Source organism: Cupriavidus sp. BIC8F (genome assembly GCF_032465815.1).
In the GTDB taxonomy this organism is placed as follows: Bacteria; Pseudomonadota; Gammaproteobacteria; order Burkholderiales; family Burkholderiaceae; genus Cupriavidus; species Cupriavidus necator.
The window spans coordinates 171353-227211 of record NZ_CP136095.1; the positions used below are offsets into that span (position 1 = coordinate 171353).

General features: G+C 67.9%; 52 protein-coding genes. 25 read left to right on the top strand and 27 right to left on the bottom strand.

Annotated elements, in window-relative coordinates:
* The first annotated feature begins 84 nt into the window (after positions 1 to 84).
* Positions 85 to 1491 carry a class II fumarate hydratase gene (gene fumC, locus RS901_RS20985; RefSeq protein ID WP_316155406.1) on the top strand — a complete coding sequence of 469 codons (1407 nt, stop codon included), beginning with the start codon at positions 85 to 87 and terminating at the stop codon, positions 1489 to 1491.
* Positions 1492 to 1552: 61 nt separating this feature from the next.
* On the opposite strand, the gene RS901_RS20990 is transcribed toward fumC, so the two are convergent.
* A complete protein-coding gene (locus RS901_RS20990) occupies positions 1553 to 2323 on the bottom strand; it encodes a ferredoxin--NADP reductase (protein ID WP_018313758.1) in 771 nt (256 codons plus the stop codon).
* A 262-nt stretch (positions 2324 to 2585) separates the two neighbouring features.
* Here RS901_RS20990 and RS901_RS20995 point away from each other — a divergent pair, with 262 nt between their 5' ends.
* On the top strand, positions 2586 to 3335 hold the full coding sequence (locus RS901_RS20995) for an SDR family oxidoreductase (protein WP_316155409.1): 750 nt from the start codon (positions 2586 to 2588) through the stop codon (positions 3333 to 3335).
* Between the two features lie 23 nt (positions 3336 to 3358).
* Here the strand turns inward: RS901_RS20995 and RS901_RS21000 are convergent, their stop codons facing one another.
* On the bottom strand, positions 3359 to 3697 hold the full coding sequence (locus RS901_RS21000; protein ID WP_316155411.1) for a hypothetical protein: 339 nt from the start codon (positions 3695 to 3697) through the stop codon (positions 3359 to 3361).
* A gap of 447 nt (positions 3698 to 4144) precedes the next feature.
* On the opposite strand from RS901_RS21000, the gene RS901_RS21005 reads away from it, so the two are divergent.
* The 3 genes from RS901_RS21005 (at position 4145) to RS901_RS21015 (ending at position 7023) form a co-directional block, all read left to right on the top strand.
* On the top strand, positions 4145 to 5458 hold the full coding sequence (locus RS901_RS21005) for an MFS family transporter (RefSeq protein ID WP_316155414.1): 1314 nt from the start codon (positions 4145 to 4147) through the stop codon (positions 5456 to 5458).
* 92 nt (positions 5459 to 5550) lie between these two features.
* Positions 5551 to 6501, top strand: coding sequence for a LysR family transcriptional regulator (locus RS901_RS21010; RefSeq protein WP_316155416.1), 951 nt, complete (start codon positions 5551 to 5553; stop codon positions 6499 to 6501).
* A gap of 48 nt (positions 6502 to 6549) precedes the next feature.
* Positions 6550 to 7023, top strand: a complete 474-nt coding sequence (locus tag RS901_RS21015) for an aminoacyl-tRNA deacylase (RefSeq protein WP_018313763.1) — start codon at positions 6550 to 6552, stop codon at positions 7021 to 7023.
* 96 nt (positions 7024 to 7119) lie between these two features.
* Here RS901_RS21015 and eutC read toward each other — a convergent pair whose 3' ends face one another.
* Both eutC and RS901_RS21025 read right to left on the bottom strand, forming a co-directional pair.
* The gene (eutC, locus tag RS901_RS21020; protein WP_316155418.1) at positions 7120 to 7917 is read right to left on the bottom strand and encodes an ethanolamine ammonia-lyase subunit EutC; all 798 of its coding nucleotides are present in this window, start codon (positions 7915 to 7917) and stop codon (positions 7120 to 7122) included.
* Positions 7918 to 7927: 10 nt separating this feature from the next.
* Entirely contained in the window at positions 7928 to 9310 is a 1383-nt protein-coding gene (locus tag RS901_RS21025) for an ethanolamine ammonia-lyase subunit EutB (protein WP_316155420.1), read from the bottom strand.
* A 203-nt stretch (positions 9311 to 9513) separates the two neighbouring features.
* Between RS901_RS21025 and RS901_RS21030 the strand changes: the two genes are divergently transcribed.
* Positions 9514 to 10551: a hypothetical protein gene (locus RS901_RS21030; RefSeq protein WP_316155423.1), complete on the top strand. Its 1038-nt coding sequence runs from the start codon at positions 9514 to 9516 to the stop codon at positions 10549 to 10551.
* Between the two features lie 45 nt (positions 10552 to 10596).
* On the opposite strand, the gene RS901_RS21035 is transcribed toward RS901_RS21030, so the two are convergent.
* Positions 10597 to 11268, bottom strand: coding sequence for a FadR/GntR family transcriptional regulator (locus RS901_RS21035; RefSeq protein WP_010814059.1), 672 nt, complete (start codon positions 11266 to 11268; stop codon positions 10597 to 10599).
* 178 nt (positions 11269 to 11446) lie between these two features.
* On the opposite strand from RS901_RS21035, the gene RS901_RS21040 reads away from it, so the two are divergent.
* The 4 genes from RS901_RS21040 to RS901_RS21055 all read left to right on the top strand — a co-directional run bounded on the left by RS901_RS21040 (position 11447) and on the right by RS901_RS21055 (position 16138).
* Positions 11447 to 12229 carry a (Fe-S)-binding protein gene (locus tag RS901_RS21040; protein WP_316155426.1) on the top strand — a complete coding sequence of 261 codons (783 nt, stop codon included), beginning with the start codon at positions 11447 to 11449 and terminating at the stop codon, positions 12227 to 12229.
* Positions 12226 to 12927, top strand: coding sequence for a LutC/YkgG family protein (locus RS901_RS21045; RefSeq protein WP_316155428.1), 702 nt, complete (start codon positions 12226 to 12228; stop codon positions 12925 to 12927). The genes RS901_RS21040 and RS901_RS21045 overlap by 4 nt, the downstream gene beginning before the upstream one ends.
* On the top strand, positions 12924 to 14369 hold the full coding sequence (locus tag RS901_RS21050; protein ID WP_316155430.1) for a LutB/LldF family L-lactate oxidation iron-sulfur protein: 1446 nt from the start codon (positions 12924 to 12926) through the stop codon (positions 14367 to 14369). The genes RS901_RS21045 and RS901_RS21050 overlap by 4 nt, the downstream gene beginning before the upstream one ends.
* A gap of 68 nt (positions 14370 to 14437) precedes the next feature.
* Entirely contained in the window at positions 14438 to 16138 is a 1701-nt protein-coding gene (locus tag RS901_RS21055) for a lactate permease LctP family transporter (protein ID WP_316155433.1), read from the top strand.
* Between the two features lie 74 nt (positions 16139 to 16212).
* Here RS901_RS21055 and RS901_RS21060 read toward each other — a convergent pair whose 3' ends face one another.
* The 3 genes from RS901_RS21060 to RS901_RS21070 form a co-directional block, all read right to left on the bottom strand.
* Positions 16213 to 17334: a CoA transferase gene (locus RS901_RS21060; RefSeq protein ID WP_316155435.1), complete on the bottom strand. Its 1122-nt coding sequence runs from the start codon at positions 17332 to 17334 to the stop codon at positions 16213 to 16215.
* Between the two features lie 20 nt (positions 17335 to 17354).
* Positions 17355 to 18329 carry a tripartite tricarboxylate transporter substrate binding protein gene (locus RS901_RS21065; protein ID WP_316155437.1) on the bottom strand — a complete coding sequence of 325 codons (975 nt, stop codon included), beginning with the start codon at positions 18327 to 18329 and terminating at the stop codon, positions 17355 to 17357.
* Between the two features lie 81 nt (positions 18330 to 18410).
* Positions 18411 to 20207, bottom strand: coding sequence for an acyl-CoA dehydrogenase family protein (locus tag RS901_RS21070; protein WP_316155440.1), 1797 nt, complete (start codon positions 20205 to 20207; stop codon positions 18411 to 18413).
* 120 nt (positions 20208 to 20327) lie between these two features.
* Here RS901_RS21070 and RS901_RS21075 point away from each other — a divergent pair, with 120 nt between their 5' ends.
* Entirely contained in the window at positions 20328 to 21248 is a 921-nt protein-coding gene (locus tag RS901_RS21075; RefSeq protein ID WP_316155443.1) for a LysR substrate-binding domain-containing protein, read from the top strand.
* 404 nt (positions 21249 to 21652) lie between these two features.
* Here the strand turns inward: RS901_RS21075 and RS901_RS21080 are convergent, their stop codons facing one another.
* Positions 21653 to 21970 carry a hypothetical protein gene (locus RS901_RS21080; protein ID WP_316155445.1) on the bottom strand — a complete coding sequence of 106 codons (318 nt, stop codon included), beginning with the start codon at positions 21968 to 21970 and terminating at the stop codon, positions 21653 to 21655.
* 116 nt (positions 21971 to 22086) lie between these two features.
* Here RS901_RS21080 and RS901_RS21085 point away from each other — a divergent pair, with 116 nt between their 5' ends.
* From RS901_RS21085 to RS901_RS21105, 5 genes are all read left to right on the top strand, one after another.
* A complete protein-coding gene (locus RS901_RS21085; RefSeq protein WP_316155447.1) occupies positions 22087 to 22620 on the top strand; it encodes a hypothetical protein in 534 nt (177 codons plus the stop codon).
* Between the two features lie 42 nt (positions 22621 to 22662).
* The gene (locus tag RS901_RS21090) at positions 22663 to 23115 is read left to right on the top strand and encodes an autotransporter outer membrane beta-barrel domain-containing protein (RefSeq protein ID WP_316155449.1); all 453 of its coding nucleotides are present in this window, start codon (positions 22663 to 22665) and stop codon (positions 23113 to 23115) included.
* 334 nt (positions 23116 to 23449) lie between these two features.
* Complete coding sequence (locus tag RS901_RS21095; RefSeq protein WP_035820831.1) at positions 23450 to 23764, top strand: FeoA family protein; 315 nt, start codon at positions 23450 to 23452, stop codon at positions 23762 to 23764.
* Between the two features lie 15 nt (positions 23765 to 23779).
* Positions 23780 to 25636, top strand: a complete 1857-nt coding sequence (gene feoB / locus RS901_RS21100) for a ferrous iron transport protein B (protein ID WP_114135949.1) — start codon at positions 23780 to 23782, stop codon at positions 25634 to 25636.
* Between the two features lie 14 nt (positions 25637 to 25650).
* A complete protein-coding gene (locus RS901_RS21105; protein WP_316155450.1) occupies positions 25651 to 25968 on the top strand; it encodes a DUF6587 family protein in 318 nt (105 codons plus the stop codon).
* A 388-nt stretch (positions 25969 to 26356) separates the two neighbouring features.
* Here the strand turns inward: RS901_RS21105 and RS901_RS21110 are convergent, their stop codons facing one another.
* Positions 26357 to 27673 (bottom strand): hypothetical protein, encoded by a 1317-nt coding sequence (locus RS901_RS21110; RefSeq protein ID WP_316155451.1) that lies wholly within the window; start codon positions 27671 to 27673, stop codon positions 26357 to 26359.
* A gap of 635 nt (positions 27674 to 28308) precedes the next feature.
* Here RS901_RS21110 and leuA point away from each other — a divergent pair.
* Both leuA and RS901_RS21120 read left to right on the top strand, forming a co-directional pair.
* Positions 28309 to 30006 (top strand): 2-isopropylmalate synthase, encoded by a 1698-nt coding sequence (gene leuA / locus RS901_RS21115; protein WP_316155452.1) that lies wholly within the window; start codon positions 28309 to 28311, stop codon positions 30004 to 30006.
* 342 nt (positions 30007 to 30348) lie between these two features.
* Positions 30349 to 30993 carry an OmpW/AlkL family protein gene (locus tag RS901_RS21120; protein WP_153954331.1) on the top strand — a complete coding sequence of 215 codons (645 nt, stop codon included), beginning with the start codon at positions 30349 to 30351 and terminating at the stop codon, positions 30991 to 30993.
* Positions 30994 to 31070: 77 nt separating this feature from the next.
* Here the strand turns inward: RS901_RS21120 and RS901_RS21125 are convergent, their stop codons facing one another.
* Entirely contained in the window at positions 31071 to 32558 is a 1488-nt protein-coding gene (locus tag RS901_RS21125; RefSeq protein ID WP_011616336.1) for an AMP nucleosidase, read from the bottom strand.
* Between the two features lie 186 nt (positions 32559 to 32744).
* Between RS901_RS21125 and RS901_RS21130 the strand changes: the two genes are divergently transcribed.
* Positions 32745 to 33134, top strand: a complete 390-nt coding sequence (locus tag RS901_RS21130) for a GNAT family N-acetyltransferase (protein WP_010814084.1) — start codon at positions 32745 to 32747, stop codon at positions 33132 to 33134.
* Positions 33135 to 33158: 24 nt separating this feature from the next.
* Here RS901_RS21130 and RS901_RS21135 read toward each other — a convergent pair whose 3' ends face one another.
* From RS901_RS21135 to RS901_RS21155, 5 genes are all read right to left on the bottom strand, one after another.
* A complete protein-coding gene (locus RS901_RS21135) occupies positions 33159 to 33776 on the bottom strand; it encodes an NADPH-dependent F420 reductase (protein ID WP_316157264.1) in 618 nt (205 codons plus the stop codon).
* Between the two features lie 244 nt (positions 33777 to 34020).
* Positions 34021 to 35067, bottom strand: coding sequence for an MBL fold metallo-hydrolase (locus RS901_RS21140; protein ID WP_316155456.1), 1047 nt, complete (start codon positions 35065 to 35067; stop codon positions 34021 to 34023).
* A gap of 185 nt (positions 35068 to 35252) precedes the next feature.
* Positions 35253 to 36218: a Bug family tripartite tricarboxylate transporter substrate binding protein gene (locus tag RS901_RS21145; RefSeq protein WP_114135956.1), complete on the bottom strand. Its 966-nt coding sequence runs from the start codon at positions 36216 to 36218 to the stop codon at positions 35253 to 35255.
* 42 nt (positions 36219 to 36260) lie between these two features.
* Positions 36261 to 36614 carry an AtuA-related protein gene (locus tag RS901_RS21150; protein ID WP_316155460.1) on the bottom strand — a complete coding sequence of 118 codons (354 nt, stop codon included), beginning with the start codon at positions 36612 to 36614 and terminating at the stop codon, positions 36261 to 36263.
* Positions 36615 to 36626: 12 nt separating this feature from the next.
* Positions 36627 to 37988 carry an acyclic terpene utilization AtuA family protein gene (locus RS901_RS21155; protein WP_316155462.1) on the bottom strand — a complete coding sequence of 454 codons (1362 nt, stop codon included), beginning with the start codon at positions 37986 to 37988 and terminating at the stop codon, positions 36627 to 36629.
* 114 nt (positions 37989 to 38102) lie between these two features.
* On the opposite strand from RS901_RS21155, the gene RS901_RS21160 reads away from it, so the two are divergent.
* Positions 38103 to 39008 carry a LysR family transcriptional regulator gene (locus tag RS901_RS21160; RefSeq protein ID WP_114135959.1) on the top strand — a complete coding sequence of 302 codons (906 nt, stop codon included), beginning with the start codon at positions 38103 to 38105 and terminating at the stop codon, positions 39006 to 39008.
* Positions 39009 to 39062: 54 nt separating this feature from the next.
* On the opposite strand, the gene RS901_RS21165 is transcribed toward RS901_RS21160, so the two are convergent.
* The 8 genes from RS901_RS21165 to RS901_RS21200 all read right to left on the bottom strand — a co-directional run bounded on the left by RS901_RS21165 (position 39063) and on the right by RS901_RS21200 (position 47158).
* The gene (locus RS901_RS21165; RefSeq protein ID WP_316155465.1) at positions 39063 to 39854 is read right to left on the bottom strand and encodes an SDR family oxidoreductase; all 792 of its coding nucleotides are present in this window, start codon (positions 39852 to 39854) and stop codon (positions 39063 to 39065) included.
* A gap of 37 nt (positions 39855 to 39891) precedes the next feature.
* Positions 39892 to 41028 (bottom strand): ABC transporter substrate-binding protein, encoded by a 1137-nt coding sequence (locus tag RS901_RS21170; RefSeq protein ID WP_316155468.1) that lies wholly within the window; start codon positions 41026 to 41028, stop codon positions 39892 to 39894.
* A gap of 273 nt (positions 41029 to 41301) precedes the next feature.
* On the bottom strand, positions 41302 to 41814 hold the full coding sequence (locus tag RS901_RS21175; protein ID WP_316155470.1) for a DUF1269 domain-containing protein: 513 nt from the start codon (positions 41812 to 41814) through the stop codon (positions 41302 to 41304).
* A 229-nt stretch (positions 41815 to 42043) separates the two neighbouring features.
* Complete coding sequence (locus RS901_RS21180) at positions 42044 to 43483, bottom strand: acetate kinase (protein ID WP_316155472.1); 1440 nt, start codon at positions 43481 to 43483, stop codon at positions 42044 to 42046.
* A gap of 85 nt (positions 43484 to 43568) precedes the next feature.
* The gene (locus RS901_RS21185; RefSeq protein WP_316155474.1) at positions 43569 to 44432 is read right to left on the bottom strand and encodes a flagellin; all 864 of its coding nucleotides are present in this window, start codon (positions 44430 to 44432) and stop codon (positions 43569 to 43571) included.
* Between the two features lie 10 nt (positions 44433 to 44442).
* Positions 44443 to 45141 carry a C39 family peptidase gene (locus RS901_RS21190; protein WP_316155476.1) on the bottom strand — a complete coding sequence of 233 codons (699 nt, stop codon included), beginning with the start codon at positions 45139 to 45141 and terminating at the stop codon, positions 44443 to 44445.
* Entirely contained in the window at positions 45141 to 45536 is a 396-nt protein-coding gene (locus RS901_RS21195) for a hypothetical protein (RefSeq protein ID WP_114135964.1), read from the bottom strand. Before RS901_RS21195 ends, RS901_RS21190 begins: the two co-directional genes overlap by 1 nt.
* A gap of 200 nt (positions 45537 to 45736) precedes the next feature.
* Positions 45737 to 47158 (bottom strand): hypothetical protein, encoded by a 1422-nt coding sequence (locus RS901_RS21200; RefSeq protein WP_316155478.1) that lies wholly within the window; start codon positions 47156 to 47158, stop codon positions 45737 to 45739.
* A 127-nt stretch (positions 47159 to 47285) separates the two neighbouring features.
* Between RS901_RS21200 and RS901_RS21205 the strand changes: the two genes are divergently transcribed.
* Entirely contained in the window at positions 47286 to 48515 is a 1230-nt protein-coding gene (locus tag RS901_RS21205) for an ISAzo13 family transposase (protein WP_316149395.1), read from the top strand.
* Between the two features lie 336 nt (positions 48516 to 48851).
* Here RS901_RS21205 and RS901_RS21210 read toward each other — a convergent pair whose 3' ends face one another.
* A complete protein-coding gene (locus RS901_RS21210; RefSeq protein WP_316149312.1) occupies positions 48852 to 50468 on the bottom strand; it encodes an IS66 family transposase in 1617 nt (538 codons plus the stop codon).
* 13 nt (positions 50469 to 50481) lie between these two features.
* Entirely contained in the window at positions 50482 to 50661 is a 180-nt protein-coding gene (locus RS901_RS21215; protein ID WP_316149314.1) for a hypothetical protein, read from the bottom strand.
* A 553-nt stretch (positions 50662 to 51214) separates the two neighbouring features.
* Between RS901_RS21215 and RS901_RS21220 the strand changes: the two genes are divergently transcribed.
* From RS901_RS21220 to RS901_RS21235, 4 genes are all read left to right on the top strand, one after another.
* The gene (locus tag RS901_RS21220; protein ID WP_035819248.1) at positions 51215 to 52000 is read left to right on the top strand and encodes a GntR family transcriptional regulator; all 786 of its coding nucleotides are present in this window, start codon (positions 51215 to 51217) and stop codon (positions 51998 to 52000) included.
* Positions 52001 to 52110: 110 nt separating this feature from the next.
* Positions 52111 to 53151, top strand: a complete 1041-nt coding sequence (locus tag RS901_RS21225) for a tripartite tricarboxylate transporter substrate binding protein (protein WP_316155482.1) — start codon at positions 52111 to 52113, stop codon at positions 53149 to 53151.
* Positions 53148 to 54434: a 3-isopropylmalate dehydratase large subunit gene (locus RS901_RS21230; protein ID WP_316155484.1), complete on the top strand. Its 1287-nt coding sequence runs from the start codon at positions 53148 to 53150 to the stop codon at positions 54432 to 54434. The genes RS901_RS21225 and RS901_RS21230 overlap by 4 nt, the downstream gene beginning before the upstream one ends.
* 47 nt (positions 54435 to 54481) lie before the next feature.
* The gene (locus tag RS901_RS21235; RefSeq protein WP_316155486.1) at positions 54482 to 54994 is read left to right on the top strand and encodes a 3-isopropylmalate dehydratase; all 513 of its coding nucleotides are present in this window, start codon (positions 54482 to 54484) and stop codon (positions 54992 to 54994) included.
* 7 nt (positions 54995 to 55001) lie between these two features.
* On the opposite strand, the gene RS901_RS21240 is transcribed toward RS901_RS21235, so the two are convergent.
* Positions 55002 to 55697 carry a phosphoribosyltransferase gene (locus tag RS901_RS21240; protein ID WP_114135969.1) on the bottom strand — a complete coding sequence of 232 codons (696 nt, stop codon included), beginning with the start codon at positions 55695 to 55697 and terminating at the stop codon, positions 55002 to 55004.
* Positions 55698 to 55859: the final 162 nt, after the last annotated feature.

A 55859-nucleotide genomic window follows, 5' to 3' on the forward strand; every position in this document is an offset into this window, starting at 1 on the left:
GCCGGCCGCGGTGAGGCGGTATTCTAATGGACTGCACCAAGCCACCCGGTCCAACCGTCCGCTGCCTTGCATAGGAGTCTGCCCATGTCTGCCCCGTCCACCTCCGCCACCCGCATCGAGAAAGACAGCCTGGGCGACGTGCCCGTGCCCGCCGATCACCTGTGGGGGGCGCAGACCGAGCGCTCGCGCCAGAACTTCCGCATCGGCAACGAGAAGATGCCGCCGGCGCTGATCGAGGCCTTCGCCATCCTGAAGTTGTGCGCGGCGCGCGCCAATGGCGAGCTTGGCGTGCTCAGGCCCGAACTGGCGCACGCGATCGAACAGGCCGCGACCGAAGTCATCGAAGGCCGCCGGCCCGATGAGTTCCCGCTATCGGTCTGGCAGACCGGGTCCGGCACGCAGACCAACATGAACCTGAACGAGGTCATCGCGAACCGCGCCATTCAGTTGCTGGGCGGCAAGGTCGGCAGCAAGACGCCGGTGCACCCCAACGACCACGTCAACGCCAGCCAGTCCTCCAACGACAGCTTCCCCACCGCGATGCATATCGCCGCCACGCGCGCGATCCAGCAGGAACTGCTGCCGGCGCTGGAGCAACTGCAGCAGACCTTTGCGCGCAAGGTGGAAGCCTTTGCCGATATCGTCAAGGTCGGCCGCACCCATTTGCAGGATGCCGTGCCGCTGACGCTGGGGCAGGAGTTCTCGGGCTACATGACGCAAGTGGCCGACGCGCAGTCGCGCCTGCAGCAGGCCATGCTGCGCGCGATGCCGGTGGCGCAGGGCGGCACCGCGGTAGGCACCGGCCTGAACGCCCCGCACGGCTTCGCCGCGGCCTTCGCGCGGGCGCTGGCCGACTACACCGGCCTGCCGTTCGAGCCCGCGCCCAACCGCTATGCGCTGCAGGCCTCGCACGACGCGCTGGCCGACCTGTCTGGCGCGCTTAGCACCACGGCCTCGTCGTTCCTGAAGATCGCGCGCGACTTCATGCTGCTGGGCTCAGGGCCACGCGCCGGCTTTGCCGAGCTGGTGCTGCCGGCCAACGAGCCGGGCTCATCGATCATGCCGGGCAAGGTCAACCCGACCCAGGCCGAGGCGCTGGCGATGGTGTGCTGCCGCGTGATCGGCAACCACACCACGGTGACGCTGGCCAACGGGCTGGGCACGCTTGAGCTGAACGCCTACAAGCCGGTGATCATCTACAGCCTGCTGCAGTCGGTGAGCCTGCTGGCGGGCGCCGCGTCGAGCTTTGCCGAGCATATGGTCGAAGGCGTCGAGGCCGACCGCGAACGCATCGCCGAACTGCTGGAGCGGTCGCTGATGCCGGTGACCGCGCTCAACCCGCATATCGGCTACGACAAGGCCGCGGAGATCGCCAAGCTGGCGGTCAAGCGCAACCTGTCGCTGCGCGAGGCGGCGATTGCGTCGGGGCATGTCACCGAGGCTCAGTTCGCCGAGTGGATCGACCTGAAGGGGATGACGCGGGAGGTGTAGCGGGGGATGTAGCAGAGATGCGCCCCGGCACGGAACCGATCCGCGCCGGGGCAGGCCGGCCTCAGCCGACGAAGGCCTTTTCCAGCACGAAATGGCCGGGATGGCTCATATTGCCTTCGGCGAATCCGCGCTCTTCCAGGATGCCGCGGACGTCCTTGAGCATGTCCGGGCTGCCGCACAGCATGATGCGGTCGTTCTCCAGCGAGAACGGCTCCACGCCCAGGCGCTCGAACAGTTCGCCCGAGGCGATCAGGTCGGTGATGCGGCCGCGGTTGTCGAACTCTTCGCGCGTCACGGTCGGGAAGTACACCAGCTTTTCGCGCACCAGATCGCCCAGGTGCTCGTGCTGCGGCAGGTGTTCCTGGATCAGCTCGCGGTAGGCCAGCTCTTCCACGAAGCGGCAGGTGTGCGTCAGCACGACCTTGTCATAGCGCTCGTAGACCTCCGGATCGCGGATGATCGACAGGAACGGGGCCAGGCCGGTGCCGGTGGCCAGCAGCCACAGCGTCTTGCCGGGCAGCAGGTTGTCCACCAACAGCGTGCCGGTCGGCTTCTTGCCGACGAAGATCTGGTCGCCTTCGCGCAGGTGCTGCAGGCGCGAGGTCAGCGGGCCATCAGGCACCTTGATGCTGAAGAATTCCAGCGTTTCCTCATAGTTGGCGCTGGCGATGCTGTAGGCGCGCAGCAGCGGGCGGCCGTTCACTTCCAGCCCGACCATGGCGAACTGGCCATTTTCAAAGCGAAAACCAGGGTCGCGCGTGCAGGTAAAGCTGAAAAGGGTGTCGGTCCAGTGGTGGACGGAGAGGATGGATTGCTGGTTCAGGTTGCTCATGGCGAAACGCGGGATACAGCGGCAGGATGCAGCGCCAAAGACGGCTGGAAAGGAAGAATTTTAACGCATGCTTGGGGGCGGCGCAGGCGGAGCCTGCGACGCCAGCGCGGGATTTCCGGGATGTGCAATCCGGTGCGGCGCATGCGGCACGCCCGATATTGTTGAGAAATTCTGGCTAATCAAATTGATTTTTGCGCATTTATCCAAAGGCAGCCAACATCCATCATGAGGTCATCTTCCCTTTGCTCCCAAGGAAACTGCCATGACCTCCACCCCAGCAATCTCCCGCCGCGCCGCGCTCGTTACCGGCGCCTCCCGCGGCATCGGCCGCGCCATCGCGTTGCGGCTGGCCGCCGACGGCTTCGACGTGGCCATTGGCTACGCCGGCAACGCCGCCCGGGCCGAAGCGACGGTGGCGGCGGCGCGCGAAACCGGCGTCAATGCCATCGCCATCCAGGGCGATGTGGCGCAGGCGCCAGACGTGGCACGGCTGTTCGATGCCGCACAGCAGGCGTTCGGCCGGCTCGACGTGGTCGTCAACAGCGCCGGCATCATGCAGATGGCGCCGGTTGCGCCGGCCAGCCTGGACGCCTTCGACCAGACCATCACCACCAACCTGCGCGGCGCTTTCCTGCTGCTGGGCGAGGCCGCCGCGCGCCTGGGCGACGGCGGGCGCATCATTGCGCTGTCGACCAGCGTGATCGCGCGCTCCTTCCCCGGATACGGTCCGTATATCGCCGCCAAGGCAGGCGTGGAAGGGCTGGTGCGGGTCCTGGCCAACGAACTGCGCGGGCGCGGCATCACCGTCAATGCGGTAGCGCCGGGGCCGGTCGCGACCGAACTGTTCCTCGATGGCAAATCGGAAGCGCAAGTGGCGCAGCTGTCCAAAGTGGCGCCGCTGGAGCGGCTGGGCACGCCCGAGGACATTGCCGCGGCGGTGTCGTTCCTGGCCGGGCCGGATGGGGCGTGGACCAATGCGCAGGTGGTGCGCGTGAACGGGGGCTTTGCCTGAGCCGTTGCCTGCCGGGCCAGAAGTCAGCCCCCGGGCGTCGGCAAGGACAGATCGCAGCGCAGGCGCGCCAGCGCGTCGCGCGAGTAGCCGTGGCGCACGCGCAGCTGGTGCTCCACGGCGTCGGCCTGGTCCAGGCAGGCGAACACCAGGTCGTCTTTTACGCGCTGCGAAACGCCCTTCAGGCGCGGCGCTTCATACGCGGCCTGGCGCGCGCGGCAGCGCAGGAACAGCAGCGTTTCCTGCGAGGCTGTGATCAGTTGCTCGTGCTCGATCCGCTTGCATTCGACCAGGTCCTGGGCAGGGGCGCTGGCGGCGGCAAAGAGCAAAGGCAGGCACAGCCATCGACGCAACGAGCGGTGCATGGCAAACGGGGGGCGCAGTAGGCCAGTTGAGGGTCCGGCTCGCATCATTGCCCAGACCCGCGCACAGTGCAAGCCACAGCGCACGCAACACCCTGTTGTGGCCGGGCGCCAGACGGGCCGCAGCCGGATTCAGTGTCCAGCCACATGGACAATCGCCCGCAAACCCTGATGGCTGCGTCGACCGGCAGGTCTATGCTGCACCGCAGCACACCCAAGGGGTGGGCAGGTCCGGCGGATCAGGCTACGCTTCGATGGCAAATGCGCCGCAGTGCGCGCCAGTTCACGCCCCAGACCGACGGGCTCCCGCCCGGCCTTCCCCGTGTTCCCCCTTGCCGCCCACCGTTCCGGTGGCCTGCGGCCGCCATGTTTGCGGCATCTGCCGCCAGCACTGCGCAGCGCGACCTGACCCGCGGCTGCCCTGCGCCGCCCTGACTGCAAGACAACAACATGACCGATCTCACCGCTACCCCAGCCCAGACGGCCGCCCCGAGCCGCGAAGAGGTGCGCAAGCGCATCTACGCCATCGTCGCCGCCTCGTCGGGCAACCTGGTCGAATGGTTCGACTTCTACGTCTACGCCTTCTGCGCGATCTACTTCGCGCCGTCGTTCTTCCCCAAGTCCGATCCCACCGCGCAACTGCTGAACACCGCCGGCGTGTTTGCCGCCGGCTTCCTGATGCGGCCCATCGGCGGCTGGCTGTTTGGCACCATCGCCGACCGCCACGGCCGCAAGAACTCGATGCTGATCTCGGTGATCATGATGTGCGCGGGCTCGCTGCTGATCGCCTGCCTGCCCACCTATGACAGCATCGGCAACTGGGCGCCGGCGCTGCTGCTGCTCGCGCGCCTGATCCAGGGCCTGTCGGTCGGCGGCGAATACGGCACCACCGCCACCTATATGAGCGAGGTGGCGCTGCGCGGCCGGCGCGGCTTCTTCTCGTCGTTCCAGTATGTGACGCTAATCGGCGGCCAGTTGCTGGCGGTGCTGGTGGTGGTGATCCTGCAGCAATTGCTGGACGAGGCCGAACTGAAGGCCTGGGGCTGGCGCATCCCGTTCGTGGTCGGCGCGGTCACCGCGGTGGTGGCGCTGTTCCTGCGCCGCACGCTGCACGAGACCTCGTCGGCGGCCACCCGCGGCAGCAAGGAAGCCGGCAGCGTGGCCGCGCTGTTCCGCAACCACAAGGCCGCCTTCTTCACGGTGCTGGGCTATACCGCGGGCGGCTCGCTGATCTTCTACACCTTCACCACGTATATGCAGAAGTACCTGGTCAACACCGCCGGCATGTCAATCAAGACCGCCAGCTATGTGATGACGGGATGCCTGTTCCTGTACATGTGCATGCAGCCGGTGTTCGGCGCGCTGTCCGACCGCATCGGCCGGCGCACCAACATGCTGCTGTTCGGCGCGCTCGGTGCGCTCTGCACGGTGCCGGTCCTGACGGCGCTGGGCACGGTCAGCAGCCCTGAACTCGCCTTCGTGCTGATTGCCGTGGCGCTGGCCATCGTCAGCTTCTACACCTCGATCAGCGGCATCGTGAAGGCCGAGATGTTCCCGCCCGAGGTGCGCGCGCTCGGCGTGGGCCTGGCCTATGCCATCGCCAACGCGATCTTCGGCGGCTCGGCCGAATACGTGGCGCTGGGCATGAAGACGCTCGGTCACGAGACCGCGTTCTACTGGTACGTGACGGCGATGATGGTGATTGCCTTCTTCGTCAGCCTGCGCCTGCCGCGCCAGGCCAAGTACCTGCATCACGAGCATTGATGCGCACCCCGCGGTGCAATGCTGCGGGACGCCGCCACGAGCATGGCAATATACGGGGGCGGCAATCGCCCCCGTCTTTCATTGATCACCCCATGGACCTGAACGCCCTGCGCCTGTTCGTCGACATCGTCGATGCGGGCAACCTGAGCGCGGCCGCGCGCAAGCTCAAGATGACGCGCGCCAATGTGAGCTACCGGCTCAAGGCGCTCGAAGAAGAGCTGGGCGTGCAGCTGCTGCGCCGGACCACGCGCCATGTCGAGCCGACCCCGGTCGGCGCCGGCCTGTACGAGCACGGCCGCAACATCCTGGGCGAAGTGGCGGCCGCCAATGCGCTGATCAGCAATATGGGCAAGAGCTTGCAGGGCCATGTGCGGCTCTCGGTGCCCACAGGGCTGGGGCATACGCTGCTGTCGCCGCTGCTGGTGCTGTTCAAGCAGCGCTATCCCGACATCACGCTTGACGTCATGTTCGACAACCGCGTGCATAACCTGGTGTCCGAGGACGTGGACGTGGCGCTGCGCATTATCTCCACCCCGCCCGATTCGGTGGTCGCCACGGAGATCGGCGAAGTCGACTGGATCGTGTGCGCGTCGCCGGGGTATCTCGCCGCGCATCCCGCGCCGAAGGCACTCACCGGGCTGCAAGGACATGCGATGGTCTGCGCCTCGCCGGTGGGCCAGAAGCTCAAGGCATCGGGCACGCGACTGGATGGCGATGAAGGCCATGACGCGAAAGAATCCCGCGAACAGGTGGTGCTCGAACCGACGCTGACCTCGGAAAACTTTGCCTTCCTGAAGGAATCGGTGCTGGCAGGCCTGGGGATCGGCATTCTCCCGATCTATGCAATCGGCGCCGAACTGGAAAGCGGCGCACTGGTGCCGCTGCTGTGCGACTACCGCATCAGCGTGTTCGGCAGCAAGCTCTACATGCTGACCATGCCCAACCGCTACCAGACGCTGGCCACGCGCTACCTGCTGAACTTCCTGAAGACCGAGCTGCAGGCAGTGTGGCCGCGCCTTCAGCAGCGGCGCCACGGACTATAGTAGGAGCACAAGGATAATCGTCGGCGCATCCGCACCTGAGGAGCTACCATGGCCCTGGCTAGCACGCTTGCAAGCTGCCTGAGCAGCAAGAACACCCAGTACGACATCATCCGCCACCCCTACACCCTCAGCAGCATGGCCACTGCCGAGGCCGCGCATGTTCCCGGGGACCGGCTGGCCAAGACGCTGTTGCTGGAGGATGACCGCGGCTATGTCGCCGCCGTGATTCCTTCAAGCCATCATCTGCACATGGCCGCCATCTGCGAACAGACCGGGCGCAACCTGGTGCTGGCGCATGAGGACGAGATCCGCGAGATCTTCAAGGATTGCGACCTCGGCGCGATCCCGCCGGTGGCAATGGCCTACGGCATGCAGACCTATGTGGACGACAGCCTGATGGCGCAGCCCGACGTGTATTTCGAAGGCGGCGACCACCAGGAACTGGTGCACATGAGCGGCGAGCAGTTCTCGCAGCTGATGTCGGACGCTGGGCACGGGCAGTTTTCGCGCCGCATGATGTAAGCGGCGCTTTTTATTGGCCACTGAACGGCCACCACGCGGGTTGCGAGCCCGCGCGGTGGCCGTTTTGCATGCTGGCGGGCGGGTGATGCAGACGCTTCAGCCTTCAGGCAACGCCGGCACGCTGTCGTCCTTCAGGTCCACGCCCGAGCGGCCCAATGCCGCCGCGCCGCGCAGCAGGAAGGCCAGCCGGTCGGCGGCCTGCGCATACGGCAGGCCTTCGGGGCGCACGTTGGAGATGCAGTTGCGCTCGGCATCGGTGCGGCCCGTGCGCGGCGCATGGGTCAGGTAGATGCCAAGGCTGTCGGGCGAGCTCAGCCCCGGCCGTTCGCCGATCAGCATCACCACCTGGCGCGCGCCAAGCAGCTCGCCGATCTCGTCGCCGAGCGCCACGCGCGACTGCTCGGCCACCACCACCGGGCCGATGCGCCATGTCGGCGGCAAGCGCGCGCGGGTGGCATCGAGCAACGGCAGCGCGTGCGTCAGCGTGGCCAGCGCGGACAGGCCGTCGGCAACCACGAACACCACATCGGGCGCCGCGCCCGGCCGTGCCGCGGCCAGCCGCGCGCGGCTGGCATCGTCCAGGCGCCGGCCCAGGTCGGGGCGCCGCAGGTAGTGCGCGCGGTCCGGCGCCGCGCTGTGCACGGCGAGGTTCTGTACCCCCGCCGCATCCAGCGCCGCGGTGACCGCGCCCACGTCCAGCGGCAGGTGCACCGCATCGCGCGCCTGCGCATGGGCCAGCCCGAAGGCCAGCACCGCATCGGTGGTCTGGCTGTGGCCGGTACGGCCCAGCGCCACGCGCGCGCGCGTGAACTGGCGCAGGCGTTGCCAGGGGTCGGCATCGGCTTGCGGAACGGCGTATGCAGGATCGGCGGGAGGCGGGCGTCTGGCCGTCATCGGCTGCACCTTACAGGCTGTGGGCCATCTGCAGCAGCGGCTGGCGCTCGGCGGGCTCGAGCAGCCTGCCGCTGGCATCGGCAATGCCCATGCGCTGCAGCCAGGCCTCGAACTCCGGCGCGGGGCGCAGCCCCAGCACCTCGCGCAGGTACAGCGCATCGTGGAACGAGGTGCTCTGGTAGTTCAGCATGATGTCGTCGGCGCCGGGCACGCCCATGATGAAATTGATGCCGGCCACGCCGAACAGCGTCAGCAGCGTGTCCATGTCGTCCTGGTCGGCCTCGGCATGGTTGGTGTAGCAGACGTCGCAGCCCATCGGCACGCCCATCAGCTTGCCGCAGAAGTGGTCTTCCAGCCCGGCGCGGATGATCTGCTTGCCGTCGTACAGGTATTCGGGACCGATAAAGCCCACCACCGTATTGACCAGCAGCGGCGAGAACGCGCGCGCCACCGCGTAGGCGCGCGCCTCCATGGTCTGCTGGTCGACGCCATGGTGCGCATTGGCCGACAGCGCGCTGCCCTGCCCGGTCTCGAAGTACATCAGGTTGTCGCCAACGGTGCCGCGCGCCAGCGCCTGCGCGGCGTCGTGCGCCTCGGCCAGCAGCGACAGGCTGATGCCGAAGGCCGCGTTGGCGCGCTCGCTGCCGGCCACCGACTGGAACACCAGGTCCACCGGCGCGCCCTGCCCGATCGCGCGCAGCGTGTTGGTGACATGGGTCAGCACGCAGGATTGCGTGGGAATGTCGAAGCGGCGGCGCAGCTCATCGATCATGCGCAGCAGCGAGACGATGGCGCCCAGGTTGTCCGAGGCCGGGTTGACGCCGATGGTGGCATCGCCGCAGCCATAGAGCAGCCCGTCGATGATCGACGCGGCAATGCCCTTGGGATCGTCGGTCGGGTGGTTGGGCTGCAGCCGCACCGAGAGCCGGCCCGGCAGCCCCACCGTGCTGCGAAAGCGCGTGACCACCTGGCACTTGCGCGCCACCGCCACCAGGTCCTGGTTGCGCATCAGCTTGCTGACCGCGGCGGCCATCTCCGGGGTGATGCCCGGCGCCACCCGCGCCAGCGTGGCGCTGTCGGTTTCATGCAGCAGCAGCCAGTTGCGCAGGTCGCCCACGGTGCTGGCGCCAATGGCGGCAAAGGCCGCGCCATCGTGCCGGTCCAGGATCAGGCGCGTGACCTCGTCGTCCTCATACGGCACCAGCGCCTCGGTCAGGAACTGCTTGAGCGGCACCTCCGCCAGCGCCAGCCGTGCGGCCATCCGCTCCTGCTCGCTGGCCGCGGCAACGCCCGCCAGCGCGTCGCCGGAGCGCGCCGGGCTGGCCCGGGCCAGCAGCGTGCGCAGGTCGGCAAAGGCGTGGCGGTGGGTGCCGATGGTGTGGGTGTAGGCCATACGTTCCGTTCCTGGGCTTTGGGGAAAACGATGACGGCGGGGCGCCAGGCGCCTTGCCGGGCACGATTCCCCCTAATATAGACAGCCTTTGCGTGTGCCGTGATGCCAACATCGCGTCAGCGCACACGGCCTGACTCAGGAACAACATCTGGATCAGCGAGAATTCAGAATAAATTTGAGCAAATTGCATGCCGGAGACCCCGATGAAAGACCCCGACCCGACCACCACCCCGCGCCTGCTGCCGGCCGCGTGGTACAGCGTCGGCACCGTCGCCTACCTGCTGACCGCCCTGGCGCTCTGGACCGTGCTCCACGCCAACCTGGTGGCGGCATTGCTGTCCGGGCTGCTGCTGTATTCGCTGGTGGACGTGCTGGCGCCGCGCCTGAAGCGCCTGCACCAGCGCCACGACGCCCTGGCCGTGGCCATCCTGTCGGCGCTGATCCTGCTGGCGCTGACGCTGGCGGGCTGGCTGCTGGTGCGCTTTGTCAGTGGCGAGGGCAATACCCTGGACGGGCTGCTCAACCATGTGGCGGACATCATCGACCGCTCGCGCGAGCAGATGCCGCCGTGGCTCAGCGATGCGCTGCCCAAGGGCGTGGACGAGCTGGCCAACACGCTGATCGAGACGCTGCGCGAGCATGCCGCGATGGCGCAGAAGCTGGGTGCCGAGGTGCTGCGCACGCTGGTGCATATCCTGATCGGGCTGGTGATCGGCGCGATGGTGGCGCTGTACCGCGCGGTGGCGCGGCCCAACCGCCGGCCACTGGCCGCGGCGCTGGTGGCGCGTGCACGCACGCTGCAGCAGGCGTTCTCGCAGTTCATCTTCGCGCAGATCCAGATCTCCACCATCAACACCGTGCTGACGGCGATCTACCTGCTGCTGGTGCTGCCGCTCTTTGGCGTGCACCTGCCGCTGACCAAGACGCTGCTGGTGATCACCTTCGTGGCCGGGCTGCTGCCGGTGCTGGGCAACCTGATTTCCAACACCGCCATCGTGGTGGCCTCGCTGTCGGTGTCGCTGCCGATCGCGGTGGCGTCGCTGGTGTTCCTGGTGGTGATCCACAAGCTGGAGTACTTCCTGAACGCGCGCATCATCGGTGCGCGCATCCAGGCCGCGGCGTGGGAACTGCTGACGGTGATGCTGCTGATGGAAACGCTGTTCGGCATCCCGGGCGTGATCGCCGGGCCGATCTTCTATGCCTACCTGAAGCGGGAGCTGGCCGGCGCCGGGCTGGTCTGAGTGCCGCAGCCGGCTCGCCGCAGCGGTGGTAGGACCAATGCCGGTTCAGGCGCCGTCCTGCTCCACCCGGCTGCGCACGAAGTCGATATGGGTCTGCATGGCGGTGCGCGCCTCTTCCGGGCGGCGCGCGCAAATCGCATCGCACAGCGTGCGGTGCTGCAGCAACAGCAGGTCTGAGGCGCCGTCGTCCTGTTCGCGCAGGCCGGTGCCGTTGATGGTGATGTGCTCGCGCAGCATGCCGATCACGCTGGTATGCAGGTGCAGGAACATGGTGTTGTGCGAGGCCTGGGCGATGGCGTCATGCAGCTGCGCGTCGGCATCGGCCTCTGCCTGCTTGTCGTCGGCGGCGCGCGCGCGTTCCAGCTCGGCCATCAGGGCGCGGATCCGCTTGACGTCAGCGGCATCCGCGCGCAGCGCCGCAAAATACGCGGTCGCGCCCTCCAGCACGCGGCGGAACTCCAGGATGTCGTCGCGCAGCGCGGGGTGGTCGGCCACCAGCTGGCCCCAGGGCGAGGCAATGCCGGCGCGCAGCTGGTCGGTGGCGTAGACCCCGGCACCGCGCCGGCTCTGCAGGAGGCCGCGCGCGGCCAGCCGCTGGATCGCCTCGCGCACGGTGTTGCGCGCCACCTCGTACTGCCCGGCCAGCACCCGCTCGGCCGGCAGCCGCGTGCCGGGCGGCCAGGTGCCGTCGAGCAGCGCGGTCTCGATCCGGCGCATGACCGACTCCACGCGTCCGCGGGTGCGCCCGTGCCTTGCTGCCGCTGCCGTCATACCGTGTGTCCTCGCTCCTGAGCTTGCGCGTCGCCGTGCAGATTGGTCCAACCAATTTGTACCGCCGCGCGGAAGCGGGAATTATGCGCCGAAACGTGCGACCCCAGCACGTCCGGAGCGAGACATGAAGGATCGTCAGTACCCCACCGGCCCTGCCCCCGCGCAGGCCTACCTGTTTGCCACCTGCCTGGTCGACATGTTCGTGCCGCAGGCCGGCCTCGACGCCGTACGGCTGCTTGAACGCGAAGGGCTCACCGTGCACTTCCCGCGCGGCCAGAGTTGCTGCGGCCAGCCCGCCTACAGCAGCGGCAACCCCGACGCGGCCCGTTCGGTGGCGCGCGCCCAACTCGACCTGTTCAGCCAGCCCTGGCCGGTGATCGTGCCATCAGGCTCGTGCGCGGGCATGATGCGCCACCACTGGCCGCAGCTCTTTGCCGACGATCCGGTGGCCGGCCCCAAGGCGCTGGAACTGGCCGGGCGCATCTATGAGCTGGGCGAGTTCCTGCTGCATGTGCTGAAGGTGGACTTTGGCGATGCCGCGCCAGCGAGCCAGCCGCAGGAGCGCATCGTGCTGCATACCTCGTGCGGCGCCCGTCGAGAAATGGGTACGCGCCAGCACGGCGTGGCCCTGGTCGACGCCTTGCCGGGGGTGACCCGCGTGGAGCATGAGCGCGAGTCCGAGTGTTGCGGCTTCGGCGGCACCTTCTCGCTCAAGCATCCCGATATCTCCGGCGCCATGGTGCGCGACAAGGTGGCCTCGGCCTGCGCCACCGGCTGCGACCGGCTGGTCTCGGCCGACTGCGGCTGCCTGCTGAATATCGGCCATACCGCGGCGCATGACCGCGCCCCGCTGCAGGTGGAGCACCTGGCCACCTTCCTGTGGCGCCGTACCGGAGGTGCCGCATGAGCACGCCTGGCGCCCGCGAACGCATGCTTGGCCGGCTGCGCGCTGCCGCGCCTGCGTCTTCCCCAGACACCGCGGAACTCGACCGCCGCATCGACGGCCATTTCGAGACACGCCGCCACGGCACGCCAGCCGTGGGCGAACTGACCGGCGCGATGCAGGCGGCACTGCAAGGCCTGCATGCCGAGGTCTGGTGCGCCAGCGAGGCGGCCTGGCCGGCATTGCTGGCCACTGAGCTGGCCAATGCCGGCGTGAAGCGCCTGCTGCTTGATCCCGCCAGCCAGGCCGGTGCCGCGCTGGCGGCCGCCTTGCCAGCCCATATCGAAGCCATCGGCTACGACCGCCCGATCGAAGCCTGGAAGGCGGAGCTGTTCGACACCGTCGATGCCGGCTTCACCGTGGCGCGCTCCGGCATTGCCGCCACCGGCACGCTGGTGGTCGCGCCCGATGCTGGCTCGCCGCGCACGGTGTCGCTGGTGCCGCCGCTGCATGTCGCGCTGGTGCGCGCCTCGACCCTGCATGCCGACCTGCACCTGGCCGCGCGCGCCGAGCGCTGGTCCGACGGCATGCCGACCAACCTGGTGCTGATCTCCGGCCCGTCCAAGACCTCCGACATCCAGCAGACGCTGGCCTACGGCGCGCATGGTCCGCGCCGGCTGTGGGTCGTCATCGAGACCGACACCGCGGAGGCCGGGCGATGAGCCAGCACACACTGAATTTTGTTCCGCCGCAGGACTTCAAGGCACGCGCCCGCGAGGCGCTGGACGATCCCAAGCTGCGCCAGAGCTTCCGTGGCGCGATGGACTTCCTGCAGGGCAAGCGCCTGGCGCAGTTCCCTGACGCGGATGAGCTGGAACATCTGCGCGACCTGGGCGAGGCGGTGCGCCAGCACGCGCTGGCCAACCTGCCGGACCTGCTGGTGCAGCTGGAGGCAAAGCTCACCGCTGCCGGCGTGCAGGTGCACTGGGCCGAGAACGCCGACGAAGCCAACGCGATCATCCACCGCATCGCGGCATCGAAGCAGGCGCAGCGCGTGATCAAGGGCAAGTCGATGGCCAGCGAGGAGATCGAGCTGAACCATTACCTGGCCGAGCGCGGCGTGGACTGCATCGAGTCGGACATGGGCGAGTACATCGTCCAGCTGGCCGGCGAAAAGCCCTCGCATATCGTGATGCCGGCGATCCACAAGACCAAGGGCGATATCGCGCAGCTGTTCCAGGCGCATATCCCCGACACGCCCTATACCGAGGATGTCGACGCGCTGATCCAGACCGGCCGCCGTGCGCTGCGCCAGGCCTTTGTCGAAGCGGATATCGGCTTGTCCGGCGTGAACTTCGCCGCCGCCGACACCGGCACGCTGTGGCTGGTGGAGAACGAGGGCAACGGCCGGCTTTCCACCACCGTGCCCGACGTGCATATCGCCATCATGGGCATGGAGAAGGTCGTGGCCCGGCTGGAGCACATCGTGCCGCTGTCCACGCTGCTGACGCGCTCGGCCACCGGGCAGGCCATCACCACCTACTTCAACCTGATCTCCGGGCCGCGCCGGGCGGGCGAGCGCGACGGCCCGCGCGAGGTCCACCTGGTGCTGCTCGACAACGGCCGCACCCAGGCCTATGCCGACACGCAGCTGCGCGCCACGCTGCAATGCATCCGCTGCGGCGCGTGCATGAACCACTGCCCGGTCTACACGCGCATCGGCGGCCACGCCTACGGCACGACCTATCCGGGCCCCATCGGCAAGATCATCTCGCCGCACCTCCTGGGGCTGGACGCCACCGCCGACCTGGCCAGCGCGTCGAGCCTGTGCGGCGCCTGCGGCGAGGTATGCCCGGTACGCATCCCGATCCCGCAACTGCTGGTGCGCTTGCGCACCGAGGCCAACCGCGACCCGGAAGAGCAGGTCGCCAACCCGCTGCGCGGCCAGGGCGCGAAGTACAGCCGCGGCGAGCACCTGGTGTGGCGCTTCTGGAGCGGCGCGTATTCGCACCCGGCGACGTACCGGTTGTTCCGCTGGGCCGCCACGCGGCTGCGCGCGCTGACGCCGGCCAAGCAGATGGGCTGGACGCAGCACCGCACGCCGCTGAAGCCGGCGGCGAAGAGCCTGGCGGATTTGCTGAAGGAGAAGGGACAGCCGGAGTAGGCCTTCACGCAGTGCTTGCAAACAAAACAAAGATTTCCCGAAACACCACCAAAGCAGGAGACTAAACCGTGCAACCCTGGACCCAACTCTATACGCCGCTGGGCAGCCTGTGGCTGTCGTCGCTGGCGGCAGCCATTCCCATCCTGTTCTTCTTCATTGCGCTGGCCGTCTGGCGCATGAAGGGCCATGTCGCCGCGGCCGTGACGCTGCTATTGGCACTGGCCGTGGCGATCTTCGCCTACGGCATGCCCGCGCAGCAGGCGCTGGCCTCGGCCGGCTTCGGTTTTGCCTACGGCCTGTGGCCAATTGCATGGATCATCGTGACCGCGGTGTTCCTCTACAAGATCGTGGTCAAGACCGGCCAGTTCGACGTGATCCGCGCCTCGGTGCTGTCGATCACCGACGACCAGCGCCTGCAGATGCTGCTGATCGGCTTTGCCTTCGGCGCCTTCCTGGAAGGCGCGGCGGGCTTCGGTGCGCCGGTGGCGATCACCGCAGCGCTGCTGGTCGGCCTGGGCTTCAACCCGCTGTATGCGGCGGGCCTGTGCCTGATCGCCAATACCGCGCCGGTGGCGTTTGGCGCGATGGGGATCCCGATCATCGTGGCGGGCCAGGTCACGGGCATCGATCCCTTCCATATCGGCGCGATGGCCGGCCGCCAGCTGCCGCTGTTGTCGCTGCTGGTGCCGTTCTGGCTGGTGTTCATGATGGACGGCGCCAAGGGCGTGCGTGAAACGTGGCCGGCGGCGCTGGTGTGCGGCGGCAGCTTTGCCGTGACGCAGTACTTCACGTCCAACCATATCGGGCCCGAACTGCCGGACATCACTTCGGCACTGGTCAGCCTGGTGTCGCTGGCCGCGTTCCTGAAGGTATGGCAGCCGCGCGGCGCGTCGCAGCGTGCCGGCGGCAATGTCAGCGGCGGCACCGTCGCACTGGCCGGCTTCGGCGGCGGCTTCGGCGGCGCGATGTCCGGGCGCAAGGCGTCGCCCTACACCATGGCGCAGACGCTGCGCGCGTGGGCGCCGTTCGGCATCCTGACCGCCATCGTCACCGTGTGGAGCCTGCAGCCGTTCAAGGCGCTGTTCGCCGCCAACGGCGCGCTGGCGGGCACGGTGCTGAAGTTCAAGATCCCGGGGCTGGACCAGATGGTGATCAAGGCCGCGCCGATCGTGGCCACGCCCAAGGCCTATGACGCGGTGCTGAAGCTCGACCTGCTCTCCGCCGTCGGCACCGCCATCCTGCTGACCGCGCTGATCTCGGCGGTGCTGCTGCGCATGAAGCCGCGCACGCTGCTGGCCACCTTTGCCGAGACCCTGGTGGAACTGGCGCGCCCGGTGCTGTCGATCGGCCTGGTGCTGGCGTTCGCCTTTGTCGCCAACTACTCCGGCATGTCGTCGACACTGGCGCTGCTGCTGGCCGGCACCGGCGCGGCCTTCCCGTTCTTCTCGCCGTTCCTGGGCTGGCTGGGGGTGTTCCTGACTGGCTCTGACACTTCGTCCAATGCACTGTTCTGCGCGCTGCAGAACACCACGGCGCATCAGATCGGCGTGTCGGACACGCTGCTGGTGGCCGCCAACACGACCGGCGGCGTCACGGCCAAGATGATCTCGCCGCAATCCATCGCCGTGGCCTGCGCGGCGACCGGGCTGGTGGGCAAGGAGTCGGAGCTGTTCCGCTTCACGGTCAGGCACGGCCTGCTGTTTGCCGTGATCATCGGCATCATCACGGTGGTGCAGGCTTACCTGTTGCCGGGGATGATCCCGGGGTAACGCGCCGGTCGGCACCGATGGAAAAAAGGCGGCCGTATGGCCGCCTTTTCTTTTGCAACGACGCAACGCCGTGTCTAGTCCAGGAACTCGTTCCCTTCGGTGAGCGGTGCATGCCTGTAGGTGGCCGGCGTCCGGCTCAGCTTGACCGGCGCGCCCAGCCCCTTGTAACCGCCTTCCATCTCCACCACCATTTCGCGGTGCTGTGTATGCGGATGCTGCAAGGCATCGGCCACGGACAGCACTGGCGCGCACGGCACGCCAGCGGCCACCAGTTCGTCGGCCAGCACCTTGCCGTCGAATTCGCGCAGGCTGGCTTCCAGCTCTGCCTTCAGCGCCACGCGATTCACCGAGCGCGCGCCGGCCGTAGCATAACGCTCGTCATCGGCCAGCGCAGGTAGTTGCAGGTGCTCGCACAGGATGCGGAACTGCCGGTCATTGCCCACCGCGAGGAAGATCGGGTCGGTGGCAGTGGCGACGGTGTCGTATGGGTAGATGTTCGGATGCGCGTTGCCGGTGCGCTGCGGCGTCTTGCCGCTCATGAACCAGTTGGCCGCATGTGGATGCAGCAGCGACAGGCCGGAGTCATAGAGCGCGGCCTCGACGAACTGGCCGCGCCCGCTGCGCGCGCGCTCCTGCAGTGCCAGCAGCACGCCGATCACGGCATTCAGGCCGGTCACCATGTCCACCACCGGCAAACCCACGCGCAGCGGATCGCCATCGGCCTCGCCGTTGATGCTCATGATGCCGGACATGGCCTGGATGGCGGCGTCGTAGCCGGGCAGGCCGCCCAGCGGGCCATCGGCGCCGAAGCCGGATACGCGGCAATGGACCAGCCGCGGGAAGCGCGCGGACAGCGTGTCGTAGCCCAGCCCCCACTTCTCCATGGTGCCGGTCTTGAAGTTCTCGACCAGCACGTCGGCCTCGGCCAGCAACGCAAGCAGGACCTCACGATCCGCGTCGGCGGTCAGGTCCAGCCGCATCACGCGCTTGTTGCGGTTCAGGCCGAAGTAGTAAGAGGCCACGCCGTCCTTGAACGGCGGCCCCCAGGTGCGGGTGTCGTCGCCTTGCGGCGGTTCGATCTTGAGCACGTCGGCGCCGTGGTCGCCCAGGATCTGGCCGCAGTACGGGCCGCCCAGGATGCGCGACAGGTCGACCACGCGGATGCCGGCGAGCGCGCCGGGGCTGGTTTGGGTCATGGCTGGTTTTCCTGTGCGGTTCAGTCAAGCTGGGCGCCGGACTTCTGCACCACGGCGCGCCACTTGCCGACCTCAGCCTTGACGAAGCCGCCAAGTTGCTCGGGCGTGGTCGACGGCGCGAACTCCAGGCCCTGCGCCTGCAGGGTCTTGCGCACCTCGGGCTGCTTGAGGGCATCGGCAAAGGCGCGGTTGAGCTTGCCGATCACTTCGGGCGGCGTGCCGGCGGGTGCGACCACGCCGAAGAACACCGATACGTCAAACCCGGGAACGCCCTGCTCGGCCACGGTCGGCACCTCCGGCAGCGCCTGCGAGCGCGCCTTGGTGGTGACGCCCAGCGCGCGCACCTTGCCGCTCTTGATGAAGGGCATCGCGGTGAGCACGTCGGTGAAGGTCATGCTGACCTGACCGCCCAGCAGGTCGTTCAGCGCGGGGCCGGTGCCCTTGTACGGGATGTGCTGGAAATCGGTGCCGGTGACGTTGTTGAACAGCACCCCGGCCAGGTGCGACGACGCGCCGTTGCCGGACGAGGCATAGGTCAGCTTGCCCGGGTGCGCCTTGCCATAGGCGATCAGCTCCGTGACGTTCTTCGCCGGCACGGTCGGGTTGACCACCAGCACATTGGGCAGCTGGCCGATCTGGATCACCGGCGCGAAGCTCTTGACCGGGTCGTAGTTGATCTTGCGGTACAGGCTCACGTTGATCGCCAGCGGCGCCGAGGTGCCGAACATCAGCGTGTAGCCGTCGGGCTCGGCGCGCGCCACCACCTCGGCGCCGATATTGCCGCCAGCGCCGGCGCGGTTTTCCACCACCACCGGCTGGCCCAGGCTGGTCTTGAGCGCGGCGGCAAGCGTGCGCGCCATGGCGTCGGTGGGGCCGCCCGGCGGGTAGGTGACGACCATCATGATCGGCTTGGACGGAAAGTCCTTCTGCGCGAAGGCGGGGGCGATACAGAGCGAGCAGGCGGCGATGGCCGCTACGCGGTGCCAGAGTTTCATGGCGTTGTCTCCTGGGTATGGGACGTCTCCCGCTGATGGCGGGATGGTGTTGCGGGGGATTGGTGCCGGACGTGGATCCGGTCAGAACACGTTGACCTGGTCGACCGCGCCGGCGGCGCGCACCGTGCCGTCAGCCGGTGCGACGGTCTCGGCCAGCCACTCGGGCTCGGCCCGCGCGGCCAGCGGGTCCTGCGGCAGCACGCGATGGCGCAGCACCAACTGCGCCAGCCGCATGCGGCGCACCGAGCCGATGCGCCCGGCCTCCCAGGCCATCGCCACCGCGCTGGTGACGTGGTACAGCGCCGAGGCCGCCTGGCGCGCCAGCAGCTCGCCGTCGGCGCCGGCCTCGGCGGCCTGCGCGGCCAGCTTCGCCGCCGCGGCGATGGCGCCTTCGAACACGGCGCGCGCCGCCGCATGCATCGGCGTATCGGCCAGCAGGCCGGCCAGGTGCGCCTGCAGCACCGGCAGCGCGCCTTCACGGCGAACCGCGCGCAGCACGTCGAGCGCAACGATATTGCTGGTGCCTTCCCAGATCGAGCCGAGATGGGCATCGCGCACCAGGCGCGGATCGCTCCATTCCTCGATATAGCCGCAGCCGCCGCGGATCTCCATGGCGTCGCCGGTGACCTTGCGCGCGTCGCGGCAGGCGCGGAACTTGATCAGCGGCGTCAGGATGCGCATCAGCGGGTAGGCGTCGGCCTCGCCAGCATCGGCGCGGCGCAGTGCTTCGGCGGTCTGGAACACCATGGTGCGGGCCTGCTCGGTGGGCAGGGTCAGCTTGAGCAGCTGGCGGCGCATCAGCGGCATGTCTTGCAGGCGCTTGCCGAAGGCCTGGCGCTCGCGCGCGATGAACAGGCCCTCGGTCAGCGCGCGGCGCATCAGGCCGGCGGCGCGCACGCCGTTGGACAGGCGCGAGTTGTTGATCATGTCAGCCATCTGCACGAAGCCGCGGCCGGGTTCGCCGACCAGCCAGGCATGCGCGCCTTCCAGCCGGATCTCGCCGCTGGCCATCGAGCGCGTGCCCAGCTTGTCCTTCAGGCGGATGATGCGGTAGTGGTTGTCGCTGCCATCGGCCAACTTGCGCGGCAGCAGGAACAGCGACACGCCCTTGTGGCCCGGCACGGCGTTGCCGGCCTCATCCTCCACGCGGGCCAGCACCATCGCCAGCGCGGCGTCGGGGTTGGAGCAGAACCACTTGTCGCCCAGCAGGCGCCAGCCGCCCTCGGCCGAAGCGTCGCGCACCGCGCGGGTGGCGGTGGCGGCGACGTCGGAGCCGGCGCCCTGCTCGGTCATGAACATCGCGCCCTGGTAGAGATCATCGAAGACCTGGGTGATCAGGTTGGGCAGAAAGCGCTCGACCAGCGCCGGGTCGCCAAACTTGCGCAGCGTGCGCGTCAGCGAATCAGTCATCGACAGCGGGCAGCACAGGCCGAACTCGGCCTGCACAAACAGATATGTGAGTGCGTACTTAGCCGCTGGCGGCATGGGCTTGTCCCAGCCCAGCACCCCGCCGCGGTGCGACGCCGCCGCCAGGCCGAATTCGGCAAAGGCCACACGCTCCATCTCCACATAGGCCGGATGCTTGTCGATGCGCTGCGCATCCACGCCCGCGCGGGTACGGTAGGTGAGTTCGGGGGGATGGCGGTCGGCCGCGCCGGCCAGTTCATCGAGCACGCCGCCGGCCAGCACACCCATGCGCTCCAGGTGCGGCAGCAGGTGGTTGAACAGGTCGGACGGCAGGTAGAGCGGCAGCAGCGCGCGCAGGTCCGGGTCGGCGGCAAACAGGCTGCCGCCCTGGCGGTCGGGTACCGGGTGGGCAGCGGCCGGTGCGGTGGAGTGGGCTTGAAGTGTGGTGTCGCGCACGGCGCTGGACGGCATGGCTGGTCTCCTGGAATTGGCTGGTGCCGGCTTGCGGCCCCTTTGGCCTCCATTATTGGAACCCCAAGGATTCGCGTCTAATTCTAAAATTGGCTTGATCCATATAATTTCTGTATCGCCATGGAATTCCGCCACCTGCGTTACTTCCTCGTGCTGGCCGAGGAACTGCACTTCGGCCGGGCCGCGCGCCGGCTTGCCATTTCCCAGCCGCCGCTGTCGCTCAATATCCAGCAGCTGGAGGCCTCGGTCGGGGCGCGGCTGTTCGACCGCGACAGCCGCGGCGTGCGCCTGACCGCGGCCGGGCGGGCCTTCCGCGAATCGGCCATGGCGCTGCTGGCGCAGGCCGAGGCGGCGCGGGTGCTGGCACGCGAAATCGAGGCAGGCGCGGTCGGGCGGCTGCGGGTGGGCTTTGTCGGCTCGATGCTGTATCGCGGGCTGCCGCAGACACTGCGCGCGTTCCAGGCGGCCTATCCGGGCATCCAGGTGGCGCTGACCGAGCTCAACTCACAGGAGCAGATCGACGCGCTGCTGCATGACGAGCTCGACGCGGCCTTTATCCACACCGGCCGCGTGCCGGACACGCTGCAGGCAACGCTGGTGCACAGCGAGCCCTTTGTCTGCTGCCTGCCGGCCGACCATGCGCTGGCCGCGCTCCCTGAGTTGCCGCTGGCGGGGTTGCGCGGCGAGCCGTTCGTGCTGTTCTCGCGCAAGGCCTCGCCGGACTACTACAGCCGGATCTTCGACATGTGCGCGGCGCAGGGCTTCTACCCGCAGATCCGGCATGAGGTCCGGCACTGGCTGTCGGTGGTCTCGCTGGTATCGCAGGGGATGGGCGTGGCGGTGGTGCCGGCGGCGCTGGCGCGCTCCGGCATGGCCGGGGCCGCGTTCCGGCCGCTGGCCGATGCGGCGGTGCGCTCGGAGGTCTACTGCGCGTGGAAGACGGCACCGGACCATCCGGCGCGCGATCACTTTGTGGGCATGGTGCGGGAGATGACAGCCGCCGCCCAGGGCAGCCACAAAGAAAAAGCCACCGGTCCATAGACCGATGGCTTGTGAAGTACGCGTGGAACGGGGTGTTCAGCGTGCTTGGAGCTTAACCCTGCCCGCTTACGGCATCCAATAACGCAAATGTAGTAATTGATCGGCGCTGCATGAAGCTGGTTGCATTCGGCTTCGCAAAGCCGAACTGCATCGGGCTGAATGCATGCGCATGCCTTCCACTCATTTGCCCAATATTGTCGCCAAATGTCCACACATTGCCACACGCTCGTATGACGGCGTGGCGCTTAACACTTTTAGCATTTAATCCGCACGGCAACGCAGAAGTGACTTGAGAGGCCCGCCCCCCTGCCGGCCACTGACCATGGAGCTAGCTGTGCAAAACAAGAAAAACGCCCCTCCGAGTCGCCCGCGCTCGCTGGCGCTGGCCATTTCGCCCGCGCTGTTTATCGCCACGCTGGCCCGTCACCTGCTCCGGCACGCTGGCGCCGCGCGTGAACGCGGTGATTGGCAGCACCGGCGTAACCATCGACGTGGCCCCCCATCAGCGTCGACACCGGCAGCCAGATCACGCACAACGGCACGCTGACCCTGACCGGGGGTGGCGGCACGGGCACCAACCGTGCCGCCGGGCTGCTTGGCACGGGCAACGGCAACACCATCACCAACGGCAGCCAGGGCACCATCACCACCACGGGCGCGTTCAATGACGGCATGGCGGCGAACGGCAGCGACAACCGCCTGACCAACCAGGGCACCATCATCACCGCCGGGCCCAATTCCTATGGCATGCGCGCGGCGTGGGGCCAGACCAACGTGGGCCAGTCAGGCAATACGCTGACCAATACCGGGTCAATCACGACCACCTGCAGCCCGCGGCATGTCGATCCTTGGCGGCAGCGGTACCGTGGTCAACCAGGGCTCGGTGCTGGTCACCGGCCAGAACAGCCCCGGCGTCTTCATGCAGGGCAACAGCAACCGCCTGATCAACAGCGGTGTGATCGAGGCGCGTGGGGGCAACTCGGTGCCCCCACTGTCGCCCAACGGGGTGTTTTCCAACACGGCCAGCGCCGGCTTCACGGCAACCATCGAGAACCTCCCCGGCGGGCAGATCATCAGCCGGCAGGGCTTTGCGGTGCGCACGCTCAACGGCGCCAGCACGCTGATCAACGCCGGCCTGCTGCAGAGCGATGTCGGCCAGGCAGTGGACATGGGCACCGGCGCCAACACCTTGATCCTGCAGACCGGCTCGGTGATCCGCGGCTCGGCCAGCGGCGGCGGCAACCCGGCGACGCGGCTGGTCCTGCAGGGCAGCGGTTCGGCCGACAACGCTTTCCTGAACTTCCCGACGCTGATCATGGAAGGCAGCGACTGGGCCTGGGCGGGCAGCGGCACCTTCGCCACGCTTGCCTGACCATCGATCCGCGTTCATCACGCGGCGTTGGCGCCACCGCGCATGGCAGCGCTGTCTGCCTTGCTGGAGGCCGGCCTGCCGATGCCGCTCGGCCGCGTGACGGCGGAGCCGCAGGCACAGCTGGTGTGGCAACACCTGTCGGTCAATGACCTGGACGACGGCATTTCCAGCGTAGCGTTCCGCAACGCCAACGGCTGGCTGGGCCGGGTCGGGGTGCGGGTGGAGACACAACTGCAGCGCAGCGGCGTGACCTGGCTGCCCTGCCTGCGTGCCAATGTGCTGAAGAGCTTCGGCGGCACCGACCAGACCGTCTTTGCCGGCACCGACGCAATCGGCACCGCGGTTGCCAGCACCGCCGCGCAACTGGGGCTGGGCGTGGCCGCGCGCATGAACCGCAGCCTCAGCCTGCACGCGACCGCCGCCTACACCACCAACCTCGATACCGCCACGCGCAACAGCCTGTCCGGCTATTGCGGCGCGCGCTGGAGCTGGTAGCGGCACAGGGGGGCGATCGGGCATCGCCCCCCCTGTGCGACAAAGCCGTTCAGTCGGGCCGCCGTCGGCCCCGCTCGTGCGGGAATGACGGCAGGCCAAGAAACGTTACCTGGGCAGCATTACCCGCCCGCGCACCCCCATTCACCCCCACCCCGAGCGGTTATCATTTGCCTCCTGCGGCGCACTGACGCGGCAGTTGGCCGGCGTGCCCGCCCTTTGAGGGGGGCAACGTCATGCCTTATTTGCGATACAATGAAAACGATTTTCATTTACACACCCCGGCGTGGTCGCGCTGACCGCTTGGCGGCAGACCGCGCCACGGACTGGAAGCATGATGCGGTTGTCTGAACTTCCACGGCGTACGCCCGCCGTTGTGCAATCGGTGGACGACGCCACCCCGGGAGACCCGGTCGCGCGCCGCCTGCGCGAACTGGGCTTCGTCCCCGGTGAAGCCGTGCAGATCATCGCCTACGGCCCCTTCGGCATGGACCCGCTGGTGGCGCAGGTAGGCTTCACCCGCTTTGCGCTGCGCCGCTCGGAAGCGGCGCGCATCGGCGTAGAGGTCGCCAGCGCCTCGGTCACCAGCATCGCCCCCGCCACGCAGGGCGGCGACCAGACCGCCAAACCGTCCGCAAAACGGACTGCCTGAGCCTTCCCCCGGATTATGTCTGCAGCTCCTTCCACTTCTGCCCTGCGCATTGCGCTGGTCGGCAATCCCAATTGCGGCAAGACCGCACTGTTCAACCGCCTGACCGGCAGCCGCCAGAAGGTGGCCAACTATGCGGGCGTGACCGTCGAGCGCAAGGAAGGCTACTTCGTGTCGCCGGCCGGGCGCCAGGTGCGCATCCTGGATCTGCCGGGCGCCTACAGCCTGCATGCGGCCAGCCTCGATGAAGCCATCACGCGCGATGTCTGCCTGGGCATGCGCGCCGGCGAGCAGCGCCCGGACCTGCTGGTGTCGGTGGTCGATGCGACCAACCTGCGCCTGCACCTGCGCTTCGTGCTGGAACTGCGCCGCCTGGGCCTGCCCATGGTGGTGGTGCTCAATATGAGCGACGCCGCCGCGCGGCGCGGCATCCAGATCGACCGCGACAAGCTGTCGGCCGCGCTCGGCGTACCGGTGGTCAGCACCGTGGCGGTGAAGCACGACGGTGCCGCGGCGCTGGTCAGCCTGCTCGACGACACCCTGCCACCGGCCCCCCCGGCCACGCCGGAACCCGCCAACGACATTGATGTGCATGCCGAAGTCAACCGCCTGCTGGCGGCCGCGGTCAGCATGCCGGCGCGCACCGCCGCGCTGGATGACCGCCTCGACCGCATCGTGCTGCATCCGGTGATCGGCCTGCTGCTGCTGGCCGTGCTGCTGTTCCTGATGTTCCAGGCGGTGTTCTCGTGGGCCCAGCCGCTGATGGACGGCATCGAGGGCGGCGTGCACTGGGCCGGCGAGATGCTGGGCGCGTACCTACCCGACGGCATGCTCAAGAGCCTGCTGGTCGACGGCCTGGTCGCGGGCCTGGGCAGCGTGGTGGTGTTCCTGCCGCAGATCCTGATCCTGTTTCTGTTCATCCTGACGCTTGAGGAATCCGGCTACCTGCCGCGCGCGGCCTTCCTGCTGGACCGCCTGATGATGGGCGCGGGGCTGTCGGGGCGCTCGTTCATCCCATTGCTTTCCAGCTTTGCCTGCGCCATCCCCGGCATCATGGCCACGCGCACCATCCAGGACCCGCGCGACCGGCTCACCACCATCCTGGTGGCGCCGCTGATGACCTGCTCGGCGCGGTTGCCGGTGTATGCGCTGCTTATCGGCGCCTTCATCCCCGAGCGCACCGTGATGGGCCTGTTCAACCTGCAGGGGCTGGTGCTGTTCGCGCTGTACGTGGCGGGCATCGTCAGCGCGCTGGTGGTGGCCTACGCGCTCAAGTTCTTCCGCCGCGACCGCACCGACCATCCGCTGCTGATGGAGCTGCCGTCGTACCGCATCCCCAATCCGCGCGACGTGGCCATCGGCCTGTGGGAGCGTGCCCGCATCTTCCTGTCGCGGGTGGGCAAGGTGATCCTGGCGCTGACGGTGCTGCTGTGGTTCCTGTCGACCTTCCCGTCCGCGCCCGTGGGCGCGACCGCGCCGGCCATCGACTACAGCTTTGCCGGCATGATCGGCCACGCGCTGCAGAAGGTGTTCGCACCGGTGGGCTTCAACTGGCAGATCTGCATCGCGCTGGTGCCGGGCCTGGCCGCGCGCGAGGTGGCCGTGGGCGCGCTGGCAACCGTCTATGCGCTGTCGGGCAGCGAAGAGGCCGTGGCCACGCAGCTGGCGCCGATGATCTCCGCGCAATGGTCGCTGGCCACCGCGCTGTCGCTGCTGGCCTGGTACGTGTTCGCACCGCAGTGCATCTCCACACTGGCAGTGATCCGGCGCGAGACCGACTCGTGGAAGGTGATGGCGCTGTCGGCGGCCTACCTGACCGGGCTGGCCTATCTGGCGGCCTTCGTGACCTACCGCGTCGCGCTGATGTTCAGCTGAGGCACCACGACGCCATGACCCTCTACCACGCCATCGAAACGCTGCTGGTCCCGCTGATCGTGCTGGCGTGCGCGGTATCGGTGATGGCGCGCTACGCGCCGCGCACGCGCGAGCGCGTCAAGGCGACGCTGGCCGCGCGACTGGGCGGCAGCGCCGTCACCGGCTGGCGTGCCCGGCTGGTGCGCTGGCTGGCCCCGCAGGCCGCCGCGGGCTGCGCCAGCGGCTGCGACGACGGTGGCTGCAATACCTGCGGATCCAACACCGCCAGCACCACTTCCGGCGCGCAGGACAAGCCTGCCGAACAGGTGGTTCGCTTCGTGCGCAAGCGCTGAACGGCGCGCTTTCCGCCTCAACAGATCCACGCAGAAACGGGTACGCCCGCTGCTTCCGCCCGGTGCGGAAGCAGCGTTTTGCGCTCGCCTGTTGACCGTCTGGCGGCGATAAAACCCGCCTGGAAAGGCTTGCGCCGCGGCACGCAGAAACGGGTACGCTTTGCGCGCTGGCTGGCCTGGCACGCAGCTCGGGGACGTCCCGCAAAGGCAGGCCCAGCCTTGTCCGGAGGCCTTTGCCGGCAGGCCCCGGCAGCGCCTGGAACGCCCGGCGCCGGTCACGCAGAAACGGGTACGCTTTGACGGCTTCCCTTCCGACGGCCACTTGTATGCCCCAAAGCAGAACGCCCTCCGGATGGAGGGCGTTCTGCCAGGCGCGGGAGCCTGCTGCTTACTTGACCGTACCGTAGAAGACCAGCTTCAGCGGCGTATTGTCGGCGGCCGCAGTGCAGGTCGCGGTAATGGTGAAGTCGCCAGCAGCGGTGCCGGTGACGCGCACCTGATTCGGCAGCATGACCATGCTCGGGCTCAGTGTCACCGGACCGGTCTTGTCCCATGCCCAGTTGTTGCACGCGGTGTACTGCGCGTCATCGCCCAGGTGCTTCATGCGCGCGGTCACCTCGACCGTCATCGGCGGCATCAGCAGCAGCGTCATCGGATCCTGGTTATCGCCAACCAGCGCCCAGACCGGGTTCTCGGTCACCGTCAGCGTGGCGCTGCGGCGCTCGCCCAGCCTGGTGCTGACTGCGGTCACTGTCAGGCTGCTCTGGATCGGACCCTTGTCATTGGCCAGGCTGGTGCTGACCGTGGCGTCATGCGTACCCGCCGCTTCCGATGCGGACAGCGTGGCCGAGGTCGCCGTGTAGGCCCAGGCGCCGTCGAACTCCGCGGTCACGTCCTGGCCATCGTGGCGCAGCACACGCGAGGTGAAGGTTTCCGGACGGTTGCTGAAGACCTGCAGCGCATTCACCTCGCGGCCGCCCTTGGTCGTCACCACGCGATAGGCGGCGGCACCGTTCTTCTGCACCGTCACCGCGATCACCCCGGCAATGGCATGCCCGTCCGGCGCGGTCACCGACACCGAGACACTGGCCGTGGCCACGGCGGTGGGTGAGCTGTTGCTCGCCTTCAGCGTGGCGCTGTTCTGGCTGGCCGTGACCTGGACCGCGGTGCCGCTGCTGGACCATGCCCAGCTGTTGACGCTGGCGGACACATCGGCGCCGTTGCTGTCGACCAGCGATACCTTGACCGGCAGCGTCTGCCCGTCGCTCATCGACAGGCTGCTGTTCGGGATCGACAGGCTGTAGCTCAGCGCCGAGGCCGGCACCACGGTGATGGTGGCGGATTGCGCGGGCAGCTGCACCGTGGTGTTGTCGGCGCCCTTGACGCTCGCCACCACCTGGACGGTGGTCGTCCCGGTTGCAATGCCCTTGACCACGGCGCTGCCCGGCGTGGTGGCACTCGGCTCCACGGTGGCAATGCCGCTGTCGGTGCTGGTCCAGTTGAAGGTGGTGTTGCCGGACACGTCGAGGCCGTTGCTGTCCACCGCCAGCGCGCTGATTGTGATCGTGCGGCCGACGCCGACCTCGCCGGAGGTCACGCTCATCTTCACCGTATAGGTCAGCGGCGTGGAGCCGCCTGCGTTTGGCGTGGTGGGCGTGCTCGAACCGCCGCCGCCACCGCCACACGCTGCCAGCAGCAAGGTCATGGCAGCGCCTGCCAGCCAGGATGCCCACGTTCTCAGTCTCATGATGTTCCCCCCAGTCATGTGTTTTTTTCCCGCGCTAACAGCCTAGGCACAAAGGTGCCAGCGCAATACCGGCCAGAGGACTGAGGTGCGGCGCACAGAACATGCGCGTGGTTCATCCTTCCAGCGCAGCGGCACCGCCATTCGGGCGAGGCAAATATGACCGGCACGGATTCGCCCGCAAGCCGGCCCAGCCGTTTGGCGCAACCCGCGCATGGCAGTCCCCCGATCGGGCCACGCCCCCACCCGGCGCGCTCCCACGCTTGACCGGGCCCGGCCTTGTCGACTAACCTTTGCAGGCCATCCGGCGCCTGCCGGACGCGCACCAACCACGAGCGGCCCTCGGCCCCCCTCCTCCAGGCACGATGAACCGTTACACCAGCACACTCAGCCAGGCTGCCGATGCGTCCCGCATCGCTGCCCGCGCTCGCGTGCTGGCTGCCCTGGCATCGGGCCGCGCCCTGCGCGCTTCCTCGCTACTGCTAAGCCTATCGATCGGTTGCCGGGCCTAGTGCCCCGTGGCAGTTCGGCAGCCTTTCGCCACCCTTTTTCCGTTTTTCTTTTTTCACTTCCCTTAGCGAGGAAGGAGACCCCGTATGCTCGGCAATCCCGCCACCAAGTACCAGCCCGCCGCCACCGTCGACATCCCTGACCGCGCCTGGCCCGGCCGCACTATCACGCGCGCACCGCGCTGGATGAGCACTGACCTGCGCGACGGCAACCAGGCCCTGATCGAGCCGATGAACCCGGCACGCAAGCTGCGCTTCTTCGAGCAGCTGGTGAAGATCGGCCTGAAGGAAATCGAAGTGGCGTTCCCCGCGGCCTCGCAGACCGATTTCGACTTCGTGCGCATGCTGATCGAAGAGCAGCGCATCCCCGACGACGTCAGCATCGTGGTGCTGACGCAATCGCGCGAAGACCTGATCCGCCGCACCGTCGAGTCCGTGCGCGGCGCAGCGCGGGCCACGGTGCATCTGTACAACCCGATCGCACCGGCCTGGCGGCGCATTGTCTTCAATGCCTCGCGTGAAGAGATCAAGGAAGTCGCGGTCTCGGGCACGCGCCTGATCAAGGCGCTGACCGATACCATGCCTGGGACGGCATGGACCTATGAGTATTCGCCCGAGACTTTCAGCCTGGCCGAGCTCGACTTCTCGCTGGAAGTCAGCGATGCTGTCTCTGCCGCCTGGCAAGCCGGGCCGGACCGGCCGATGATCCTGAACCTGCCGACCACGGTCGAATGCAGCACGCCCAATGTGTTCGCCGACCAGATCGAATGGATGCACCGCCGCCTGGCACGGCGCGAACACATCGCGCTGTCAGTGCACCCGCACAACGACCGCGGCACCGCGGTGGCGGCCGCGGAACTGGCGCTGATGGCGGGCGCGGACCGCGTCGAAGGCTGCCTGTTCGGCAACGGCGAGCGCACCGGCAATGTCGACCTGGTGACGCTGGCGCTCAACCTCTATACGCAGGGCGTGGCGCCCGGACTGGACTTCTCCGATATCGACGCGGTGCGCCAGTGCGTGGAGCACTGCAACCAGCTGCCGGTGCATCCGCGCCATCCATATGTGGGCGACCTGGTGTTCACCGCGTTCTCGGGCTCGCACCAGGATGCGATCCGCAAGGGCTTTGCGCAGCAGCAGCCGGACGGCATCTGGGAAGTGCCCTACCTGCCGATCGACCCGGCCGACCTCGGCCGCAGCTATGACGCGGTGATCCGCGTCAACAGCCAGTCCGGCAAGGGCGGCATGGCCTATCTGCTGGAGCAGGTGCATGGCATTTACATGCCGCGCCGCCTGCAGATCGAATTCAGCCGCGCGGTGCAGGCCATGACCGATGACACCGGGCTCGAGGCGAGCGCCGAGGATCTTTATGGGCTGTTCCGGCGCGAGTACCTGGCGCAGGAAACACCGCTGCGCTATGTATCGCACCAGCTGGTGTCTGACAGCGGCGGCGCCACGGAGATCGAAGTGCAGATGGTGCGCGACGGCAAGCCGTGCAGCGTGCGCGGCACCGGCAACGGGCCCATCGACGCCTTCGTCAATGCGCTGGACTTGCCGGTACGCGTGATGGACTACCACGAGCATGCGATGACCGCCGGCGCGGATGCGCGCGCGGCCTGCTATGTGGAAGTGCGTGTGGGCGATTCGCCGACAGGGTTCGGCGCCGGCATCGACGCCAACCTGGTCACGGCCTCGCTGCGCGCGGTGATCTCGGGCGTGAACCGGCACCTGCAGGCCGGCTTTGGCGTGGCCCAGGCCCCGCAGTCCGCAGAGGCCGCCGAGGCCTGACACCGCAAGCCGCCGCAAGAAAACCGGTGTGCCCCGCCCCCACGGGGCACACCCGGAAAGACGCCCTTGCGGACGCCCACGACATGCTCGGTGCCGATCCGCACACGCTGCAGGCGTGCTCGGATCCTTCGCACAGCGTAAGGGGCAGCATCGCACCGCGCCACGAATAATTCCGCATGTGTTTAGAAGCGTCGGTGCAGCTGGCACCGCGGCGCCTTCCTCGCTGTAGCGCCTGCGCGACGCGGCCAGCCCCGTTCCCTGCTACTTGTTTTGGGTCAAGGCCCAGCCCGGCCTGCTCGGCCAAACTGGATCCGGATTTGATACCAGACCAAGCAGAACCTCATGAAAACACTCTCTCTTCGCACCCGGGTCACCTGTTCCGCCATCGCCGCCTGCGCCATGCTGGGCGCCTTCGCCACCCCTGCCGCCGCCGCGGACGATGCCCAGGGCAACTGGATGGTGCGCCTGCGCGGCACCTATCTCGACATGGCCAAGAGCTCCGACCCCGTCGGCGGCGTCGGCCCGTCGGACCGCATTACGGTCAACAACAAGTGGATTCCCGAGTTCGACGTCACCTACTTCTTCACGCCGAACATCGCCGCCGAACTGGTGCTGACCGTGCCGCAGAAGCAGAACGTCTACCTGGACGGCAACAAGGTCGGCACCTTCAAGCATCTGCCGCCGACGCTGCTGGTGCAGTACCACTTCATCCCCAACGGCACCTTCCGCCCGTATATCGGCGCGGGCCTGAACTTCACCCGCATCTGGGGCGAGAACATTGCCAACAACGCGCTGCAGCTCGATAGCTGGAGCGTAGGCCCGGCGCTGCAGATCGGCATGGACTACAAGCTGACCAAGAACTGGTTCCTGAACGCCGACATCAAGAAGATCTGGCTGTCGAGCGATGTGAAGGCGGGGGATGTGAAGGTATCGAAGGTGAACCTGGATCCGTGGCTGTTCAGCATGGGGGTGGGGTATCGCTTCTGATCCTGCAGTGCCATGCAAAAGGCCGGCGCCAATCAGGCGCCGGCCTTTTGCTTTTCCGGATGAGCGAGGGTGCGGACCTACCGGAACGCCGGCTCATCAAAGCTGCGCAGCTTGCGCGAATGCAGCTGCTCCACCCCGTTCTCACGCAGGATGCGGATCGCCTCCAGCCCGATGGTCATATGCTGGCTGACGCGCTGGCGATAGAAGGCGTTGGCCATGCCGCGCAGCTTGAGCTCGCCATGCAGCGGCTTGTCCGACACGCATAGCAACGTGCCATAGGGCACCCGCAGCCGGAAGCCGTTGGCCGCCACCGCCGCGCTTTCCATATCGATGGCAATCGCGCGCGACTGGTTGAAGCGCGCATACAGCGACTTGGACTTCAGTTCCCAGTTGCGGTCATCGGTCGAGACCACCGTGCCGGTACGCATGCGGGTCTTCATCTCGTTGCCGGACAGCCCGGTCACGCGCGCCACGGCCTCCTGCAGGGCCACCTGGATCTCGGCGATCGGCGGCACCGGCACCCACGGCGGCAGGTCGTGGTCGAGCACGTGGTCGTCGCGCACATAGGCGTGCGCCAGCACGTAGTCGCCCAGCTGCTGCGAGCGGCGCAGGCCGCCGCAGTGGCCCACCATCAGCCAGCAATGCGGGCGCAGCACGGCCAGGTGGTCGGTCATGGTCTTGGCGTTGGACGGCCCCACGCCGATATTGACCAGCGTCACCCCCAGCTTGTCTTCGCGCACCAGGTGGTAGGCCGGCATCTGCGGCAGCGCGCGCGGGCGCGAGGCGTCGTCGGGTTCCGCGCCGCCCAGTTCCTGCATCACGTCGCCGGGCTCGACAAAGCGGGTGTAGCCGCCGCCGTCGCTGCTGGCCATCAGGCCCCGGCCCAGCTCGACAAACTCGTCGACATAGCGCTGGTAGTTGGTGAACAGCACGAAGCGCTGGAAATGCTGCGGTGCCGTGCCGGTGTAGTGGTACAGCCGCTGCAGGGCCAGGTCCACGCGCTCGGCCGGGAACAACGAGAGCGGCCAGGCCTCGCCCGGGATCGGCTCATAGGTGCCGTTGGCGATGCCGTCGTCGATGCGGCTCAGCTCGGGCAGCACGAACGATGCCTCCAGCTCGCGCGCCTGGGTGTAGCTGATGTCGGTGGTCGAAGCCTCGATCACGAACGGCAGCGGGATCGGGCGCCGGCTCAGTCCCACCACCACCGGCACGCGGTGATAGCGCATCAGCCGCTCGATCTGGTCGCGGTAGTAGTCCGCCAGCAGGTCGGGGCGGGTAACGGTGGTGCCATACACGCCCGGGTAGGCTACCGTGCCCCATGACGGCCGGCTGTCGGTGACCATGGTCTCGATGTTGACCGAGATGCCCAGGTACGGATAGCACGCATGCGCGGCCGAGGGCAGCGGCTTGCCGCTGGCGAAGGCATCGAAGCGCGCGCGCACGGCGCCGACCGAAGCTTCGTAGATGTCGCGGATGCGCGCGATCGCCGCATCCGCGTCGGTGAACTCGGCAAGCTGGTCGGCCGGATGTGCGGAGGAAAAGACGGGGGCGTTCATGGAGGCCATGATACCGCGCCGGCGCGCCGGCGTGAGCAGCACCCGACCCCGCCGGAAGCCAAATTGACGCGCCCGCGCCCGCTCGCTACACTCCGCCAATTGCGCGGCACGGGTTCCCGTGCCGTTCTCGACTCGCGGCGCCCCTAGTGGCAGGGGCGGCGAGGGGCCGTACACGCTTTACTGGGAGAGCCGCCGATGGAAATCCGTAACCTGTTGCCCGACGACATCGAGGCAGCCAGACAACTACTGATCGCCAACGGCTGGGCCCACCGGGTGGGCGGCCCGGAGAAATTCGCACGGCTGGTGGCCAACTCCCAACGGGTGGTCGTGGCGGTGGAGCACGGCGAGATCGTCGGCTTTGCCCGCGCGCTGTGCGACGACGTCTGCGACGGCTTCCTGTCGATGGTTGCCGTCGCGCCCAGCCACCGCCGGCGCGGCATCGGCCGCGCCCTGGTGCGGCACATCGTGGGCAACGACCCCGACATCACCTGGATGCTGCGCGCGGCGCGTTCCTCCGAAGCCGCATTCTTCGGCCAGCTCGGCTTTACGCCGTCGATGGTGGCAATGGAGCGGCGCCGGCCCTGATCCGCCAGCACCCCAGGCGCAGCGTCAGCGTGCGCCCATCTTGCGCCGGAACTCCTCGGCCGTACCCACCTGCCGGAACAGCGGCCCGCCCGGTGCGAAGCGATCCGCGCTCGCCAGCGGCCCCACCACCACCGGTTCGAATCCCGCATCGCGCACCAGCTGCGCGGCCACGTCGAGCGCGGCCTTGTCGTCGCCGGCGATGGGCACCGCCACCAGGCCGCCCGCCCGGTGATGCTCGCTGGCAAACTGCGACGCCCCCATGAAGTTGAAGGCCCGCACCACGCGCGCGCCGCGCAGGTAGCGCGCGGTGGTGATGCCGATGCCGTTACGCCTGGCCTCCTCGGTGATCGGGCCATCGCGGTGCTCATAGGCGTTGGTGGCGTCGAGCACGATCTTGCCCCGCCAGGCATCGGCATGGTCGCGGCTGAGCTGCGGCAGCGCGCCATAGGGCGTGGCCAGGAACAGCACGTCGGAGAACGCAATGGCCTCGGCCACGGTGCCGGCGCGCGCCAGCGTACCCAATTCTTCGACCAGCGGCTTGAGTGTCTCCGGGTGCCGCGACGAGAACAGGACCGGGTGTCCGGCCTTGACCCACAGCCCGCCCACGGTGCCGCCGATGTGGCCCGAGCCGATCACGCCGATGCGCTGCGCGCCGGCCTTGCGGCCGGCCGCCGGGCCAGGCTAGGCGCGCACGGCGCGCGGCACGGGCGCGGCCAGCACCAGGGCCGCGGCGCCGGCGCCAAGCCAGCGGCGGCGGGCAGGATCGAAGCGGGATGCCCTGGCGTTCATCGCAAATCCTCCGCAGTGGACACGACCATCCGTCCCGTATGTCATACGGGCCGCTGGGATGACTCTAGGCGAAAAAGCGACAGCCCGGCGTGGTCGGCTAGCGGTCGTTGCGGATCGGCCCGAATTCGGCCGGCACCCACACATACCCGGCCACATCGCGACGCACATGGCCAAGGCCCGGGAAGGGCATATGCGCGCCCCCCACCCACAGCCGGCCCTTGGCGGCATCGGCCAGGATGCGCTGGCGCGTGATCACCGCCTGTTGGCTGTCCACGTCAAACTCGATCGCCACCTGCGGGCGGCGGAACTGCACCGCATGGCTGTGCACGATGTCGCCCCACAGCAGCAGGCTGTCCTTGCCCGAGGTGAACAGGTAGCCACTGTGGCCCGGAGTGTGGCCATTGGCCGGCACCGCGCGCACACCGGGAACGGGCTCGACACCGGCGCCGCCGTTGAAGGGTCGGAAGCGCTGCGCCGCCTGGTACGGCGCGACCGCGGCGCGCGCCATGGCGAACAGGCCCTGCGCCTCCTTCGGCGCGGCGGCGGCATTGGCTTCGCTGAGCCAGTAGTCGGCATCTGCCTTGTCGACATAGACGATTGCGTTCGGGAACGCCGCCTTGCCGTTGGTGGCCAGGCCGCAGGCGTGGTCGCCGTGCAGGTGGGTCAGCAGCACGGTATCGATCTGTTCCGGCGCGTAGCCCGCCGCGCGCAGGTTTTCGCCGATGCGCCCGAGGGTGGGCCCGAAGCAGGCTGCCGCGCCCGTATCGACCAGCACCAGGTGGCTGCCGGTATGGATCAGGTAGGCGTTGACCGCGGTCTGCATGCCCGGCGTCGATTCGACGAACATCCGCGCCAGCAGGCTCTGCACCTCGCGCGCGCTGGTGTACTTGAGGATCTTCGGGTCCAGGTCGATATAGCCGTCATCGAGCGCCGTGACCTCGAGCTGGCCGACCATCATGCGGTAGTAGCCCGGCACCTGGGTCTTCTGCTGCGCCGGCGGCGTGGTGGTCTGCGCGGTGGCGATGGCGGGAAGCACGACGGTCCCCATGGTGACGGCGATGGCGGCACGCAATACGGCCTGGCGCAGCACCGGGCGACGGCCCGGACGTAAGGTTGCATGGCACACCACGGACTGCTGCTTCATATCCTGTTCCTGTTCTGGTTGGTGTTGTCGAGGAGAAGACCGGAGCCGCAGGCGCGCGGCCAGGACATATCTTAGCCGGCCCTTGTCCATCAAGGCCGGAAGCACCAAAGCGTACCTACTTCTGCGTAAAAAACGGGGCCGTTTGGCCCCGTTTTCCATGCATGGGAGCTTGCGCTGCCCCGCGTTCACTCCGGCTGGATATTCGCCGCCTTGATGATGCGCCCCCACTTGCCAGACTCCTGCAACTGGAACTTCGCCAGTTCCGCAGGCGTGCTGGTGAACACCTCCGTGCCGGTCGACTTGTAGAAGCCGGCCGCGGTATCGCCGCGCGCGGCCTTGACCATCATCGCATTGAGCTTCGCCACCACCGGCTGCGGCGTGCCGGCGGGCGCATAGGCCGCGAACCAGTAGCTCATCTCGTAGCCCTTGACGCCGGCTTCGTCGATGGTGGGCACGTCCGGCGCCAGCGGCGAGCGCGTCTTGCCCGACACCCCCAGCGCGCGCAGCTTGCCGCTCTTGACCTGCGGCAGCCCGGTGGCCGTGTCCGTGATCATCATCTGGATCTGGTTGCCGAGCAGGTCGGTGATGGCCAGCGGGTTGCTCTTGTACGGCACGTGCAGCAACTCCACATGCGCCATCTGCTGGAACAGCTCGCCGGCAATGCGCGACGACGAACTGCCGCTGCCGAAGCTGAGCTTGCCCGGCTGCTGTTTTGCCAGCGCGATGAACTCGCCCACGGTCTTGGCCGGCACCTGCGGGTTGACCACCATGATCTGGCCGCCGCGGCCCAGCGCGGTGATCGGCGCGTAGTCCTTGACCGGGTCGTAGGGCAGCTTCTTGAACAGGTGCTCGTTGGCCGCATGCGTGGTGTTGGTGCTGATCAGCACGGTGTAGCCGTCCGGCGCGGCCTTGGCCACGTCCGACGCGGCGATGAAGCCGTTGGCGCCCGGCTTGTTGTCGACCACCACGGTGGCCTTGCTGTCCACGGTGATGGCCTGGCCGATGGCGCGCGCCAGCTGGTCGGTGGCGCTGCCGGCCGCGAACGGCACCACGAAGCGGATCGGCTTGTCCGGGAACTCGGCCCAGGCCTGCCCCGCGGGCAGGATCAGCGCCAGCGCGGCAACGGCCAGTGGCTTGAGAAATGGGTACATCGTGGTCTCCTGTAGAAGTTGTTTTCGGTGTGAAGCGATGGATCAGTGGCTATCCGCGGTGCCGGACGCGAGCCGCGGCGGCACAGGGATCTCAAGCTGCAGCAGGCGGAACGACAGCGCCTTGCCGTGCGTGTCGAGGTTGAGCGCGTCGTTGACGCCCCCATCGAGCACGCCGTCGAGGACGAAGTTCATCGCCTGCAGCGATGGCACCAGGTAGCGCGTGACGGACGTGGGCCGGCGCTCGCGGAACAGGGCGCGCACGGCGTCTTCGGTCACGTGCGCGACCAGGTGGTCGTAGTCGCGCGCGTCGTAGGCGATCACGCTGATGTTGGAACGGTTGCCCTTGTCGCCGGTGCGGCCGTGGGCGAACTGGTAGAGCGCAGCAGTGTCAGTCATGGTCGGACCTCCTCAGGCGATGAAGCTATGCGTGGCCGTCACGGCCTCGCGCGGCACCAGGCACGATACGGCATTCAGGCGCGCGCGCTGCGCGGTGCGCACGCCGCCGCCGCCGGCCGGGCCGCAGGTATAGAGCGCATTGACCTCGCGCTGCAGGGCCTGCGCCACCGCCAGGTCGTCATGCGCCAGCGCGGCGCGCAGGCGCACGTCCTGCGCCGCTTGCTCATGCGGCTGGCGCTGGGCGAACATGGCGCCGCCATCGTCGGCCAGCACGCTGAGCACGCCGATCAGGTCGAAGCGGATGGGCGCGTCATGGCCCAGCAGCTGCATGCGCCGGCGCAGGATGTCGGCGGCCAGCCGTGCGCGGGCGGCGGCATTGGGGCCGGCGTATGAGATCTCGCCCTCGGCCAGCCAGCCGCCTTGGCTGAACACATTGGCCTTGAGCTGAGCCGGGCGGGGATGGCCGCGCACATTGCGCACCGCCACCCGGTCCGGACCCAGCTGCGCCACGGTGACGGCGCCGATGTCGGCCACCACGTCGGGCGTCAGGTAGGCGGCCGGATCGTGGACCTCATACAGCAGCTGTTCCTTGACCGTGCGCAGGTCCACGCAGCCGCCGGTATTGGCGGCCTTGAAGATCTCGATGCCTCCGTCGGCATCGAGCTGCGCGATCGGGAAGCCCAGCGCATGCACGTCGGGCACATCCTTCATGCCGGGATCGGCAAAGTAGCCGCCGGTGACCTGCGCCCCGCATTCCAGCAGGTGGCCGGCCATGGTGGCGGCGGCCAGGCGGTCCCAGTCGTCCCACGACCAGCCAAAGTGCGCCATCGCCGGCCCCACGGCCAGCGCCGGATCGGCCACCCGCCCGCACACCACCACCTGGGCACCGGCAGCGATCGCCTCGGCGATGCCTTGCGCGCCGATATAGGCGTTGGCGCAGACGAAGCGATCGGCATCAAAGGCATCGTCAAGAATGCCGTGCAAGCGCGCGCGCCCCGCATCGTCGGACAGGTCATCGCCCTCAACGACTGCAACGCGCGGAGCGGGCAGGCCCAGTTCCTGCGCCAGCTGCAGCACGCGCCGCGCCGCGGCGCGCGGGTTGGCGGCGCCGAAATTGCCGACAATGGGAATGCGGTGTTGCAGGCACAGGCCCAGCACCGGCACCAGCAGCGCATCGAGCAGCGGCTCGTAGCCCTGCGCAGGATCGTTGCGCCGCGCCAGCTGCGCCAGCGCCAGCGTGCGCTCGGCCAGGGTCTCGAAGATCAGCGCGGCCGGCTGGCCGGAGGCAATCAGCGTGCGCACCACCGGCAGCGCGGCATCGGTGCGGTCGCCGGAGAAGCCGGCGCCGGAGCCGATCAGCAAGGGAGCAGTCATGGTCGGGGGCAGGTTGTTGGTGGGGTCGATCCCATTCTAGGGCGGGTACGTCCAGCCAAAAAACGGATTATTTGGATTAATCTATCGACTTGCTGGATAAATCCGCCAGGCCCCATGAACCTCTCGGTCAAGCACCTGCGCGCCTTCGTGGCGCTGGCCACCTACCGCAACTTCACGCGCGCGGCGCGCGCCTGCCACCTGTCGCAATCTGCCTTCAGCGCGCTGGTGCAGACGCTGGAGGAACAGGCCGGCAGCCGGCTGTTCGAACGCACCACGCGGCACGTGGAGCTGAGCAGCGACGGCGTGCGCTTCGAGCAGACCGCGCGCCGGCTGCTGGCCGATTTCGAAACCGCGTTCGAGGACCTGCGCGCGCACGCCGAGCGGCGCAAGGGGCGCGTGTCGATCGCGGCGCTGCCGTCGCTGGCCGCCGGCGACTTGCCGCCGCTGCTGGCGCAGTTCCGCGCGCTTTATCCGGGCATCGCGCTGGAGCTGTTCGACCAGCTCGCCGACGGCTGCATCGAACTGGTCCGCCAGGGCCGTGCCGACTTTGCGCTGGCCCCGGCGCCGGCCCAGGACGACGACCTGCGCGTGGAGCCGCTGGTGCGCGACACCTTCCACCTGGTGTGCCCGGCGGACCATGCGCTGGCGCGCAAGCGCCGCATCACGCCGGAGATGCTGGCGGGCCTGCCGTTTATCCAGCTGTCGCGCACGACCAGCGTGCGCCAGCACCTGGACGCCGCGCTGCATCCGTTGCGCCTGACCAGCGTGATGGAGGTGGAGCACCTGGCGACGGTGGCGGCGCTGGTGCAGGCGGGGCTGGGCGTGAGCGCGGTGCCGTCGCTGGCGCTGTTTCAGTTCCGGCGCGAGGGGCTGGCGATCCGGCCGCTGCAGCTGCCGTCGCTGGTGCGCGATATTTGCCTGGTGCGGCTCAAGGACCGCGGCGACTCGGCCGCGGCAGCCGCGATGATCGACTGCCTGCAGGCGTTCTACCGCGGCGGCAAGCCGCCCGCGCGGCGCTGAAATCCCGGCTAGAACGGCACGCAGAATTGGGTACGCTTTGCTGCCGGCGGCGCCTCAGAAGTGCCCGAGATAGCCGCCGTCGACGGCCAGCACCTGCCCGGTGACATAGGAGGCGGCCGGCGACGCCAGGAATACCACCGCGCCCGCCACTTCCTCTGGCTGGCCCCAGCGGCCCAGCGAGGTGCGCTGGCGCAGCCACTCGGCCACACCCTCGTCCTCGACCATGACCTGGTTGGGCTCGGTGGCGAAGTAGCCCGGGGCAACCGCGTTGACGGTGACGCCGTGCCGCCCCAGGTCGGCCGCCATGGCGCGCGTCAGCGCATCCAGGCCGCCCTTGGTGGCGGGGTAGAGCACGTCGCCGGCGCGCGCGACCTGGCCGGCGATCGAGCTCACATTGACGATGCGCCCGTAGTCGCCGCGGCGCATGCGCTGCGCGGCGAGCCGGCACAGCGCGTAGGGCGCCACCAGGTTGGTCTCGAGCATGGCGCGCAGGTCGCCGGCATCGAGCTGCGCCATGGTGCTGCGGTTGCGCGCGCCGGCGTTGTTGACAAGGATGTCGAGCCGGCCATGGGCGGCGTCGATGCGGTCGAACGCGGCCGCCACGGCGGCTTCATCGGTGATATCGAGCACCAGCCCCTCGGCGCTGCCGCCGCGCGCGGCCAACGCGGCGACGGCCGCTTGCACGCGCTGCGCATTGCGCGCCACCACCAGCACATGGGCACCGGCATCGGCCAGCCCGGCGGCAATCGCCAGGCCCAGGCCCTGCGCGCCGCCGGTCACCAGCGCCACGCGGCCGTGCAGCGAGAACGGGGTACGGGAATCGGGGGAGGGGGTAGGAGTAGCCATGCGGGGGACTATACCGCAGCCCCCCTGCCCGCGGGATTTAGCGGATCAGCTTGCCGGTGGACGAGACGATCGACATTTCCACGAACGACGAGCCGGTATGGCGCACGGCGCTGTAGCTGATCAGGATGCCGCCAAGGTCGTAGTCGCGCATGCCTTCCAGCGCCGTGACCAGGCGCTCGCGCGTCAGGTCGGGGCCGGCGCGGCGCAGCCCTTCAACCAGCACCTTGGCCGACATGAAGCCCTCCATGCCGGCGTTGGACGGCTCCACGCCCTGCTGCTTGGCCAGGCTGCGGTATTCGCTGGCCAGCGTCATCTGGCTGGAGTTGGTGCCCGGCACCACCTGCGTGATGATCAGCCCGCGCGCATCGTCGCCCAGTTCACGGATAAAGGAATCGGCCGCATTGTTGGACAGCGTGACGAACTGTGCCTCGCTGCCGGCGCGGCGCAGCTCGCGGATGATGCGCGCCGCCTCGGAGCCCGAGCCGATCACCAATACCGCCTGCGGGTTGGCCTTGTTCATGGCGGCCACGCTCTGGGTGATGTCGCCCATGGGCCGGGCAAAGCTTGCCGTTGCCGCCGGCTGCACGCCGCGCGCCTGCAATGCGGTGCTGTAGCCTTCGAGCACGTCCCGGCCAAAGCCGTCGTTGGCGTAGAAGATGCCGATGCGGCTCATGCCCGATGTGGCCAGGTGGTTGATCGCGCGCGCCACCTCGTCCTGGTACTTGGCGCGCACGTTGAACACGTAGCGGTTCACCGGCCGGTGCAGCGTGATGGCGCCGGTCAGCGGCGCCACCAGCGGCACCTTCTGCGCGGCGATGATGGGCAGGATGCTTTCGTTCTGCGGCGTGCCGCGCACCATGAAGAGCGCGAACACCTTGTCCTCGTCGATCAGCTTGCGCACATTGTCGGGCGTGCGCTTGGCATCGAAGCCGTCATCGTGGGTCACCAGCTCGATGCGCCGCCCGGCCACGCCGCCGCTGGCGTTGATGGTGCGCAGGTACACCTGCGCACCGGCGATCTGCTCCTTGACCGAACCGGCCACCGGACCGGTGACGCCGGCCGACTGGCCGATGCGGATGGTGTTGCGGGTCACGCCCGGTTCCGCCAGGGCCGTCTGCGCGGCCCATGCCAGCGTGGCGGCCAGCATGCCGCACGCGATCCATTTCGCTTTCATTGTCTCGACCCCCTGAGCCTGTCCGGCTGACTTCATCGTTTTATTGCGGCACGGCATGCACGGCCGTGTGCCGTCATGCAAGTTACCGCATGCGTCTCATGGGGGCAAACCGGGAAAGATCGGAGTGTTGCAGCAGCATCACACCGGAACCGCGCAGGCAGTTCCGGTGTGAGCCGGGGCGCGCGAAAGGATGCGCGTCAGGGCGCGCCGCAAGGGCGCGCGGAAAGAGATGCGACAGCGCTGAACAACAACCAGCGGCGATAAGCCGATGGCTCAGGGGAAAGCCGGTACAGCCGGGTCCAACCCGGCAAAGCTGGCTTCCGGATGCGCGTTCGCGAGCAGGGTTTCGATTTCCTCGACACGGCTGCGCGGAACGTCAACCATCAGCAGGATCTTGCCGGCCTCGATGTCCTTCTCGAACGCACGCAGGCGGCTGTTCGGTGCCGAGCTGCCGATCATGCTTGAGGCCCATGCGCCAAACACCGCGCCCAGCACCGCCAGCACGCCAACGAGGCCCCACTGTGGGGTGTCGCTGACGATCGGGAACATCGCCACCACCACGCCGGCCACGACGCCCACGCCGCCGCCCACCATCAGGCCCATCTCGGCGGCATGCACGATGTCGGAGGTCTGGAACAGGTTGGCTTCATGCAGGCCCGTCATGTCGGAGCCGTCGCGCGCCACGAAGTGGATGCGGCGGTTCTCGAGGCGGGCAAGCAGCAGGTCGTCCATGGTGCGTCGGGCACTCGCCAGGTCGGGCAACAACCAGAAGATGCGTTTGCGCATGTCTCTCTCCTTTTTCAGGCCGCACCACCGGTGAGTTTGAACCTGGTGAGAAAGTACCGCTGGCGGCGCGGGGTTATTTCTTTGTACGCTGTTCAAGGGGCCAGCGCAAGGCGCGTTTCCGTACCTGCGCACCCTGGCCGCGGATGTGATGCGCACGCGTAGCCCCGCACATGCGGGGCACGCGTCACGTCGCGCGGAAATGCGCAGAAACGCGGCGCAGGAAAGCGCGTCAGAAAGTGATCGGCAGGCGCACATTCACCTGCAGGTCGGGCGTATCGCGCGTCAGCCCCGCGCCCACCGACAGGTTCAGCGTGTAGCGGTTGCTGAAGCGGTACGAGTAGCCCACCAGCAGGGTGCCTTGCGTCACGCGCACCGAACCCGGCACGGTCTGGCCGTTCTGCTTGGTCGGCCAGATGATGCTCTGGTCATAGCCAATACTGAACGAGGCGCGCTCGTTCAGCGCCAGGCCCATGCCGAAACTGAACTCGAAGATGTCCCCCGGCGCGATCTTGCCCAGCGGTTCCTTCTCGCCGCTCAGCACGGTGCGGCTCACGTTGTCGCGCGCGAAGTTGTGCAGATAGCTGAAGGTGCCGAAGAACACGGCCGGGTCAGTCGGCAGCAGCCAGGTGACGCCGGGCTGGATCGCCTGGAAGCCGGTGCCGGTTGGCAGCCCCAGCGGCAGGCCGGTGCCAGTGGCATTGCCCACGCAGCGCGTCACGCAATCGGTGACGACTTCAAACGGGTCCTTGCCGGTATTCGACTTGTAGCGCAGCCAGCCGATGAAGTAGGGGAGCTTCTCGCTGCCATAGTTGAGCTGGTAGCGCACCGTCGCCTCGACATCGCCAATGCCGCTGCCGCTGGCATTGAACACGCGGTCGACTGCGGTACCGGTGAACACTTCGCGGCTGACGGTGGAACCGGAGCTATGCACATAGGGTACCTTGGCTTCGATCTCCAGCCGCTTGGTGATGCCGTAGCGGAACGCAACCGATGGGATGTAGGTCGAGGTCTTGACCTCACGCACGTCAATCAGGCCGATGAGGAGGGCCGGGATGATCGAATAGCCGACCAGCGCCACGCGGTTGTTCGACGAATAGCCGTACTGGAAGCCGGGTTCGATCACGAGCTTGCCCTGCGCCGTCAGCACGCCCGGCTGTTCCGTGATCGGCGCGATTTCGGGCGGGCGCGTATCGCGCTCGGGCGGCTTGCCCACGGGCTCGTCCGCGACCACCTGCTGGTACGTCGACTCGCCCTGCTGCGGCTGCCCCGGCTGCACCACCATCTGCGGGGGCTGGTCACCCTGGGTCGCCTGCGGCGACGTGACCGCGTTGGGCACGCCCTGCGTCGCGCTGGCGCCGGCCGCGGCGGCCGCGGCGTTGGTGGCGTTATCCATCGGCGTGACGCCGGGCCCGGCGCCGCCGCGCTTGCGGGACAGCACCTCCGGCCCGATCACGCTGCGCAGCTCACGGATCAACACTTCCTGCTCGGCGAGCGCGCGCTTCATGGCGTCGAGTTGGCTGGCCTGCTCGGCCAGCTGGTTCTGCAAGGATTCCAGCCCGGCGGCGGGTGGCCCCGCGTCGAGTGTGGTCTGGGCGTGCGCCAGGCCTCCAAGCAACAGCAACGTCGAGCACCCGGCGCTGCGGATGCCCTGCATCGACCGCTTCTTCATGACGTCTTCCTCCCCCGGGACGGCAGACTGGACCTTGCAGGCGCGCGCTACCTCCTGCGCATCAAAGCTACGGTTACGGCTACTCCTACCTCATGCTGGCGGCTCGCAGCAGCACGTTGTTCAGCGTTGCGTTGGCGACCTGTGACCGGAATGCCTGGAGCGTATTCACACTCGTGTCGATTGTCATCAGGCTCCGGATACTCTGGTTGTTCAGGGTGTTCTGGATTACGGTCATCGGCGACGTTCCATTGGCCACCGCCGCGGAATTGCCCGCGCCGTTCTGGATTACCGCCAGCAGCCCGTTGGTAACGACCTGGCCGGTTGGCGTTGTCACCGCGGTTGACGGCAGGCCGGCCGCACCGGCGCTGCTTGCCGATGCTCCGTTCGATGCCACCGCCGTGGCCGTTCCCGCGGCACCTGCGCTGCTGCTGCCATTGCTGCCTAGCTGAACGCCCGCCGTGGCCGGGTTGCCCGCCATCGCGCTGTTCACGTCAGCATACGTATTGCTTACAATGGCCGGTCCAAGCGCAGAAGCCAGCTTCGCGGCCTGGTCGCTGGTGATGCGCGCAATGTCCGGTATGTTAATGCTGGTGGCCACCACCAGGGCGCCATTGACGTACACCGCGCGTTCGATTCCGAACGAAACCTGCAGTCCGCCGGCGTCGAAGCCGCCGCGCATTTCATCCAGCTTGTCTTCCGAGACCGGCTTCCAGCCGGCCATGCTGCCATGGGTAGCGGCAGCCAGTGTTTGGTCTTGCTTGTTCTCTTGCGTGTCCAATACAGTCTGTGCAGGAACCGCGGCCGCGTCAAGGGCGTCCGGCAGCGGCTGCTCGCTCGCCTGCGCGGCGGTGGCACATGCCATGCCGGCGCCGAACAGGACCGCTGCAGTCGCCGTACCGGCTCCCCTGCTGCGGCAGGCGGTGGTATTCGGGGCGGATGTCTCGAACATGATGTGTTCCTCAGAAATCGCTGGCGCCATGCTTTGGCATGACGGTGAAGAACAGGCTGTCCCGGTTGACTCCCATCCAGTAAGGGCCCGATGGCGCTACGCGCCAGTCGGCCGCCAGGTTGAACCGGGCCTGCTCGGTCCGGTTATGGATCACGAACAGCAACTGGCTTTCCCAGATGCTCTCGAAGTGTTCGCGCGAGATGGAGCGCGTGCCGCGCGCCGGATCGCCGATCAGCACGCGATCGCCGCGGACCCCTTTCACCACCACGAAATGGTGGTAGCCGTTCTCGGCGACCAGCACGATCGCGGGTATCTTTGTTTCCTCGAGCTTCGACAGAGGCAGTTCATACCCGTCGGCCAGGAACCCCTGCGACGCCAGATAGCGCTTCATATCCAGCAGGGAGAATCCCTCCTGCCGGATCTTGGCCTGGTCGCCATTGACGAACATGTTGGCAAAGACCAGTTCCTCGCTGACCGGTTGCCCGTACTGGTAGGTCAGCAGGGTTGCCACCGCGGCCGAGCCGCAGCTGAAATCGTATTGCTGACGGATCGTTGTCTTGAAGCGTGCTTCGCGCAGGCTGGTCACCGGCACGTTGTAGTACTCGCCGACAGGCCCGTAGATGCTGATCCGGTCAGCCAGTGCCGGCGAGGTACCACCCAGGGCCAGGACAAAGGGCAGCGCCCGCAGCAGTCTTTGAAGCATCTTCATCACTTGAACTGGACGTTGACGATGGTGGCGTTCTGGATCAACACGTTGTTGCCCGAGTTCTGGATGGCCGTCGGGATGCCCGCAGCATTCGCGAAGGCGCCCTCCGTGATCATGTTGGTGCCGGACAGCGTATGGACCGCGGCGTTGTCCGCCACCGTGCCATGCAGCCGCATGTCGTTGACCACCACTTCCGCACCACCGCGGACGTCATCAAGCTTGTCGCTCGCGACAGCTACCGCGGCCGTGCCAAAAGGATTGCTCGCCGCCGGGGCCACCGCAGCGACAGGCGCTGCCACGGCGGCATCGCCCGCCAGCGGTCCTGCCTGAGCCTGCATGAACGGCCAGGCCAGAAATGCTGCCGTCAGCGCCGTGACAGCAGTGTGAATCGGTTGCATGATGCGTCTCCTCCATGCCCGCCGCGCCCAGCCCCATCCAGCCAGCCGCGGCGGAACTTACAGGTTTTGCCAGGCAGGCAACCCTGCGCGAATCGCTCGCCGGGATGCCCCCCGTCGGCTTGAAGACTTGCACTGGCACCGGCCAGCCCGCCCATCCGCCAGAGGCTGGATATGGCTGGCCGACCGGCCCGGTTCACGTCTTAGCGGCCGACGCTCAGGTTGGCCTGGACGTTGACGCTCTGCTGAACCAGCGAAGCTGCACCGAGGTTCTGGTTGGCGACCATGATGCCCGCGGCGGTCTGGCCGACGCTGGTCATCACGTTGGACAGGCTGAACGAGCCGGCAGAAACCGCGACAGTTCCGCCTGCGCCGCCAGCGCCGCCGACTGCACCGTTGCCGGTGCCGCCGTTGCCAACTCCGCCTGCGCCGCCGGTAGCACCGACAGCACCCGCCGCGCCGGAGCCGGCCGTAGCGCTACCGTTGCTCGCCGAGCTCGAAGCGCTGCCGTTCGTGGCCGCACCACCTGCGCCGCCCGCACCGCCAACGCTCACTTGCGTGCCGCCAGCGCCGCCCGTGCTGGTGGACGCGCCACCCGTAGCCGTCGAGGTCCCTGTGCCGCCTGCGCCACCCGCACCGCCGGTACCGGAGCCGGCACCGCCGGTTGCGCTAGCCGACGACGTTCCGGCGCCGCCCGCACCGCCAGTCCCCGTGCCCGCGCCAGCAGAACCGGCGGCAGTCGCCGCACCGGCTGCGCCGCCCGCGCCGATCGTGTCGTTACCGGCGCCACCGTTGCCGCTGGACCCACCTGCCGAGCCCGCAGCGCCGCCCAGGCCAAGGCTGGCACCGAGTGCGCTGCCGCCGCGACCGCCAGCGCCAAGCGAAGCACTCAGAGCGCGTCCGCCCGCGCCAATAGCGTCGCCGCCGCTGCCGCCCCGGGTGGCCGCCGCGCTGAGCGCGCTGCCGCCATACGACTTGGCGTTTCCGCCATCACCAGCCCAGCCAACCGCCTTGCCGCCGTCGCCGCCGCTACCCGCGCGTGCGCCATAGTTGGTGGCGCTGCCGTTGGTGGCGCTGCCGTTGGTGGCGCTGCCGCCGCTACCGCCGTTACCGCCGTTGCCGCCATCGCCGCCGCGGCCGCCATTGCCGACACCGCCATAGCCGTTGCCGCCCTTGCCGCCGACGCCACCATTGGCGTTACCCCAGTTGCCGGCGCGGTTGCCCATCGCTGCGATGGTGTTACCGGATACATAGCCCTCCAGCTTGCTGATCGCCAGCGCCTTGCTGCTGTTGAACGCGTTGGAGAAATTGGCGGTGGCCGTGCTGCCATTGGCCGCGGCCGCATTGCCATAACCGCTCATATCCTGATCCGTGCGGTTCTTGGAGTTGGTATTTGTGCTGGTCCGGGTTGAGGTCCGGGTACTGGTATTCGTGCTGCTGTCATTGGCCTGCACAGCAGTCGAGTTTTCGTTGGCTGCGGCGCCACTGCCGCTCTGCGTGGAAGTCGCGGTCGCGTTTTGGGTATTGGTGGTCCCGCTATCGTCGGCGTTGTTGGTCGGGTTCGCCAAGGCTTGGCCAGCGCCAAATGCCAGCGCAATCGCCGATGCCAGTAAGGTCTTATTCATACGAAGCTCCCAGGAAGATGTACAGCGGCTCAGCCTCCGGCCGGCGCTCGTGCCGAACGACGGCTGGAGGTTAGGACCCTAGCAAAAATAACTTGAACAGTTGTCCTCGCGTCTATACGATGCGCACATGGATATCAGCGAGGCAGTCGAAGCGAAGTTTCGGGCCCTGCAGGCGCGCCTTGATGAGGCGACGTTGCGCCTATGGGCCGCCGCCGAAGCGCGCAGCCTGGGGCGTGGGGGCGTGAGTCTGGTGGCCAAAGCGATAGGCATCTCGCGCACCACGATCTATGCGGGACTGGCCGAACTCGAAGCGGCCGGTGGAGCGACGCGGGACATGACGGCCAAGCGCATTCGTGCCCCGGGAGGCGGGCGCAAGAGGCTAACTGAGCTCGATGCGAGGTTGTTGGAGCACCTGGATGCACTGGTGGAGCCGACCAGCCGGGGTGACCCGATGTCAGCACTACGATGGACGTGCAAGAGCACCACCCGTCTGGCCGAAGAGCTCAACCGGCTGGGGCATCGCGTGAGTCAGCGCACGATCTGCGATCTGCTGACGCAGACGGGCTACAGCTTGCAATCGGTGCGCAAGACACGCGAAGGCGCGCAGCACCCCGACCGCGACGCGCAGTTCCACTACATCGCCGACAAGGTGGCGCAGTATCAGCGCCAGCGTCAGCCGGTCATCTCGGTGGACACGAAAAAGAAGGAGCTGATCGGCGATTTCAAGAACGCTGGCCGCGAATGGCAGCCCAAGGGCCAACCCGAGCAGGCGCGTGTGCACGATTTCATCGACGATGAACTGGGCAAGGTTGCCCCGTATGGCGTCTATGATGTGACGGCCAACGAGGGCTGGGTCAGCGTGGGCATCAACCACGACACCGCCGAGTTCGCGGTTCAAAGCATCCGTCGCTGGTGGCTGGAGATGGGCCGTCCGTTGTATCCGAAAGCCAGGCGACTGCTGGTCACCGCCGACTGCGGTGGCAGCAACGGGTATCGTGTGCGGCTGTGGCGGGTGCAGTTGCAGCGACTGGCCGACGAACTCGGTTTCGCTGTGCAGGTGTGCCACTTTCCGCCGGGTACGAGCAAGTGGAACAAGATCGAGCATCGCCTGTTCTGCCATATCACGAACAACTGGCGCGGCCGACCGCTGTTGACGCGTCAGGTGGTAGTGAACCTCATCGGCAGCGTGAGTACCGCTGAAGGGCTGAAAGTGCGTGCGGAACTGGACGAGAACATGTACGACGCAGGTATCAAGGTCAGCGACGCCGAACTCGCTGCCGTGGCCATTGAGCGCGACGAATTTCATGGCGAGTGGAACTACCGCATCAAACCTCGAACATCTCGTCGCAAGACGTAATTGTTCAAGTTATTTTTGCTAGGATCCTTAGGTCCGGCACCCTGCCAAACCAGACTCCCCCTGCGCATAATCGGTGCCAGCTGCGCCACCTGAGGCGCCAACTCCTTGTATTTCAAGGCCTGCCCGGCACCCTGACGGGAACTTTCCGCTGCTTTGCGCGATCGCCACCGCCCTCGCTGCTGTGCACGGCAGCCGACATGTCACATCGCTGTGACACGGCCACTCCCAGCCCGCCTGGAGGGGGTCCGGAGTGGTAGGAAAACGCCTTATTTTTCAGTGCCTTATGCAGGCAGTCAGTAAGTGCTCAATAACCCGGGGCAAAGATGAGCCTGCTGCTCATGCAGAGATAGCGAGGCGCTGCTCGAGGATGTGCGGCAGCAGGGGAATGTGATTGGTGTATGAGATGCGGTCGGTCAGGTAATTCCAGAAGGAGATTCCCAGCTTCCGACAGGTCTTCTTCAGGCTCGAGAAGGTGTCACGGCATTGACGACCGAGTTCGCTGCGTGTGCCGCCACTGATCTTCTGCTTTTTCACTTGATCGCGAATGTCCCGTTCACTGCCATTTGTATGCAGTGGCACTTCGGGGCGTTCCAGCACCAGCAGCAACTCGGACTTGTTCTTGTGAATGCGCCTGAGCAAGCGGTCAAGCGTCGCGTAGCGGGTCTTCTGGATGAAGACCGCGTCAAAGCGTTCTTGCAGTTCGCATTTGCGTTGGCTCGTCGGATGCAGCTTGTATTCCTTCAGATCCGCATAGAACGACCAGATGTCTGCGCGCACGCGGGCAATATCCTCGCGGTGCAGGTCATTGAGCGGCAGCAGCTTGTGCACGAGACGCTCGGCGTGTACCCAGCATAGCCCGTGAACCAGCACATTGAACTGTCCCGCATCATCGCTGATGATGGCCAGATCCTGGGCGATGCCTCGCCGCTTCAGGCAACCCAGTAACGCCCCTTCGGTGGCGATGGTCCGATGACGGGCAACGTCCATGCCCAGGCTGTCCAGGTGAGATAGCCACGCACTCTGATCGGCAAAGCTCGCGCGCTCGTGCTGACGCAGCACATCCAGGAACGCCTGCGGCAGTTCCCGCCTCTTCATGTAGGCGATGGCCTCGTCGTTGATCGGGTAGCCATGTCCCGCTGCGAGCAGCTCGAGGAAATTGATCCGACTCTTCGAGTTCGTGCTTTTGAAACAGGCGAAGTGCTCGTTACCGATGTGGGTGACATAGCCGTTGCGGCCCTGATGCCGCGTGCCAGTATCGTCGACCGTCACATATGCCGAGAGCGCCAGACCCGTCGACAGCAGGCCGTCTTTCTCGTCATGGAATCGCTCCTTGTCCTGCTGCAGCAGCGCATTCATCTGCCCGGACGAAATCTCGATGCCCCATTCCCGCAGTTGCTCGCACAGCAGCGGCTGAGTGATGTGGCAATGGTGGTACTGGTACAGCACGTAACTGACTAAGGTCGCGCCAAAATGGCTGGCATCAACGGCCTTGGGGAGCTGCCCGGTCAGTGCCTGACCGTCTGGCGTCTGCCACCGTGCGAGCCGGTAGCGCGTATTGTGTGTCCCGATCACGAGGTCCTGTACCACGAAGTCCCGGTAGCCCTTGAACCGCGAGCCTGGCGGGATCGGCTCGCTCGGCTGGATGACTTGCTCGCGATCGATCTTCAACTGCCCCGTCTTGCTCCTGGAGGGCGAACCGCGTCGCCTGGCTGGCTTGCCATGCTGCGGACCAGAGTCGCTGGCTTTGCCAGCCTGCTCATGCATACGGCTGGGCTTGAACGTCGGCCGCTTCTTCTCCCCCTTGAGCACCGCGACTTCGTCGTTCGCATGCCCCTTCTCCTCAACTAGGCGATGGACAAGCTCCACGAGGCTTTCACCCCAGGCCAGCACCTTCAGCACCGCCGGCGTGCGCTCAGCCTCCGCAATGTACGGTGCAACAAGCTTTTTCTTCACGGCCGCTGTCGCTCTACGCGCGCTTTGCAGCTCTTCTCAGCTCAGCAAGCTGCTGCTCCAGTTGCTCCTTCTCCTGCTGCAGGCCATTGGCCATCTCGACCAATTCCTCAACCCACGCCAGCACCTCGAGTTCCTTGGGCGTCATTCCTTCTCGCGGGATCTCTGGCAGCGTGTATTTTTTGGAGATGGTCATTCGGCAACGTCGGTGGTGGTAACGGCGCCGCGAAAGTTAACATCTCCACCCCGCGTTTACAAGCAAAACTCGCTGCAGCTGGCAACAGCCTCGTGTCCATACCTATCCCAATCACCCAGCCACAGACCATCCAGCACCACGCCGCTTTGCCCCGGGTTATTGAGCACTTACGGCAGTCAGGATTTGCCCGAGGCGCCACCGTACGTATCGGGACTGAAACACGACACCGAGGGTGCCGTCACCGCCGCCCGCGTGAGGCATCCCACCTCGCAGCAGCGCCGCCCCGATGTCATGTTCTCGCCGCCCTGCGCAAACCCGCTCCACCGCACCGGCGTTGTCCTTCCCTGCAACGCATGCAGCGGCGCCGGACCGACTTCACTCGCATTGGCGCAATCAGCCAAGGGACCTTGGCTGAAACGGGATGCATCGCTGCAACACTGCGCCGGCGGCGTTGTCCCGCAAGCGCCACTGCGGCTATCCATGCTAGGCTCTATGTCTGATTTAAAGTACATTAGAGGCATTACAGACTTGTCATCTCTCCACAAGGGAAACCATGAGTGAAGCCGTCGTTCCCCTGTATCACCAGATTTACGTGGTATTGCGCCAGCAGATCGTGGAAGGCCGCTTCGGCCAGGGCCCCTTGCCGGGCGAGATCGACCTGGCCAAGCAGTTCCACGCCTCGCGCGTGACCATGCGGCGCGTGTTCGACCGCCTGGTGCAGGAGGGCCTGGTGCGCCGCCATCGCGGGCTTGGCACCTTCGTCAATCCGCATCCGGTGCGCCCGGCGGCGGCTGCCGGCGAGGAACGCGGCACCAGCCTGCTCGACAACATCATCGACATGGGCCAGAAGACGTCGGTGAAGGTGATCTCGATCGACGAAGTCCATGCCACGCCCGACGTGGCCGAATCGCTGCAGATCGAGCCGGGCGATCCGGTGGTGAAGATCGTGCGCGTGCGCCACTACCGCAACCGGCCGCTGTCGCATATCACGGTCTACCTGCCCGCCGACCTGGGCCGGCCGATCACGCGCCAGTCCCTGGAAGAGCGGCCGGTGCTGCGCCTGCTGGAGGCCGGCGGCGTGAAGCTGGGCCGTGCCAGCCAGGTGCTGTCAGCGCGCCTGGCCGACGTGGTGGTGGCGCCGCTGCTGGACGTGCCGGTAGGCGGCGCGCTGCTGGCGGTGCGCCGCGTGGTCAAGGATGCGGCCGGGCGCCCGGTGCAGCTGCTGCTCGGCCAGTACCGCCCGGACCGCTATGAGTACCGGATGGAGTTGTCGCCGGCCGGCGTGGACAGCGCCAACGTCTGGGTGGAAAGCGAAACCCGCCCGGGCCTGCGCGACTGACCCCGCGAACCGCCGCCGACTTCCGGCGGGCGGCGCTGCCAGGGATGCGCCACGTAGCGTTCCGGGCGATACTGCGCATCTCTGATCACATCAAGCGAGGAGCCGTCGCCATGCCAGTGTTCCGCCTGGTCCCGTCCAGCCCGACCCGTTCGCCTTCGATCCCCCGCCGCGCCGCGGTGCAGCGCCTGGCCATGGCCAGCCTGGCCGCGTGCGCGCTGGTCCTGCCGCTGTCAGCCGCCGCCCAGGGGCAACACCAGGTGGCCGGCGGCAAGCCGATCCGAATCCTGGTGGGCGCGCCCGCCGGCGGCACCACCGACACGCTGGCGCGCACCATCGCCCAGGAAATGTCGCAGGAGCTGGGCCAGCCGGTGGTGGTCGAGAACCGCCCCGGCGCCGGCGGCAATATCGCCGCCGACCTGGTCGCCAAGAGCGCGCCGGACGGCAGCACGCTGCTGATGAGCTTCACCAGCCACACCATCAACGCCACGCTGTACAAGAAGCTGCCGTTCGACCCGGTGCAGGACTTCACCCCGATCACGCTGGTGGCCACCGTGCCGAGCGTGCTGGTGGCCACGCCGAAGCTGGCGGCCAGCAATGTGCCCGAGCTGATCCGCCTGGCGCGTTCCGAACCGGGCAAGCTGAACTTTGCCATCGGCTCGGTGGGCTCGTCGCTGCACATGGCCGGCGACATGTTCAAGATGATGACCGGCACCTACATCGTCAACATTCCGTACAAGGGCACCTCGCCCGCGCTCACCGACGTGCTGGCGGGCCAGTGCGACCTGATGTTCGCCAGCACCATCAACGTGCTGCCGCACGTGCGCGCGGGCAAGCTCAAGGTGCTGGGCGTGACCAGCCCCGCGCCGCTGCCGCAGTTCCCGGGCGCGGCGCCGATCGGCGCCACCGTGAAGGGGTTCGAGTCGAGCGCATGGTTCGGCCTGTTCGGTCCGGCCGGCATGCCGCACGACGTCACGCAGGCGCTGTACCAGGCCGCGCGCAAGGGGCTGGAAACGCCCGCGGTGCGCAAGCGCCTGGAGAACGACGGCGCGCAGCCGATGGGCACGCCGCCCGACGCCTTCGCCGCGTTCGTGAAGCAGGACGTCAAGCGCTGGGCCGCGGTGGTCAAATATTCGGGAGCGTCGCCGGAATGAGCCACACCCCCGCCACGCTGGCGCAGAAGCTGGTGGCGCGCGCCGCCGGGCTGGCGCATGCGGAGATCGGCACGGTGGTGATCTGCCGGGTCGACCTGGCGATGTCGCACGACTCCAGCGGCCCGCGCCGCGTGGCGCCGCTATTGGAAGAGCTTGGCACCGGGGTCTGGGACCCGTCGCGCTACGTGGTGGTGACCGACCATTTCGTGCCGGGCGGCGATGCCCAGGCCGAGTCGATCCTGCGCTTCACGCGCGACTGGACGCGCCAGTCCGGCGCCCAGTTCATCGACGCCGAAGGCATCTGCCATGTGGTGCTGCCCGAGCGCGGCCATGTGCTGCCGGGTCGCCTGATTGTCGGCGGCGACAGCCACAGCCCCACCGGCGGCGCCTTCGGCGCCTATATGTTCGGCGTGGGCGCGACCGAGATGGCCGGCGTGCTGGCCACCGGCGAGATCTGGCTGCGCGTGCCCCATACCATCCGGCTGCAATGGGACGGCCGGCTCGCGCCGGGCGTCTGCGCCAAGGACATGATGCTGTTCCTGTGCGCCACGCTAGGCATGGGCGGCGGCCGCTATGAGGCGCTGGAGTACGCCGGCAGTGCCGTCGCCGCGCTGCCAATGCAGGAGCGCATGACGCTGGCCAATATGAGCGCCGAGCTCGGCGCGCAGACCGGGCTGGTGGCGCCCGATGCGGTCACGCTCGGCTGGCTGGCCGAGGCCGGCGTGCCAGCGCAGACGCTGGCCGCGATCGACCTGGCCCACTGGCGCACCGACCCCGATGCGCCGGTGCTGGCCACCCACCGCTTCGACGCCGCGGCGCTGGTGCCGCAGGTGGCGGCGCCGCACTCCCCGGCCAACAGCGCGCCGGTAGGCCAGGCCGCCGGCGAGCCCGTGCAGATTGCCTACCTGGGTGCCTGCACCGGCGCCAAGCTGGAAGACCTGCGCATGGCCGCGCGCGTGCTGCGCGGGCGCCGCGTGGCCGCGGGCGTGACCCTGCAGGTGGCGCCGGCCTCGCGCCGCGACCAGTTGCTGGCCGAGCAGGAGGGCACGCTTGGCATCCTGACCGATGCCGGTGCCACGCTGCTGCCCAACGCCTGTGGTGCCTGCGCCGGCTATGGCGCGGCGCGCTTCCCGGCGGGCAGCCGCGCGATTGCGTCGACGGCGCGCAACTTCCCAGGCCGCATGGGCGACGCCGGCAGCGCCGTGTGGCTGGGCTCGCCGATGACCGTGGCCGCCAGCGCCGTCACCGGCCGCATTACCGATCCCCGCACCCTGCTGGAGTAACGCCGCGGGCCTGACTTTGTGCCCGCCTGGCGGGACAGACTTCTTGCATGACCTCTGCTATCGCCCCCGCCCCCGCTGGCCGCCTCTGGCGCTTCGGCGACAACATCGACACCGATGCCATGGCCCCCGCCGTATTGATGAAATCGCCACTGCCGGTGCTGGCCCGGCATTGCCTGGCCTCGCTGCGCCCGGAGTTTCCCGGCAGCGTGCGCGCCGGCGACGTGCTGGTGGCGGGTGCCAACTTCGGCATCGGCTCTTCGCGCGAGCAGGCGCCGCAGGCGCTGCGCGAGCTGGGCGTGGGCGCCGTGGTGGCGCAGTCCTTCGGCGGGCTGTTCTATCGCAATGCCATCAACCTGGGCCTGCCGGTGCTGGTCTGCGCCGACACCAGCCGCCTGGCCGACGGCGCGCACGCGGTGCTGGACCTGGCGTCGGCACAACTGCGCCTGGACGACGGCAGCCTGGTCGCGTGCGAGCCCATCCCCGACTTCCTGCGCGCGATCCTGGCCGCCGGCGGGCTGGTGCCGCACCTGAAGGCGCGCCTGGGCAAGGACCAGGGCTGAGCGAACCTCAGCGCGCAGGCGGCGCCGCCGCCGCGCGCAGCAGGGCCAGCGCCTCTTCGTCGCTGGTCTGGGAGAAATCCAGATAGAAGGCGCCAACCGCGCCGAAACTGGGTGGCGTGTTCAGGCAGATCACCTCGTCTGCCGCGGCCGACAGGCTGGCCAGCCCCTCCCCCGACCCCACCGGCGTGGCTGCCACCACACGTGCCGCGCCGGCCATGCGCACGCTTTCAAGCGCGGCGCGCATGGTGGCGCCGGTGGCCACGCCGTCATCGACCACGATCACTGTGCGCCCGGCGCGCGCCGGCACCGGCGCACCGCCGCGATAGCGCTGCTGGCGCCGCGCGATCTCGTCGAGCTGGCGGCCGCGCTCGGCATCGAAGCTGCCGCTTTCCACGGCGCGGCGCGCCCAGGGATCGTCATTGACCACCGTGTGCGGGCCGCCGCCGCCGGCATCGCCCTCCACCACCGCGCCCAGCGCCAGCTCGGGATAGCCGGCAGCGCCGATCTTGCGCACCAGCAGCACATCCAGCTGCGCGTCGAGCGCGCGCACCACCTCGAACGCGACCGGCACTCCGCCGCGCGGCAGCGCCAGCACCAGCGCGGGCTGGCCCAGTTGTGCGGCGCCGAAACCCAGCTCGGCCAGGCGGCGGCCCAGATACAGGCCAGCCTCGCGGCGATCGGCAAAGCATGGTGGCAACGACATGGCACGCTCCGGAAGGTCGGCGGCACTCGGGCCGCGCTGGCCGCAAGGCAAGCGGCGCAGGCAACCCTCAGCCAAATATAGACCCTGCCGCGCAAGGCGTTGGCACAAGTCGCCGGCGGCACCCAGGCGCGGGCAATGCCGGGCAAGTCGCCCCGATTGGGC

Coding starts and splice junctions, on each gene's coding strand:
- RS901_RS21035 (WP_010814059.1), bottom strand. CDS start 11,268: ATGCGCCGGATCGAGACCGCGCTGCTCGACGGCACCTGGCCGCCCGGC.
- RS901_RS21060 (WP_316155435.1), bottom strand. CDS start 17,334: ATGACCCAAACCAGCCCCGGCGCGCTCGCCGGCATCCGCGTGGTCGAC.
- RS901_RS21130 (WP_010814084.1), top strand. CDS start 32,745: ATGGAAATCCGTAACCTGTTGCCCGACGACATCGAGGCAGCCAGACAA.
- RS901_RS20995 (WP_316155409.1), top strand. CDS start 2,586: ATGACCTCCACCCCAGCAATCTCCCGCCGCGCCGCGCTCGTTACCGGC.
- RS901_RS21005 (WP_316155414.1), top strand. CDS start 4,145: ATGACCGATCTCACCGCTACCCCAGCCCAGACGGCCGCCCCGAGCCGC.
- RS901_RS21160 (WP_114135959.1), top strand. CDS start 38,103: ATGAACCTCTCGGTCAAGCACCTGCGCGCCTTCGTGGCGCTGGCCACC.
- RS901_RS21030 (WP_316155423.1), top strand. CDS start 9,514: ATGAAAGACCCCGACCCGACCACCACCCCGCGCCTGCTGCCGGCCGCG.
- RS901_RS21225 (WP_316155482.1), top strand. CDS start 52,111: ATGCCAGTGTTCCGCCTGGTCCCGTCCAGCCCGACCCGTTCGCCTTCG.
- RS901_RS21215 (WP_316149314.1), bottom strand. CDS start 50,661: ATGACCATCTCCAAAAAATACACGCTGCCAGAGATCCCGCGAGAAGGA.
- RS901_RS21040 (WP_316155426.1), top strand. CDS start 11,447: ATGAAGGATCGTCAGTACCCCACCGGCCCTGCCCCCGCGCAGGCCTAC.
- RS901_RS21095 (WP_035820831.1), top strand. CDS start 23,450: ATGCGGTTGTCTGAACTTCCACGGCGTACGCCCGCCGTTGTGCAATCG.
- RS901_RS21010 (WP_316155416.1), top strand. CDS start 5,551: ATGGACCTGAACGCCCTGCGCCTGTTCGTCGACATCGTCGATGCGGGC.
- RS901_RS21105 (WP_316155450.1), top strand. CDS start 25,651: ATGACCCTCTACCACGCCATCGAAACGCTGCTGGTCCCGCTGATCGTG.
- RS901_RS21045 (WP_316155428.1), top strand. CDS start 12,226: ATGAGCACGCCTGGCGCCCGCGAACGCATGCTTGGCCGGCTGCGCGCT.
- RS901_RS21015 (WP_018313763.1), top strand. CDS start 6,550: ATGGCCCTGGCTAGCACGCTTGCAAGCTGCCTGAGCAGCAAGAACACC.
- RS901_RS21050 (WP_316155430.1), top strand. CDS start 12,924: ATGAGCCAGCACACACTGAATTTTGTTCCGCCGCAGGACTTCAAGGCA.
- RS901_RS21070 (WP_316155440.1), bottom strand. CDS start 20,207: ATGCCGTCCAGCGCCGTGCGCGACACCACACTTCAAGCCCACTCCACC.
- RS901_RS21195 (WP_114135964.1), bottom strand. CDS start 45,536: ATGCAACCGATTCACACTGCTGTCACGGCGCTGACGGCAGCATTTCTG.
- RS901_RS21080 (WP_316155445.1), bottom strand. CDS start 21,970: ATGATGGTGCCCTGGTTGGTCAGGCGGTTGTCGCTGCCGTTCGCCGCC.
- RS901_RS21075 (WP_316155443.1), top strand. CDS start 20,328: ATGGAATTCCGCCACCTGCGTTACTTCCTCGTGCTGGCCGAGGAACTG.
- RS901_RS20990 (WP_018313758.1), bottom strand. CDS start 2,323: ATGAGCAACCTGAACCAGCAATCCATCCTCTCCGTCCACCACTGGACC.
- RS901_RS21220 (WP_035819248.1), top strand. CDS start 51,215: ATGAGTGAAGCCGTCGTTCCCCTGTATCACCAGATTTACGTGGTATTG.
- RS901_RS21120 (WP_153954331.1), top strand. CDS start 30,349: ATGAAAACACTCTCTCTTCGCACCCGGGTCACCTGTTCCGCCATCGCC.
- RS901_RS21170 (WP_316155468.1), bottom strand. CDS start 41,028: ATGAAAGCGAAATGGATCGCGTGCGGCATGCTGGCCGCCACGCTGGCA.
- RS901_RS21235 (WP_316155486.1), top strand. CDS start 54,482: ATGACCTCTGCTATCGCCCCCGCCCCCGCTGGCCGCCTCTGGCGCTTC.
- RS901_RS21125 (WP_011616336.1), bottom strand. CDS start 32,558: ATGGCCTCCATGAACGCCCCCGTCTTTTCCTCCGCACATCCGGCCGAC.
- leuA (WP_316155452.1), top strand. CDS start 28,309: ATGCTCGGCAATCCCGCCACCAAGTACCAGCCCGCCGCCACCGTCGAC.
- RS901_RS21230 (WP_316155484.1), top strand. CDS start 53,148: ATGAGCCACACCCCCGCCACGCTGGCGCAGAAGCTGGTGGCGCGCGCC.
- RS901_RS21085 (WP_316155447.1), top strand. CDS start 22,087: ATGTCGATCCTTGGCGGCAGCGGTACCGTGGTCAACCAGGGCTCGGTG.
- RS901_RS21110 (WP_316155451.1), bottom strand. CDS start 27,673: ATGACCTTGCTGCTGGCAGCGTGTGGCGGTGGCGGCGGCGGTTCGAGC.
- feoB (WP_114135949.1), top strand. CDS start 23,780: ATGTCTGCAGCTCCTTCCACTTCTGCCCTGCGCATTGCGCTGGTCGGC.
- RS901_RS21175 (WP_316155470.1), bottom strand. CDS start 41,814: ATGCGCAAACGCATCTTCTGGTTGTTGCCCGACCTGGCGAGTGCCCGA.
- eutC (WP_316155418.1), bottom strand. CDS start 7,917: ATGACGGCCAGACGCCCGCCTCCCGCCGATCCTGCATACGCCGTTCCG.
- RS901_RS21155 (WP_316155462.1), bottom strand. CDS start 37,988: ATGACTGCTCCCTTGCTGATCGGCTCCGGCGCCGGCTTCTCCGGCGAC.
- RS901_RS21145 (WP_114135956.1), bottom strand. CDS start 36,218: ATGTACCCATTTCTCAAGCCACTGGCCGTTGCCGCGCTGGCGCTGATC.
- RS901_RS21000 (WP_316155411.1), bottom strand. CDS start 3,697: ATGCACCGCTCGTTGCGTCGATGGCTGTGCCTGCCTTTGCTCTTTGCC.
- RS901_RS21140 (WP_316155456.1), bottom strand. CDS start 35,067: ATGAAGCAGCAGTCCGTGGTGTGCCATGCAACCTTACGTCCGGGCCGT.
- RS901_RS21180 (WP_316155472.1), bottom strand. CDS start 43,483: ATGAAGAAGCGGTCGATGCAGGGCATCCGCAGCGCCGGGTGCTCGACG.
- RS901_RS21205 (WP_316149395.1), top strand. CDS start 47,286: ATGGATATCAGCGAGGCAGTCGAAGCGAAGTTTCGGGCCCTGCAGGCG.
- RS901_RS21185 (WP_316155474.1), bottom strand. CDS start 44,432: ATGTTCGAGACATCCGCCCCGAATACCACCGCCTGCCGCAGCAGGGGA.
- fumC (WP_316155406.1), top strand. CDS start 85: ATGTCTGCCCCGTCCACCTCCGCCACCCGCATCGAGAAAGACAGCCTG.
- RS901_RS21065 (WP_316155437.1), bottom strand. CDS start 18,329: ATGAAACTCTGGCACCGCGTAGCGGCCATCGCCGCCTGCTCGCTCTGT.
- RS901_RS21150 (WP_316155460.1), bottom strand. CDS start 36,614: ATGACTGACACTGCTGCGCTCTACCAGTTCGCCCACGGCCGCACCGGC.
- RS901_RS21200 (WP_316155478.1), bottom strand. CDS start 47,158: ATGAATAAGACCTTACTGGCATCGGCGATTGCGCTGGCATTTGGCGCT.
- RS901_RS21165 (WP_316155465.1), bottom strand. CDS start 39,854: ATGGCTACTCCTACCCCCTCCCCCGATTCCCGTACCCCGTTCTCGCTG.
- RS901_RS21190 (WP_316155476.1), bottom strand. CDS start 45,141: ATGAAGATGCTTCAAAGACTGCTGCGGGCGCTGCCCTTTGTCCTGGCC.
- RS901_RS21090 (WP_316155449.1), top strand. CDS start 22,663: ATGGCAGCGCTGTCTGCCTTGCTGGAGGCCGGCCTGCCGATGCCGCTC.
- RS901_RS21025 (WP_316155420.1), bottom strand. CDS start 9,310: ATGGCCTACACCCACACCATCGGCACCCACCGCCACGCCTTTGCCGAC.
- RS901_RS21240 (WP_114135969.1), bottom strand. CDS start 55,697: ATGTCGTTGCCACCATGCTTTGCCGATCGCCGCGAGGCTGGCCTGTAT.